Source organism: Maribacter aquivivus (assembly GCF_900142175.1).
In the GTDB taxonomy this organism is placed as follows: Bacteria; Bacteroidota; Bacteroidia; order Flavobacteriales; family Flavobacteriaceae; genus Maribacter; species Maribacter aquivivus.
Window position 1 is genome coordinate 115,343 of record NZ_FQZX01000003.1, and the last position, 46,423, is coordinate 161,765.

Here is a 46,423-nt window from a genome sequence, read left to right on the forward strand (position 1 = left end):
TAACTACTTTTCCTTTTACACCATCTTTTACAGATTCAATACCTACTAAGGCATCAATTTTACTGTTGTTGAATGTTTTTTTGTAGTTCAAAGTATTTGTAAATGTCCAAGAATAGCCATCTTGGTTACGTTCAGTTAGTTGATTAACGCCTAATGGCTCACTATGTTCTGGGTCTAATGCTTGAAAACCACGTGTGTTAAAAGAGTTGATAGTACCACCAATAGTCGTTTTAAACGTAAGACCGTCCATTAATTGCGCAGATAAATAAACATCACCTAAAATTCTGACTGTCTTATTGAAGTTGTCACTTTGTCTATTCAATTGAGCTAGCGGGCTTCTTGAATTACCAGTTCCTTGAGCACCAGTACCAGCAAAATTACCATTGTCATCATATAATGGTATTAATGGGCTACTTCTTATTGCTTCTTCATACTGAGCACCTCCGCCACCTTTAGAATTACTGTAAGCAGTACTGAAGTGTTCTCCGATACGTACTTTATCTCCTATTTTAAATTCAGAATTCAAACGAATTTGTCCGATTTTATAATCTGTTTCTAAAAGGTTACCAGGGTTGTTCAAGTAGTTGGCAGAAAGATTGTATTTACTGTTTTCTTCACCATTTGCTACTGAGAATGCAACACTTTGTATAACTGCTGTTCTTGTAATAGCATCTATCCAATCTGTACCATTAGGGTTAACAGTTGCTGAAGCAGGACCTCTAGTAATAGGATCGTAAGAAACAACTCTAGTGTATCCATTTAATGTTGAAGGAACAACTGCGGATGACCCGTTACCATATTGAGGATGATTGAATGCTGTACCATCATTAATGGCACTTTGATATAAGACATCACCTAATTGTTGTGCGTTTAAAAGATCAGGAGTGTTTGCTACAGTAGAGAAACCTGTATAGGTATCAACAGATACAACAGGTTTGTCCATGTTGTAACCACCACCTTTTGTTGTGATAATTACTACACCATTAGATGCTCTTGCACCATATATAGCAGCAGCACCATCTTTTAAAACGTTCATTTGATCAATATCGTTTGGGTTGATACTGTTCAAAACAAATGGGTCATCTGTTTGTAAACCATCTATTATAAATAATGGGTTGGTATTATTACTAGTACCAAAACCACGAATGTTAATTTTTGGAGGGCTACCTGGTGTTGCATTCTGTACTACAGTTACACCACTTACACGACCTTGTAATGCAGAAGCCGCATTTACAACTGGTGCTTTTGTTGCCTCAGAAACATCAACAGACGCTACTGAACCAGTTAAATCTCCTCTTGTTTGAGTAGAATACCCTAATACGATAACTTCATCAAGAGCGGCAGCATCTTCAGCTAAAGTTGCATTAACGCTTGATTGGCCGTTTACGGCAATTTCTGTGCTTTTAAATCCTATATAGCTAAATACTAATGTAGCACCATCAGATACATTTAAGCTATAGTTACCATCGAAATCTGTTTGTGTACCATTTGTAGTACCTTTTTCTACGACATTAGCACCAGGAAGTGGTTGGCCAGTGTCATCAAGAACGGTTCCTGTAATAGTAGATTGCAGTGTTTTTACTTCAACTTCGTTTGAAGTACTTGTGTTTTCATTTGCCTGGGCCAATTGGGCACTTAAGCAAACAAGCATTGATAAAACTCCAGTCTTAATAAAGGAAGACCTTTTTCTGGATTTCATCAACGTGTAATCACGTTTTTGATTCATAATCGTTGTTGTTTGTTAGTTTAAATTAAATGTATTGAAATTGACTTTTTAATATTCTTAGTTGCAGTGTTTAAATGTTAAAAAAATCAAAATCAGGTATAATAATAGCACTTTTACTTCAATTACCGATAAATCATTAATGATTTTTTACAAGCTCCATAAAACCATTTTAGCCTATTGTTATTGTAATAATCTGTATTAATAGGCGTAATTATTGGGATATCAATAATTTAGCTCTTGTTAAATTTGGAATTTAACACGTTAAATTTTTAACATTTTCAATTTAATATGTCGATAAAAATTACGTTAAATGGTAATCTATAACGTTGTAGTTTTTGTTTTTTTGATGTTTTGAATTGTTGTTAAATTCAATTGATTTGAATTGATTTTTGATCTTCTAATGATCTTGAAAGATCTGTAAACACGAAATTATGATCAAATTTTCCTCTAAATCTGTAGTGCAAAAAAGGTAGATTTCTCCACCATCTTTAATTCCCAATTTTTTTCTAATTTTTAGTACGGAATCTGGGAAATTTCTTGTGGTAATATTTGCCTTGATTAAACCTTCTTTTTTTAATGATTTTTTAGAATAATCATAAACGCCTTTTACTTCAAATATCCGGCCAGGAAATGGAATTAATTCTTTTGAAGTATAGAGATGTGAATTTGCATGTATTTTAAAAAGATTATAATTTTTGGCTATGCTTTTAAATGCACCAGATTTTAAAATCGCTGCATTTGGTTCATAGACGTAATTAAGTGGTTTTGAATATTGCGAGTCAGTAATCTGCTCTTCACTTAAATGAAATTGAAATTCTTGTAATGTCTTTGCTTTATAATTTAATGTTTTGATCAATGGCTCTTCTTTATAATCTTTCTCAATTAACCAAAGAATTTCTTTTACATCATTATTTATGGCCACAATATGAATTTCTTTTACATGTATCAGTTCTTTCAATCCGCTTTTAAGGTCCAATAATGGTCCGGTTTTAATAAGTAGGTTTGAGGCCTTTGATAGTAAAAGGTCCATATTACTGACAACATTTGGTTCGCAGTCAAATAAGTAATAGACTTTTTTGTTGTCCTTATCTCTTCTTGAAGGGTCAATATATATCCAATCAATAGGGTTATTAGTTTTTTTAAGGAATTCTAGACCATCAGCCGCTATACATTCTATATTCGCGGCATTGAGTTGCTTAAAATTATGCTGAGCAATTTTAGATAAGTCTTCATTTTTATCAATATGAACTACATGTTTCATTTTCTTACTAAAAGCAAATGAATCTACGCCGAAACCAGCGGTTAAATCAATAATAGAAGTGCCATGAACTAATGTGGCTTTATAATTGGCTGTAATTTCTGAAGATGTTTGCGAAAGATTTAATTTGTTAGGGTAATAGATATTATCTGTATTGAACCAAGTAGGTAATTTCGTTATTGCTTTTAATTTCGATTCTATTTGTTCAACTAGTTCTCTTGAAGAAACTTCAGGAAATCTTGATTTAGATAGAAGAATTTTATGAATATCAGTGTTTAAATTATCATTGATAAACTGTTGTACATCGTTAGCTAGTATTTTAGAATTCACAAATGCCTAAAGATTATGGGTCAAAGATTTTACTATTTGATTATCTGATAGAAACTCTTTCAGAATAACTTTAATAGCCGTGTAACCAGGTACGGCAACAATCATACCTACAGTTCCAAATAATAATCCGGCAATGATAATAACCAAGAAAATTTCTAAGGGATGAGATTTTACACTATTTGAAAATATAAAAGGTTGTGAGAAAAAGTTGTCTACCAACTGGCCAATTAATAATCCTATAAATACATATCCTGTTTTTGGTAATATTACCTCACTAAAATCAGAGCCTAAGTTACTGGTCATAGTTAGTGTTAACATTATTACGCCACCAATTATTGGACCTATATATGGAATAATGTTGAACAGTGCGCAAAGAAAAGCGATCACTACAGCATTTTCAATACCCACGATTAGTAAAACTATGGTGTAAATGACAAAGAGAATAAATATTTGAAGTAGCAAACCAACAAAGTATCGTGATAATAGTCCGTTGATTTTACCGATAGAATTTGTTGTGCCTTTCTTTTTATCTACTGGAATAAATATCAATAAACCGTGCTCAAACAATTTACTGTCTTTTAAAAAGAAAAAGGATATAAAAAGAACGGAAAACAAGCCAATACTTGCTGTACTTAAAACATTTAAAAAGGAATTTAAAAAATTAGGTATAAAGCCAATGTCTAGACCTTGTAAAATATTTTTTTCTAAACCAGCATCGTCAATAACATCTTCTACAATATGAGAAGAAAGCCCTAAGTAATTGGTGATTTGATGATATAATGTATTTAGGCTTGTCTGTAAATCATCAATATCAAGTAAAGATAAATTTTTGCCTTGCTCAGATAATAAAGGAATAAATAAGGCAATAATGCCTACTAATAATCCAACCATTAAAAGCATAGTAATGATTACCGCAAGTATATTAGGTAGTTTAAGACGCAATCTAAAAAAGCGTACTAAAGGGCTGCCAATTAAGGCGGTGACGGCTGCAATGGCTAAATAGGCTATAACAGATTGTATCGTATATAGAAAATAAAGCAGAAGTGCGATGCCAATTAATACACCTATGGCTCTTAATATACCTTGTGATATGGTTTTTGCGGTCATTGATTAATTTTTAAAAACGTAGGTTATGATATTAGCACCCATTTGTAAAGCTTTTTCTCTAACCTCTTCGGTATCGTTATGTACTGTAGGATCTTCCCAACCATCACCTAAATCTGATTCTGAAGTAAATAGCAAGACTATTCTATTGTTGCGTGATATGGCAAATGCTTGTGGTCGCTGCCCGTCATGTTCGTGTATTTTTGGTAATCCTTTTGGAAATGAATACTTGTTTGAAAAAATAGGATGTTCAGATCCCAGCTCCTCTAATTCTGTATTGGGAAAAAGTCTTTTAATTTCCCTGGTGATATAAGGTTTCATACCATAATTGTCATCAATATGTAAAAAACCACCAGACAAAAGATATGTTCTTAAGTTTTCTAGTTCTTCATCTGAAAACACCACGTTGCCATGCCCCGTCATGTGTAAAAATGGGTACTGAAAAATAGAGCTGCTACCAACTTCTACAGTTTCAGGTTTACTGTCAATGGTTGTGTCGATATTATTATTGCAGTATTTGATCAAGTTAGGTAAGGCAGTTGGGTTGGCATACCAATCGCCACCACCTTGATATTTTAAAATAGCTATTTTTTGAGATTTCATCTGAAATCCGCAGAACAGCATCGTAAAAGCAAGATATATTGTAAGTTTTTTCATTTTATTTCGAATAATAGAACATGTAATTATACTATTATGTTTGATAAAAAAGTCATTATTATATTGTTTTTAGCAGTGGGATTTTCATTAACATCCTTTATTCGGTCTCAACCAAGTAAAGATAATAAAGTTGATGATGCTTTTTCTTTTAATACTATAGAAAATAAAGAGAATGGTGTAGTGGTTCTTGAACTATTTACGTCTCAAGGTTGCTCAAGCTGTCCGCCTGCAGATATATTGTTAGAAAAAGCAAAGAATGAGTACCCAGAAAATGTTTTTGCATTGAGTTATCATGTTGATTATTGGGACTATATAGGTTGGGCAGATCCTTTTAGTAATAAAAACTTCACCGTTAAACAAAGTAAATATAATAGGAAGCTTGGTTATAGAGGTAATTACACTCCAGAATTAGTAGTGAATGGTAAGGAGCATTTGGTAGGATCAAATAGAGCTAAAGTAGAAAGCGCTATCAATAAATATGCAGCAAAGGCCTCACCTAACCGTTTGATGTCTCAGCAATTGGATAGAGTAGCTGACAAAGTGAATTTTAATTACAAAATCGAAGGGGCTACAAAAGGTAAAATAATACGTGCCGTTCTATTATTGAATGAAAGAACTACAGAAGTAAAAAGAGGAGAAAATAGTCATAGAACATTGAAAAACTCAAATATAGTTGTGGCTGAGAAATACTTAGAGCTTGGGGATAATTCTGTTGTAGGTTCTATTACTATTCCTAAGATTGTCAAGAAAGATGAAAAGCTTATTTTGATGTTGTTGGTAGAAAATGATAATGCTGGGATTACGGGTGCTGTGAAAGCAGCAATATAATATTACCCATTGTTAATTGTCGCTACGATTGTGCAGGCAACAATTGCCGCTGTTTCTGTTCTTAATCTTGTTTTGCCCATAGCAACTGGTGCATAGCCTTTTTGCATTGCATTTTTAATTTCTTCTGGTGAAAAATCACCTTCTGGACCAATTAATATGGTAACGTTTTTATCTGCCGCAACTCTTCTTTTTAGTTCATGGCGTTCTGTGTCTTCGCAATGCGCAATAAATTGAAGTTCAGATACAGGTTTCTCTAAAAATTCAGAGATGCTTATTGGTTGGTTTAATTTTGGTAAATATGTTTGTAGAGATTGCTTCATGGCAGACTCTAATACGCGTTGCATACGTTCTAGTTTTAAGACTTTACGTTCTGATCTTTCACAAATTATAGGTGTTATTTCATCTACGCCTATTTCTGTAGCTTTTTCTAAAAACCACTCAAACCGATCATTCATTTTTGTAGGCGCTACTGCTATATGTAACCAATGAGATTTTGGATGTGTTTTTTTGGAAGATATAAGCTCAACCTCACATTTTTTTATATTATCGCTAATTATTTTAGCTTCAAATAAATAGCCACTGCCATTGGTGATCCATAATTTGTCGCCATTTTTTTTTCTCAAAACCTTAATGATATGTTTACTTTCATTACTGTCAAAAAAGAAAGTAGTGTCAATGTCTTTAATATCAGGATTGTAAAATAATTGCATGTGGTTTATTTTATTGACTATGATATAACGTATCTGGCTTTAGCCATAACATCTTGTTGAGAGAATTGTTCGTTCTTGTATTTCTGATATCCTACAATACCAATCATAGCAGCATTATCTGTACAGTATTCAAATTTGGGTATGTAGGTTTTCCATCCGTATTTTGTCTGGGCTTCTGTCAAAACTTTTCGAATACCCGAGTTTGCAGACACTCCGCCGCCAATTGCTATTTCTTTTATGCCAGTTTGCTTTACTGCTTTTTTCAGTTTTTTCATCAATATAGTGATAATGGTATACTGTATTGATGCGCAGATATCTTCTAGATTGTTCTTGATAAAATCTGGATTCTCTTTCGTTTGTCGCTGAATAAAATAGAGTATGTTAGTTTTTAATCCGCTAAAACTAAAGTCTAAATCTTTTACGTTTGGTATGGTGAATTCAAATTTATATGGATCACCTGTTGCTGCATATTTGTCAATTAAAGGTCCGCCAGGGTAGGGTAGTCCTAAAATTTTCGCACTCTTGTCAAACGCTTCCCCAACGGCGTCATCTAAAGTTTGTCCAATAATCTTCATGTCAAAGAAATCGTTTACTTGAACAATCTGTGTATGACCTCCACTTATAGTTAAGGCCAAAAACGGAAATGACGGCGCCTTCATAGTTTCGTCATCTATAAAATGAGCTAAAATATGGGCTTTCATGTGGTTAACTTCAATAAGAGGTATCTGTAAACCTAATGATAAAGATTTTGCAAACGATGTGCCTACAAGTAAAGAGCCCATTAGTCCAGGTCCGCGTGTAAATGCTATGGCTGATAATTGTTTTTTATCGATATTTGCTTTGGCTATCGCTTGATGAACGACTGGTACTATATTTTGTTGATGTGCTCTTGATGCAAGTTCTGGTACAACCCCTCCATATTCTTTATGAATAGCCTGGGTTGCGACAACATTACTGAGCACTTTATCGTTCATTAAAACTGCCGCAGAAGTGTCATCACAAGAAGATTCTATAGCAAGTATATAAATTGTATCGTGTTCCGACATATTTGGAATAAAATTTGAATAACAAAGGTAAAACATAAAGACCTATCAAAAAACTGAGAAAAATATTGGTTAGAACATTATTGGTGCTTGTGCTGATATGTGTTTTGGGTACTATCATTTTTTCATTGCCAGTGGTACAGACCTTACTGGCACAGTTTGCTACGAAAAAAATTAATGATCAATATGGTACGCATATCAATATTGAGCGCTTAAAAGTTTCATTAATTTCTTGGAATACCGGTTTGGAAGGTGTCTTTATCGAAGACTACAAGCAAGACACTTTATTTTATGTCAATGAGCTTAAAACGTCCATTTTAAGCATAAATAATTTGGTGCAGGGAAACTTAGAGTTTGGAGATATTTCGGTTGATAAATTAAACTTTAAGTTAAGGACATATTTCGGAGAAACAAATACCAATTTAGAGGTTTTTGTAGATAAGCTTGATGATGGCAAACCTAGGGCGCCAGGTACGCCACCCTTTAGGCTTTCTTCATCGTATGTAGATATTGAAAATAGTAGGTTCAAGTATATTGATGAAAATTTAAATAATACCACTATATTAAATTTTGATAGCCTTAATATCAGTGCAGCCGATTTTTTAATTTTAGGTCCAGAGGTTTCTACAGATATTCAAGAAATGTCCTTCTTTAGCAATAGAGGTTTAAAAGTTGAAAGGTTAGCCACAAATTTTAAGTATACGAAGCAACAAATGCGTTTCGATTCTTTGAAAATAAAAACACCCCTTTCTGCTTTAGATGGTAATCTAGTATTTAACTATAATCGAGAAGATTTTAAAGATTTTTTAAATAAGGTAAATGTTGTTGCAGAATTTAAGGATTCTAATGTCGCTTTTGACGAGGTTAATTTGCTATATAATGAATTTGGCAAAGGGAAAGAGGTAACCTTTAATGCTAATGTTAACGGAGTTTTAAATGACCTGAATACAGATAATCTTTTCTTATTTTCTGACGACACCGGTATACGTGGCGATTTTAATTTTAAAAACTTATTTAGTAAACAAAAACCATTCAGTTTAAATGCTGAAATGAAAAATGTCACTAGTAGTTATTACCAATTAAATGCTTTATTGCCCAATCTGATAGGTAAATCTTTGCCGTCCTCTTTTAGTAAATTAGGGCAATTTACTATTCGTGGTAATGCATTTATCACCAATTCTTCCGTAGATGCAAAAGTGAACTTAAATACTGCTGTTGGTAGTAGCTATGCAGATATCGTTTTAAGTGATTTTAATAATATTGATAATGCCACCTATAAAGGGTTCATCTCTTTAATTGATTTTGATTTAGGTGATTTTACTGAAAATAAAAATTTAGGTAAAACAACCTTAGATTTTAATGTTGAGGGTAAGGGTTTTGTTAAAGAGAAACTGAATACAGAGGTTATAGGTCAAATATATTCTATTGAATTTAATAACTATAATTATCAAGATTTACGAGTTTCGGGTTTAATTAAAGATCAATTGTTTGATGGTTCTTTAATTAGTAACGACGAGAATTTTAAATTTAACTTTAAGGGTCTTGCGAACGTTGCAGAGACTAGAAATAATTTTAATTTTATAGCCTCGGTAGATTATGCAGATCTAAAGAAATTGAATATCATCAATGATAGCGTTTCTATTTTTAAAGGGAACGTTAGCATGGATATTACGGGGACTACCTTAGATAATATCGTTGGTGACATAAACTTTACACAAACGAGCTATCAAAATGTAAACGACACCTATTATTTTGAAGATTTTGCGGTGACCTCTAACTTTGGCGAAGATCGTGAACGAACAATCAATATAAATTCCCCAGATATTATTACCGGTTTTATGAAGGGTAATTTTAAAGTACGAGAATTGGGTAAACTTGTACAAAACTCTTTGGGTAGTATTTATACAAACTACAGACCTTTTCAAATTTCTGACGGTCAAAATCTTTCCTTCAACTTTAAAATATATAATAAGATTGTAGATGTATTTTTTCCTGAAGTACGGTTCGATCCTAATACTTTTATAAAGGGTAATATTGTTGCAGATGAAGGTGATTTTAAATTAAATTTTGAATCTCCTAGTATTGAGGCGTTTGGTACAGCTGCAGACAATATCGAAGTTAGAATTGATAATAAGAATCCGCTCTTTAATACATTCGTTTCTGTGGGTGAGCTAGATACGCCGTATTATAATTTTAAAGATTTTAACCTTATTAATACAACATTAAAAGATACTTTATTCTTTAGGTCTGAATTCAAAGGAGGAAGCGATTTTGACGATTCTTATAACCTAAATTTTTACCACACGTTTAATAAAGACAATAAATCTGTTATTGGTCTTAAAACTTCTGATGTCAATTTTAAAGGCAATAAATGGGTGTTAAACAAAGATGGCGATACAAAGAATAAAGTTATACTGAACAGGGCTTTAGATAGTATTACAATTCAAGAAATTGTAATGAACAATGAAGAAAAAGAACAAATACGGCTGAGAGGGCAGTTGGCAGATTCTACTTATAAAGATCTTCAGCTTCAGTTCAAAATTGTATCCTTGGATAAAATAACACCGGTAATTGATAGCCTAAAGCTGCAAGGAGAAGTTAATGGTACTTTAAACGTGCTTCAAAAAGATGGTATTTATTTACCATCATCTAACTTGAATATAGAAAAATTTGGAATTAACAATATACCCTTAGGAGATTTAGCAATTAATATTATTGGGAATAAAGATTTATCTGAGTTTCAGGTTAACTCTCAATTATCTGATAATAATGTTGAAAAATTTAGTGTAGTAGGTAGTATAGAAAATAAGGGTGAGATACCAAAAGCAAACTTAATTGCCAATTTTAACAACTTTGGTTTAGAGCCATTTAGCCCGTTAGGTGAGGGGGTAATTGATAATATACGGGGAGATATTGATGGTAGGGTAAAGATAGAGGGTAATGTAGATAACCCGAGTTTTAATGGTTTGCTGACTTTAGATAATGCAGGTATAGCAGTGCCTTATTTAAATGTAGATTATGGATTTGCCCCACGTTCAAGAGTACTACTTAAAGACCAGACTTTTGATTTTGAAAATATAGCATTAGAAGACGTAGCAAAAGGCACACGGGCAAATTTAGATGGTACTATTACCCATAGTTTCTTTAGGGATTGGGTCTTAGATTTAAATGTTGATACCAAGAAAGACAAATTTTTAATTCTGAATACCGAGTTTAAGGAAGGGGAATTATACTATGGTACTGGCTATTTGAATGGAACAGGTCGTATTTACGGACCTACGACTGCTTTAAATATAACTGTTGACGGATCTACGGCAAAAGGTACTTCATTAAAAATACCTTTAAGTGATGTCGCTAGTGTAGGTGATTACTCTTTTATTAATTTTTTAGAAAAGAAGGACAAACAAAGAATTGAAAGTCAACGTCAATTAAAAGATTACCAAGGGTTAGAGCTAGAGTTCAATTTAGATATAACACCAGATGCCGAGGTTGAAATTGTAACTGATACTAAAACAGGAAGTTCTTTAAAAGGTACCGGAGTAGGTATTATTTTAATACAGATAAATACTAATGGTAAGTTTGAAATGTATGGTGATTATGTTGTAGTTACAGGAGATTTTAATTACAAATTCGGAGGTATTATTGATAAAAAATTTAAGGTGAAACCTGGAGGAACTATAAATTGGGATCAAAAGCCCTTAGAAGCTATTCTTGATATGGAAGCGGTGTATTCTTTAAATGCCAATCCTGCACCGTTACTTGATGATGCCGGTTTTACACGTAGAATACCAACAGATGTTATTATTAGTTTAACAGGAGAGTTACAAAGTCCTGATATTGATTTTGGAATTGAATTCCCAGGTACGAGCTCTATAGTTAAGTCAGAGTTAGAATACACTTTGCAGGATCCAACGGTTGAGGAGAAGAATGCAATATTCTTATTGGCACAAGGTACATTTGTTAATTCGCAAAGCGGAATTAATCAACAAGCGATAACGGGTAACTTGGTGCAAAGTGCATCTAGTATTTTAAACTCAATTCTAAGTGGAGGTAATGACAAGTTTAATCTAGGTCTTTCATATGAACAAGGTATACTTGATCGATCGGCAGATATAGAAACTGATGATAGAATTGGTGTTACGGTGTCTACACAAATTTCAGATAGAATTTTATTTAATGGTAAAGTAGGGGTTCCGGTAGGTGCTTCTAGTGAAACATTGGTAGCTGGTGATTTTGAAATACAAATTTTGTTGAATGAAGAAGGAACCTTGAGTGCTAATTTCTTTAGTAGACAAAGTGAAATACAGGCGTATTTATCTGATCAACAAGGCTCTACTCAAGGGGCAGGTATATCTTATGAAGTAGATTTTAATAATTTTAAAGAACTCTTTCAAAAAATATTGGCAACTAAGCCAGTTGAAAAGAAAGAACCTGTAAAAGAAATTGAAAGCCCATCTTCTGTCATGGGTAATGATAGCTTAATCCGTTTTTACGATAAGCCAAAATCATTAAATTAACATATAAATACTTCTCCCTTTATGAATAAATAACAAATTTTAAGAATTTGACTGTTAATCTGTTACAACGAAATCCTTTTCGTTGATTTTTTCTTAAAATGCGACTGACTTTTATTCCGATTACGACTAAGATTTCTTACTTTCGTTGGCTTAAATTTTTCAATGTCTTCAGAAATAAAAAAAATAGCAGTACTGACTTCAGGAGGTGATTCTCCGGGAATGAATGCTGCCATAAGATCAGTTGTTCGTACTTGTGCATACTTGAAGGTAGATTGTGTTGGAATCTATAGAGGGTATCAAGGTATGATAGAGGGCGATTTTAAACCTATGGACGCCCGTAGTGTAAATAATATTATTAATAAAGGTGGTACTATACTTAAATCTGCTAGGTGCGATGATTTTAGAACTCCAGAAGGTAGGAAAACCGCGCATGAGGAGTTACTGAAAGCGGGAATAGATGCATTTGTGGTAATTGGAGGTGATGGTAGTTTTACTGGTGCTATGATATTTAACAGAGAATACAATTTTCCTGTTATAGGTATACCTGGTACTATTGATAACGATATTTTCGGAACTACATTTACATTAGGTTTTGATACTGCGTTAAATACAGTAGTAGAATGTATTGATAAAATTAGGGATACCGCAAGTTCTCACAATAGGCTTTTCTTCGTAGAAGTAATGGGTAGAGATGTTGGACATATTGCATTGAACGCAGGTGTTGGTGCAGGTGCTGAAGAAATTTTAATACCAGAAGAGAATTTAGGTTTAGATAGATTACTTGAATCTTTAAAAAGGAGTAAAGAGTCGGGTAAATCTTCAAGTATCGTAATTGTTGCCGAAGGTGATAAATCTGGTAAAAACGTATTCGAGCTTAAAGAGTATGTTGAAGAGCATTTACCAATTTATGATGTGCGTGTATCTGTTTTAGGGCATATGCAAAGAGGAGGGTCACCGTCATGTTACGACCGTGTATTGGCAAGTAGAATGGGAGTAAAAGCTGTAGAGGCTTTGTTAGAGGGTAAAACCAACCTAATGGTAGGTATTCAAGATAACCAATTAACATTGACGCCTATCAACAAGGCTATAAAAGGGCATACAAAAATTGATAAGGAACTTATTAGAGTTTCAGAAATAATGACTACATAATTTTAAAAATTAAAAATAGAGAAAATGTCAAATTTGAAAATAGGAATTAACGGTTTTGGTAGAATAGGTAGATTGGTCTTCAGAACTACAATTAAGCGTGGTGATGTAGATGTAGTAGCTATCAATGATTTATTAGATGTTGAGCACTTAGCTTACTTATTGAAGTATGATTCAGTTCACGGTAAATTCGATGGTACTGTTGATGTAAAAGATGGTCACTTAATCGTAAACGGTAAAACTGTTCGTATTACTGCAGAAAGAGATCCTAAGAATTGTAAGTGGGATGAAGTAGGTGCTGCTACTGTTGCAGAATGTACTGGTATTTTTACAACTTTGGAAACTGCTCAATATCATATTGATGGTGGTGCTAAGAAAGTTGTTATATCTGCACCTTCTAAAGATGCGCCAATGTTCGTAGTAGGTGTAAACCATAAAGATGTTAAAGCAACTGATACAATTGTTTCTAACGCATCTTGTACTACAAACTGTTTAGCTCCTTTAGCTAAAGTTGTTAATGATAACTTTGGTATTGAAGAAGCATTGATGACAACGGTTCATGCAACAACTGCAACACAAATGACTGTTGATGGTCCTTCTAGAAAAGACTGGAGAGGTGGTAGAAGTGCAATGTTAAACATAATACCTGCTTCTACAGGTGCTGCGGTTGCAGTAACTAAAGTAATACCTGCATTGAAAGGGAAACTTACTGGTATGGCTTTTAGAGTGCCAACTGCTGATGTTTCTGTGGTAGATTTAACTGTGAAAGTTAAAAAAGCAACTTCTTTGGAAGAGATTAAAAAAGCTTTTAAAGCAGCTTCAGAGGGTGAGTTAAAAGGTGTATTAGGTTATACGGAAGAGAGCGTTGTTTCTCAAGATTTTATTGGCGATCCTAGAACTAGTATTTTTGATGCAGGTGCTTGTATCGAATTAAATTCTACTTTCTTTAAGTTAATTTCTTGGTATGATAATGAAGCTGGTTTCTCCAATAAAATGGTAGACTTAATGCAACACGTTAATACCTTATAACCATCATTTTAGTATAACAAAGATATATCCTGAAAATGAGGCAGTTTTTCCTTATTTTCAGGTTTATTTTTTAAAGACATTCGGTATATGATTTTAATAGTAGATAGTGGCGCAACCAAGTCTGATTGGATTGCATTAGATGAAAATGGCGAACAACTTTTTTTGACGCAGACTTTGGGGTTGAGTCCTGAGGTGTTGACGAAAGATGTTATTGAAGATCGCTTAGCGAATAATTTTGAGCTTTCTAAAAATAGAGAAAAGGTTTCACATCTTTATTTCTATGGCGCCGGTTGTGGTACCGATCGTATGAAGTTGTTTTTAAAGGCAATCTTTAAAGATTATTTTCCTAATGCAAAAGCCGATGTAAAAGAAGATACTTATGCTGCCATATTTGCTACAACAAAAGTTGGTCATCAAGGTATCGTTTGTATTTTAGGTACAGGTTCTAACTGTAGTTATTATGATGGTAACCAGTTATTTCAAAAAGTAACATCATTGGGGTACATACCTATGGATGATGGTAGTGGAAATTTCTTTGGGCGTAAGCTTATTCGTGATTACTATTTTCATAAAATGCCTTCTGATCTAGCACATAAATTTGCTGCTTCTCATGATTTGGATGCCGATGTTATTAAAGAGAATTTATACAAGCAACCTAACCCAAATACCTACTTGGCGACCTTTGCTCGTTTTTTAATTGAGAACAAAGAGCACCCTTATGCTAAAGGTGTTATTGATAAAGGTTTTCAGCAATTTATTAATAACTACGTAATGCAATTTGAATTGGCGACAAAGGTCCCAATCAATTTTGTAGGTAGTATTGCGCATTATCTAAGAGATGAATTAACTTCTGTACTTCTTAGAAATGACTTAATTGTTGGTGTAATTAGACAAAGACCTATTGAAGGTTTGGTAGATTTTCATCGATCTAATATGTAAAATCTTATTTTACGGCAATCATAGAGATTTCAACATTTACGAACTTAGGTAAATTTGCAACTTCTACTGTTTCTCTTGCTGGTGCTGTTTCTGCATTGAAATAAGAAGCATATACTTCGTTTACTTCAGTGAACTGTTTCATGTCACTAAGAAAAATAGACGACTTAACAACATTTTCAAAGGTCATTTCAGCTTCGGTTAAAATGGCCTTTAAATTTTCCATAGATTGTTTTGTCTCTAGTTTTATATCTCCAGAAACCAATTCTCCGCTTTTAGGGTCTAAAGGAATTTGACCAGAAATATATAAGGTTCCGTTACTTAGAGTTGCTTGATTGTATGGTCCTATAGGTGCAGGAGCATTTACTGTATTGATAATTTTTTTCATGGTCAATAAAATTTAGGTTTTAGTTTTGACTTCTGTTTTCCCACTTAAGATCTTTAAGTATCGAAGAATCTATACCGATAAAGAAGTACCATCTTTTATAGGTTCCAAAAGGTGTCCAATTAAAACGCATGGTAAAACTCTTTAAATCTCTTTGAAAACGTAATTGGGTTAATGTGAAACCTTGGTTTTTAAAATCGTAACCAGAAGATCCGCCAACAGACCAACGTGGTGCAAGCTCTATGTCTCCAGAGAACATTAGCGAGTGACTGCTAAATTCATTTTGCCGTGCTGAATTACTGTAGTTGGCAGAATAAGCAAGTCTAAAGTTCCATGGTATTTTGGTGCCGAATATAGGATTCTCTACATCAGAATTCTTATCATCTTTTCTGACAGGATTGGAATTGAAATCATCTGCTCTACCAAATAGGTCGTCATCTCTACCGCCACTTTGAGCTACATAATCGAAAGGATCTAGTTCTTCTTCATCGTCTCTGCCCTTGTCGTCTTTCTTACCAAACATTTCGCTGCTAATAGAGTATGATACATTGGCGTTTGCTCTTGTAAGTCTAAAAAGACTTCCGCCATTATCAATATTCCATGTGTCTATTCTAGTTCCGTTGTTGTCAATAGCATAGGGGTCTAAACCGGCAGAAAAGTTAATTGACATTTTATTATCCAGGATATTTGTACCTCCGTTTATGCTTAATGGGTTTAGACGTAGAGAATCAGATTCAAAATTATATCCCGTAGAAATATTAAAATTACTTAAAAGGGATATTTTCTTTGGCTCTATTTTGGTGGAATCTTTATCCTTCACCTTAGCTTCTAGGGTATTGGCTAATGAGAAGCTTAAGCTGTTTGATTTTCCTAATGACGGTGCTCCATTTAATGTTCCTGTAAATCGGCTATACTGAACTTCAACTCCATCTTCACCAAGATACTCATCATAAAACTGTTCAAAAGATGGTGCGTAACCATAGCTTAATGACGGTCTTACGGTATGTCTAAGTGCTTGAAACTTTTTGTCCTCACCAAAAACATATGTTCCGTAAAGTGTGGTACCAATACTTGCACTAAAATTATAGGTGTTGTAACGGTCAAATCCGCTAACGGTATCTATTACAACTTCTTCTAGTTCATCGTCATAGCTTCTATTGTAGGTTTCTAAAGACCAAACATCTTCATAATTACCGCCTACACTTACACTGAAAAATTTAGCTACTTTAAAGTTTGTGGCTAGTGGTATACTGTGACTAACACCTGCACGAGCATTATCAAACATTTTAGTAGTTAAAAAATCCTCATCGTTGGTAGTAAGCCTATTTTGTGCATTTACACTATACTGAAAATTGATGTTATCGATAATTCCCTTTTTTATGCCATCACGCTTTACAAAAGGGTAAATACGCTCTACACTTGCTTGAAATGTAGGTAGCGTCATGGTTATGTTATCTGTATCAGATTCTGTGGCGGTAGCTGAAGTTAACTGCGAATGCGTAGCTGTTAAACTCATATTCACTGACGGATAGTTGGGGAATGTTTTTGAATACGATATCGATGAAGATAATGTATTGTTCTGAGTGTTTGGTAAATTTCGTTGTTGTAAAGAATTTCGGTAATACTCACTACTACCTAAGTTTACAGACGCTGAAAATCTGGAATTCGGACTTGATTTAGTATCCTGCGAATGCGAAAATTGAATATTATAATTTCGAGACAGACTGTAGTCGCTAAATCCTTTTTGGCTTGTAACTTGGTTTTCGTATCGTAAATTAAGATTACCTCTATATTTATATCGTTTTGTGTAAATAGAGGCCGTTCTAAATGCGTAGCTACCATTGGTGTAAAAATCTCCAGAAAGTGTTACATCTGCATAGTCACCTAAAGGAACATAGTATCCCATGTCTTGAAGAAAGTATCCTGTATTAGGGTCATTACCAAAAGAGGGCATTAAAATACCAGCAGATCTACCCTGCGAAAGTGGAAAATATGCAAAAGGCATAGCAATAGGCGTTGGTACATCTGCAATATATAAATTACTGAAACCGGCAATTACTTTCTTTTTAGGGACAAATTTTGCCTTTCTAACTCGTATATAATAATCTGGGTTTATGGTATCTGTAGATGTAGTTAGCTTTCCTTCACTTAGGAAATAGACAGAGTCATTTTCTTTTTTAGTGATTTCGGCATAAACTTTCATAGCATCGCTCCCTAAGGCACCTGCTGCCGCTTGTTGTTCTGTTCTCGAATTCCAGATAAGTGCTTTTTGTGTATCAAAATTAAAGCGAATAGAATCTGGGATTACAATATTGGTTCCTTGTTTGAAGTAGGGTAGTTGTGTATAATTGCCTAAAGAGTCTACCATTCTGCCGGCATAAACTTCATTTTTTATATAATCCATTATTATAACACCTGCTTTTAGTTCGGTATCTTGATAATAGATTTCTGCTTCGTTATAGAGGTAAATTTTATTTTCTTTTTGACTTAGCTTTACATAGTCCTTTGCCTTGTAGGTTATTTTATCTAACAGTAAAGGTGCTTTTTGATTAAGAGAATCGGCAACTAAAGAATCATTGGCGATGGAGTCTCTTATGGCGGTTGGTGGAAACAATGGCGCGATTATTGAATCTCTTTCTGCTTTGATATTAAGAGTCGTGATTTTACCTTCTTGACCAACAGCGTAAAAAGCGTTGGCAAAGACCAAGAATAGGAAAAGTAAGTAATGTTTGTTTGATTGCAAGGCTATATATCCTATTTTTGTAAAGGTTTGGCGGTCCAATGAGCCGTTATTTAAGATGTCAAACTTACATATATTTTTTAATCCCTATGTAGGGTCTTACAATAAATTTAACCATTATCAGGGCGATATAATCCCTAACACATATGAAAATAAAATTCTTTAGCATTTCTTTAGTTTTAATAACAGCGTTATTACTTCTGTCTTTTACAGCGTCTGATGAGGAAATTAAATCAGATGATCCTTTTATTGTTGTGCTTGATGCAGGGCACGGTGGTCATGATCCTGGTAACTTAGGAAATGGCTATTTAGAGAAAAAAATAGCCTTAAATATTGTTTTGAAAGTAGGTGAGATTCTTTCCAAGAATAAAGATATTAAAGTTATATATACTCGTAAAGACGATACATTTATTGATTTATACGTTAGGGGAGAGGTCGCAAATAAAGCAAATGCAGATTTGTTTGTTTCGGTGCATTGCGATTCTCATACGTCAGACGCGCATGGTGCAGGTACTTTTGTATTAGGTCTTCATGCCAACAAGCAAAATTTTGAAATAGCGAAGAAAGAAAACTCGGTAATTTATTTAGAGGATAATTACGAGAATAGATATGCCGATTACGACATTAATTCTCCAGAATCTGTTATTGGACTAACTATTATGCAAGAAGAATTTTTAGATCAAAGTGTGGCTTTAGCGACAATGATTCAAGAGAATTTTTCTAGTAAGCTAAAAAGAACAGATAGAAAAGTAAAGCAAGCGGGTTTCATTGTGTTGCACCAAACTTTTATGCCAAGTGTTTTAGTTGAAACCGGGTTCTTAACCAATAAAGATGAAGGGGCTTATTTAAACTCAACTAAGGGGCAGAATGATATGGGCGAGGCAATTGCTAAGGCAATATTGCATTATAAAGAAGGTGTTCAGCCAACAGTGAAATCTGTAGCTACTACAGTTACTAAGTCTAAGGCACCACCAGTACAAGAGGTAGTAGTAGAAAAGGTTGAAGAAAAAAAGGAAATTGTTGCCGAAACAGCCAAAGAGGTAGTTGCAGAAGTAGATCCGCCAAAAGAAATTATTTCTACACCTAAAGTTGAAGAGGTTAAAGAAGTTGTAGCAGAAGTACCTGTAGTAAAGGTAAAAGAAGCAATTAATGAAAAAGAAGTAGCGAATTCTATTGTTTTCAAAATTCAATTGATGGCAAGTAGTAAGAATGTAGCTCTAAGTTCTAGTAATTTTAAAGGGCTTTCGAATCTTTCTCAAGAACCTTTTAAAAACTTGTATCGTTATATGTACGGGGAAACAAGGTCATATAGAGAAGCTAAAATGATGCAATCTCAAGCGCAAGAAAAAGGATATGCAACTGCTTATATTGTTGCTTATAAATTAGGTGAGAGAATTCCTATTCAAGATGCTATTGACGAGGTTTCTAATTTTACACCTTAAAGTGTAAATATTATTCATAATTTTGAGAGTACTAAAAATATAATTGCTTGAAACTATCTAGAGAATTAAAAACAGGAATTATTGTTATAGGTGGCATATTACTGTTCATCATGGGATTCAGCTATTTAAAGTCGACTCCTATTTTTGATAATAGTAAAACGTTTTACGCTATCTACCCAAATGTTGGCGGTTTACAATCTGGTACTACTGTCTCTATTAATGGCTTTAGCGTTGGTAAGGTTAACGATATAAAGTTTTTAGATGATAAAGGGAATTTGTTAGTGACATTTACAGTTGGTAATAAATTCAAATTTTCTAAAAACAGTACCGTTGAATTATACGATACTGGTATAATAGGAGGTAAAGGACTACAGATTAAACCCATTTTTGATGAGGCTTATGCGCAATCGGGCGATACACTTCGTACAGAAACTAGACCGGGTATTACAGATTTGGCGCAGCAAAAACTAAATCCGTTAGTTCGTAAAGTAGAATCTGCCATATCTGGTGCAGACTCTGTTTTGGTTAATGTGAATTCTGTTTTAGATGAAAAGACCAAAAGAGAACTTAAAGAGGTTATAGGAGGTTTAAATACTTTGATTACTAACTTGAATACTAGTGCTACTCAAATTAATTCAGTATTAGATGGTAACAAAGAAAAACTAAATAGCTCGTTCGAAAACTTTGAACAATTAACTGCTAATTTCGCAAAACTTTCAGATTCATTAAATTCTGCAGGACTAGGTAGAACTTTGGCAAGTCTAGAATCTACTATGGCTAGTTTAGATAAGGTGACTGAAAAAATTGAAAACGGCGATGGATCACTTGGGTTACTTATGAATGATAAAGAATTGTATGGTAATCTAAATAGTGCATCACACGAGTTAGACTTATTGTTACAAGATTTTCGTTTAAATCCGAAGAGATATGTAAATGTATCTGTTTTTGGTAAAAAGCAGAAAGATTACGAAGTGCCAGAAGATGATCCTGCGGCAAATTCAATAGAGAAGTAAAGAAGATTAATTTATATGCAATATCTCCCTAATATTATTTTTGTAGTCCTACTAATAGTAGGTATTGGTTTCTTTGTAAAGAATGTTTCAAGGTTGAAACGAAATATTTTTTTAGGTAAAGAAGCGTCTGTAACAGATAACAAACCACAACGTTGGAAAAACATGGCTAAGATTGCGCTTGGGCAATCTAAAATGGTGGTACGTCCAATTGCAGGAGCACTACATATTATTGTTTATGTTGGTTTTGTTATTATAAACATTGAAGTTCTAGAAATTATTTTAGATGGTATTTTTGGTACACATAGAATGTTTGCGGTATTAGGACCTGTATATGATTTCTTAATCGGTTCATTTGAAGTTTTAGCCTTATTGGTTATAATAGCTGTTGTTGTTTTTTGGATTAGAAGGAATGTTATAAAACTGAAACGATTCTTTAAGCCAGAAATGGAAGGATGGCCTAAACAAGATGGAAACCTTATTCTATATATCGAACTCATATTAATGGCGTTGTTTTTGACTATGAACGCTGCAGATTACCAACTACAACAAATGGGTGCAGAACATTATGCTGCTGCAGGATCTTTTCCTATTAGTAGTTTTATAGCTCCTATGTTTGAAGGCATGTCTATTTCTACGTTGGTATTAATAGAACGTACTGCTTGGTGGGTGCATATTGCAGGAATTTTATTTTTCCTAAACTACTTATATTACTCAAAGCATCTTCATATTCTTTTGGCTTTCCCTAATACTTATTACGGTAAGTTGACACCAAAAGGACAGTTTAGAAACTTACAGTCTGTTACAGATGAAGTTCGTATGATGATGGATCCAGATGCTGATCCGTATGCAGAACCTGCAGAAGATGCAGCTGTTCCAGATAAGTTTGGGGCTTCTGACGTGCAAGATTTAAGTTGGGTACAATTATTAAATGCATATACCTGTACAGAATGTGGTCGTTGTACTAGTGAATGTCCTGCAAACCAGACTGGAAAAAAATTATCTCCTCGTAAGATTATGATGGATACCCGTGATCGTTTAGAAGAAGTGGGTAAGAATATAGACGCGAATAATGGTGAATTTAAAGACGATGGTAAGCAGTTACTGAACGATTTTATTACTCCCGAAGAATTATGGGCGTGTACATCATGTAATGCATGTGTTGAGGCTTGTCCAATAAGTATTGATCCTCTTTCTATTATTATGGATATGAGACAGTATTTGGTTATGGAACAATCTGCAGCTCCTACAGATTTGAATAACATGATGGGTAATATAGAGAATAATGGAGCACCTTGGCCATTTAACCAAATGGACCGTTTAAATTGGAGTAAAGAATCTTAAAGATAGATATGGCAAGTGAATTAAAAGTGCCTACAATGGCAGAATTTTTTGCGTCGGGAACCGTACCTGAAGTTTTGTTTTGGGTAGGTTGTGCTGGTAGTTTTGATGATAGAGCAAAGAAAATAACGAAGGCTTTCGTAAAGATTTTGAATAAGGCTAACGTGTCTTTTGCGGTACTTGGTACAGAAGAAAGTTGTACGGGTGACCCTGCAAAACGTGCTGGTAATGAGTTTTTGTTTCAGATGCAAGCAGTAACTAATATTGAGGTGCTGAATGCTTATGAAATAAAAAAAATAGTAACAGCATGCCCGCATTGTTTTAATACTATTAAAAATGAATACCCAGGTTTAGGGGGTAACTATGAAGTTGTTCATCATACACAGTTTCTAAAAGATTTATTGACTGAAGGTAGAATTTCTATGGAAGGCGGTAACTTTAAGGGAAAACGCATTACATTTCACGATCCTTGCTATTTAGGTAGAGCAAACGGAGTATACGAGGCACCAAGAGATTTAATTAGAAAACTAGATGCTGAGCTTATTGAAATGAAAAGCTGCAAACAAAGAGGTCTTTGTTGTGGTGCAGGTGGCGCACAAATGTTCAAAGAGCCTGAAAAGGGTGATAAGGATGTAAATATTGAGCGTACAGAGCAAGCATTAGAAACAAAACCTGAAATTATTGCGGCAGGTTGTCCTTTCTGTAATACGATGATGACAGATGGTGTTAAGAATAAAGAAAGAGAAGGTGATGTTCAGGTAATGGATATTGCTGAAATGATTGCAACGGCCGAAGACTTATAATAGTTAAAAAAATAAAATTTGCTAGTAGAATTTAAAACATTACCAGAAACTGCAAGAGTTTGGATATATCAATGCAATCGTTCATTTTCTGAAAAGGAAATAACGGAAATTGGTTCAGACTTAGATACTTTTTTAACTTCATGGACCGCTCACGGTAATGACCTAAATGCAGGTTACGAAATAAAGTATAAACGATTTATAGTGATAGCTCTTGATCAAAGGACCCAAGGGGCTACTGGTTGCTCTATAGATGCTTCTGTACATTTTATACAGGCTTTAGAAAAGAAGTATAATGTTCTTCTATTAGATAAAATGAACGTTTCATACAAACAAGGTGAGTTTGTAGCTTATAAAAGTCTAATTGACTTTAAGGCTATGGCGAAACAAAAGGCTATTTCTAAAAATACGATTGTATTCAACAATCTGGTTACCAACAAAGGAGAGTATCTTGAGCATTGGGAAGTACCTGCTTCTGAGAGTTGGCATGCTCGTTTCCTTTAACATATTTTCTTCTTAAGTATCAGATTTTATTGGGTTTTATCGATGAAATGCAATAATTTCAATCCATAATAGTTATCTCAGTACATATATTTTTATGCGCTATATTTTTATTCTTATTTGTGGATTGTTTTGCTGTTCAAGTTTACCGGCTCAAAACCCCTTAGTAACCAAAGACAGTACTGCTCAACAGCGTTGGGTAGATGCGCAGTATGCTCAAATGAGCTTAGATCAAAAACTTGGTCAGCTGTTTATGGTAAGTGTTGCTTCTAATCAAAGTAAGCAAGCTACAAATCTAATTAAGGATTTAATACTTAAAGAGCACCTGGGTGGTGTTATCTTTTCTAAAGGCGGACCTGTTCGACAAGCGAAACTTACAAATGATTATCAAGCTGCTTCAAAAATTCCATTACTTATTGGAATGGATGCTGAGTGGGGACTTTCTATGAGATTAGATTCTACCTATGCATTCCCTTGGAATATGACTTTGGGTGCTATTCAAGATAATTCAATTGTAGAAAAAGTTGGATATCAAATAGGTAAGCATTCAAAACGTTTAGGGGTACAAATAAATTTTGCTCCAGATTTAGATATTAATACAAATCCGAAAAACCCCATTATTGGAAATCGTTCTTTTGGCGAAAATAGAGATAATGTTGTTGACAAAGGAACAGCTTTCGCCAGAGGAATGGAAAGTGCTGGGGTTTTGGCAAATGGGAAGCATTTTCCTGGTCATGGTGATACGGAAGTAGATTCTCATCACAATTTGCCGGTAATTCCGTTCTCAAGAAAAAGATTGGATAGCTTAGAATTGTATCCATTCAAGAAATTAATCAGTTCAGGTTTAAGTAGTATAATGGTAGCTCACCTAGAGGTGCCAGCACTGGAAATGAAAAAAGGGATGCCTTCTTCTTTATCGGAACAAATCATATCCGGAATTTTAAAAGAAGAGCTAGGTTACGAGGGATTAATCTTTACCGATGCCCTAAATATGAAAGGAGTTTCTACTAAAGGTAAAGATGGTAGCGTAGAATTGGATGCTTTTATGGCAGGTAATGATATGTTGTTAATGCCAGAAAATATTGTAAGTGGAAAAGAAAAATTAACAAAAGCATACGAAAAGGGTAAGTTGTCTGAAGAGCGTTTGGCTTATTCTGTCAAAAAAATTTTACAGGCAAAATATAAGGCTGGTTTAAATAGGTATAAGCCCGTACAAATAGACAACTTATATGAAGATTTAAATAGTCTAGAAGATGATATTATTTATGAGCAAGCTATAGAGAATGCGATAACTGTAGTAAAGAATAAATTAGATTTGCTTGCGGTAAAGAATCTTGATAATAAGAAGATTGCTTACGTGAAAATGGGCGACTCAGATAACGAGGCTTTCTTAAAAGGGTTAAAGAATTATGCCGATGTTACGGTGGTTGAAGCGAATGATATAAATACTTTGAAAGCTAAACTTAAAGATTTCAATTTAATTATTGTTGGCCACCATAAGAGTAACGAAAGTCCGTGGAAATCATATAAATTTTCAACTAAAGAACTGAATTGGTTACAAGAAATTGGTAGCGAACGAACTTCAAATCTAATTCTTTGTGTTTTTGCTAAGCCATATGCGTTATCAGATATCAAATCATATGATACAATTGATGCTGTAGTTATGTCTTATCAGAATAGTGATATTGCTCAAGAGAAGACAGCTGAAATATTATTTGGAGCTGTTGGGGCAACAGGTAAATTACCTGTAACGGCCCACAAAGAGTTTCCTGTTCATACGGGCGTACTAATTAAACCACTAAGCAGACTAGGTTATAGTATACCAGAACGTGTTGGTATGAGTTCTAAGGGGCTAAGAGAGATAGATGAGTTAATGAGTCATGGGTTAGATAGTTTAATGTTTCCTGGAGCTCAAGTTTTAGTCGCTAGAAAGGGAAAAGTGATCTATCAGAAAAGTTTTGGGAAACCAACATATGACAGTAAAGAGAGAATAACCAATGATTATATATATGATTTGGCTTCTTTGACAAAAATATTAGCCACATTACCAATGGTAATGAAAATGGAAGAAGAGGGTAGAATAGGTTTGAACAATACTTTTGAAGAATTAGTTCCGAATTACTCTAACACCGAAATTAAAAATGTAACTGTTTTAAAAGCACTTTCTCATTATGGTCGTTTGCCAGCGTGGATTCCTTTTTACATCAATACATTAGATGAAAACAAAAAGCCTTCAGGTGAATTTTATAGAAACTCGCCATTACCCGGTTTTTCAACCAAAGTATATGATAATCTGTATTTAGCAGATGCTTACAAAGATTCAATTTATAATAGAATTGGAAGACAAGATTTAAAGTCTAATAGATATCGTTACAGCGACGTTCCGTATTATGTAATGAAAAAGGTTGTTGAAGAAAGTTACGGTCAAAGGCTAGACGGATTAACAAATAAATTTCTTTATAATAGAATTGGTGCAAACCATACATCATATAATCCTTTAGAGAAATTTGATAAGAATATGATTGTACCTTCTGAAGAGGATAATTATTATAGATATGGTACCGTACAAGGTTACGTTCATGATATGGGTGCTGCAATGCAAGCAGGCGTAGGTGGTCATGCCGGACTCTTTAGTAACTCTAATGACATTGCCAAGATCATGCAAATGTACCTTCAAGACGGGTATTATGGAGGTACTAAATTCTTTGATTCTAGAACGGTTAAAAAATTCAATACCTGTTATTTTTGTGATAACAACGTGCGTAGGGGAGTTGGTTTTGATAAACCACAGCTACAGCACAGTGGTCCAACTTGTGGATGTGTTTCAAGAAAAAGTTTTGGGCACAGTGGTTTTACAGGAACCTATACTTGGGCAGATCCAGAAGAAGAAATTGTCTACGTATTTTTATCTAACAGAACATATCCATCTGCATCTAACACACTTTTAGTTAAATCTGGGTTAAGAACTAGAATTCAACAGGTTATTTACGATTCAATTCTGAATTAAAAAAGGTAGTTTTGTTGTAATGAAAATAGCAATAGTATGTTACCCTACCTTTGGAGGTAGTGGTGTTGTCGCAACAGAATTAGGAATTGCATTGGCTAACAGAGGTCATGAAATTCATTTTATTACCTACAAGCAACCTGTTCGTTTAGAGTTGTTGAGTAATAAAATATTCTTTCATGAAGTTCATGTGCCAGAATATCCTTTGTTTCATTATCAGCCTTATGAACTTGCATTATCTAGCAAGTTAGTTGATACCATTAAACTTCATAAAATAGATTTGCTTCATGTGCATTATGCTATACCTCATGCGTATGCAGGTTACATGGCTAAGAAAATGCTTGAAGAAGAAGGTATTTATGTACCTATGATCACAACGTTACACGGTACTGATATTACTTTAGTTGGTAAACACCCTTTTTATAAGCCAGCAGTTACTTTTAGTATCAATCAATCTGATGTAGTTACTTCTGTTTCTGAAAGTTTAAAACAAGGTACTTTAGATACTTTTGATATTAAAGGCAATATAGAAGTTATCCCTAACTTTATCGATGCAAAAAAATATAGTACATCTTTTACCGATTGCCAAAGGTCTAACATGGCAACAGAAGGCGAACGAATAGTTACACACATAAGTAATTTTAGAAAAGTAAAACGTATACCTGATGTCGTAAAAATATTCAGTAAAATTCAATTGCAGATTCCTTCTAAATTAATTATGGTCGGTGAAGGACCTGAGAAAGAAGGAGCAGAACGTTTGTGCGAAGAATTAGGTATAGCAGATAAGGTTATATTTTTAGGTAATAGTAATGAGATCGATAAGATTTTATGTTTTTCAGATTTATTCTTACTACCGTCAGAGACAGAAAGCTTTGGACTAGCAGCTCTTGAGGCTATGATAAATAAGGTTCCTGTTATTTCTAGTAATGCAGGTGGTATACCAGAAGTGAATACAGAAGGCGTTAGCGGATTTTTAAGTGATGTAGGTGATATTAACGATATGGCCGCAAAAGCAATTACCATTTTAAAGAGTGATAGCGTATTAGAAAGGTTTAAACTTAATGCTTTAAAAGAAGCACAGCGTTTTGATATTCAAAAAGTGGTTCCGCTTTATGAAGAGGTATATGAAAGGGCTTATAAAGGAAGATTCAAAAATGTTTAAATATTTTACTTGTTTTTTTCTAATAGCTCTAGTTCAACTGAATTCTTGTAAGAATACTGTTAAAAGTAGCTTGCAAGAATCTAATAAGTCAGGTATGGAACTTATCTTAAATGAAAATTATAGCGGATTTGAAGAAGAAGAGTATCTTTTAATAAAAAATCAAAAAGAATTAAATGCTTTTTACGGTAAAATAAACCGAACAAGAAAACCAGGATTGACTCCGCCTTCAATAGATTTTAATACCGAAATGATTCTTATTTGGTGTGGCGACAGTACAGCCTCTAATTATGCTAATTTACAGTTGAACGAGAAAGGTGATTACTTGGTAGTGCATAAGTTGAAAGCTACAGCATCAAAAGAAGAAAATACTTTTATTGTAAGTCCTTTCAGTATGTATAAGTTGCCTTTAAGTGCAAAAAAGCTAAAAATTCAAAAGTAATTAGTCGATAATTATTCTACATTCAACTATCAAACGTTTTTTATTGCGGTATAAAGTAATTATTTGCTAAGCAGTTTACCTACAACTAATTTTACACTTTAACCCCAAATTTATAATTATGAAAACTACTACTATTTTTAGTTTTTTATTACTTCTTATGGTGTCATCTGTAACTTTTGCCCAAGATGAACTTCAAATAACGGCAAAAGATAGTATTGTCCAAAGCTCTTGGATTTTCGGTGTTGGTTTAAATGCTGTTGATGATTCAGGTAACGTATTTGATGGTATATTTAATGTTGGTGAAGAATGGAATATTGTTCCTTTTCCTTCCCGTCTAAGTATTGGCAGGTATTTTAAAAGTGGATTGGGTCTAGAAGCAATAGGAACCTACAATCAGTACAAGGAAGGTAATATCATTGATGGAGAAATTAACTTAGAAGACATCAGTTATTTTGGTGTTGACGGTAGAGTAACTTATGATATTAATAAGATTATCGGTGAAACTGGTTGGTTTGATCCTTATGTTGGTGTTGGAGCTGGTTATACAGATGCAAATAATAAAGGAAGAGGTACTTATAATGCTGTTGTAGGTTTTAGGACATGGTTCTCCGATAGATGGGGATTAGATTTTAATTCTACTGGTAAGTGGGCTATGAGCCAAAGTGAAGGCGCTACTAATCATATACAGCATGCAGCGGGAGTTGTTTATCAATTCGGTATTGAAAAAGGTCTTTCGCAACGGGGTGAAGAGAAGTTAGAATTGTTAGCTGCAATTGAAAAAGAAAAGCAACGTCAAACAGATTCTATTAATGAGGTAAATCGTTTAAAAGACGAAGCTTTATTGGCGGAAAGACTAAAGAAACAACAAGAGGCAGATGCACTGGCTGCTGCTGAGAAAGCTAAAGTAGATGCAATAAATAAGCGTAAGACAGAAATTAAGTCTAGAATTGAGAATTTAGGAAATGTATATTTTGGATTAAATTCTTCGGTTGTTAATTATTCATCTAAAAAAGTGTTAGACTCTTTAGTACAGGTTTTAGAAGAAATACCAACTTTGACTTTGAAGATAACCTCTCACACAGATTCGCGTGGCACATCTAAATATAATGATTGGTTATCGCAGCGTAGGGTTGATAAAACTAAGGATTACTTATTGTCTAAAGGCGTACCTGCCGAAAAGTTAACAACAGAAGCTTATGGTGAAACCATGTTATTAAATGAATGTGATGATAATACTTATTGTCCAGAAGATAAACATGCAGTAAACAGACGTTCTGAATTTGTTATAATAGAATTCTAATAAAGAATTTAGTTTATGTAAAGCCCCTTTGGTAAATACTAAAGGGGCTTTTTTATTATCAACTGAAAAATTTAATGCAATACTTTAAGATGCGTTAACCTACAGAAAATGTAAAGACCTCAGAGGTAGATTTATTACTGATACTATCTTTGGTTATAATTTTCCAATAATAGGTTTTTCCAGCCTCAACAGGTATATCATTAAATCTAGTATCTGTTACATCTGTTCCATAAAGCTGAGGATCTTTTGCTTCACCAAAAAATAAATCATAAGAAACGATGTCGTTATCAGGATCTTCAGATTTCCAAATTAAATTAACCGTTGTACTGGTTTGCGATATTGAAGCTCCTGAAACAGGTGAAATAGCTATAGCAGGGTAGGGTATTGTAGATTCTAAACTTGGTCCTTCATTATAGAAACTCCATATTTCACTACTACTGTTAATTTTTCCAGTTACATACCATGAATAGGCTACACCTCGATCAAGAATAATGGCAACTTCTGTGTCATTACTTTCTATCAATTCAGTCTGTGAACTTACCAGATTCGTTAAATGTACTATATATGGACTATTATCATTTGCATCTGACCATTCGAAAACAAGCTCGCTTTGCGTATCTGAAACGATGATACCTTCAGTACATTCAGAATCATCTTCAGGGAAGATTAGCGTAATATTTATTTGATCTTTGGAGTATTCCAAAACATCTGAATCTACACCGCATGATTGTATTGATAACAATAGAAATACTAAAAACCCGCTTTTTTTCACTGTTTTAATAGTTTGAAGGATTTATTGAAGTTGTCATTCTTCAATCTTAAAAAATAAATACCAGATCTTAGTGAGCTAGTATTGATTTCATTGATTGCTTGTTCAACTTTATAGTTGTTAGAATGTACTAAAACTCCTGCTTCTGTAAAAATAGCTATTTCATTCTTATCTATTGTAAGAGTTTTTAAATCAATTGATACACTATTACCTACCGGATCGGGATAAATTATAGGAGTCGTTCCTAAATATATGGTTTCTCTATATTTACCTTGATATAATTGATTTGTATAAATACTTATCGCATTAATTTCATCTAACAACGGAATGCTGATTTGTTCTTTTCTAGTTTGAAAACTTTTGCCATTTACTTGCACGGTATATTCATCGGCGCCACTCATTTTTAAGTTTGCATAATTCGTAAAAGCAACGAAGTCTAATAGCACACTTAAAGGTAAAGACTCTGTAATAATAATTTTAGAACAATTTTGATAATTTATAGAGGTGTTAGAAGAGATACATAAATTATATTCCCCTTTGTTTAAGTCGGCAATAGTTAGCGTTTCGGTGAAGACAATAGTTCTGTTTTCATCCTCACCAGTAATATTAGCATTAAATTCTTCACCGTTTAAAGATTCAATGAATATTAATCTGTTATCAGAACTAATACAAGAAGAACCAGCGATATAAGCTCCAGACTAAGAAATATCTAAGATTGTACTTTGCTCTTGTGTAGTAACATTTTCTTTGTTCGGAAATACTTTTATTGATCCTGGCTGTTCTACTACGAACATACGGTTAGTATCGTCTATACTACCTTGAATTTCGGTAGGAAAATTAAATGAGAGGTTCGGGAAAGACTCCACGTAAGATATTTGTAAAAATAGAGGGCTGGTTAAATAAGAAAAAAATGAAAATACCTAATAAACTAATTTAGGTTTGGTGCACATTTAAAATTGACGTGTTTTAAAATTACGCGTCAAAGGTAGAAAATAAGAAATGAGAAATTTGTTCGATTAATTCTTATATTGAATATTAACGATATATAAATTTTAACGAAATAATAACCATTATAAATATAGGTTTTTATAGATTTTCTCTGCTAATATTTCACTGCTCCAAATGATTCTTCCGCAATGTTCTAAATGCCAAAGAGCTCGGTCTTCAATTAAATTTCCAGCGAGCATAGGACCTGCAACATAAAAATCTTTTGAAGCCTGAAGGTTACTGTCTACTTTAATTCCAATTTTAGAATTATTTACGGAAGCAAGATTCTTATTGAATATATTTTTGAATAATTCAGGTATGTATTCGCTTTCCAAATTAATGCTGCCTAGGCAATTAATAACAATATGAAAATCGTTTATTTTTTTTAATACATTATTTTCTGGAGATGAATAATTTAACTGGAAGGCATTATTTAGAAGCTCTAAATTTTGAAACCTACCTTTTATTTGAAAGAATTTTTTCTCATCAACCAACTGATCTATAACAGATAAGTAATGAATGCCAGCGCATCTTTGTCTTCTGCCAATTTGATTTCCATGATTGCATGCGAATTTAATTAATTCTTGTTGATTTAATCTTGGTAATAGACTTCCGAAACCATTAGATATGATACCTACTGTTGAGGCAGCGCCTAAATTTAAGCTTTCGGCAAGATCTAAATCTTTATTTACCGCTAAGGCAATTTGATCTGCAGTAATATCCTTAGAATTCTTTAGTAGATTTAAATTTACCGTATTAAAGGTTTTTAGTTTATCATGGTTTACCGTGCCATCGGGCATTGTGCCATGTGTGGATAGACAGGTAAAAGTATTCTGTCCTTTTTTAAACTGTTGTTGGTCAAAAATTCTATAAATAGCCTCGAGCCCACTCGCATTAGCTCCTAAAACTAATATATTAGTTTTAAGTTCATTTTTATTTCTATTATGGAGAACGTTTACAGCCTCTTTTATGTTAGAGTCTATTGTTGGAAGATATAAATTATCGATGTATTCTAATGTAGATACAGTTTTATCTTCTTGATTAAATAGTTTTTTATTTGGCAAAGATCCTGCCGACAAAACAATTTTAGTGCAATTTAGAGACGAATTATCGCTGAAATTTATAATGAAACCATCTTCTAATTGAAGAATGTCAACAGCTTCTTTTTTAATTTCTTTTATGGTAATGTATTTTGAATCTTTTGCTCTTTTAATTTGTGTTTTGACCTGCTCTTCAATATATCTACCAAAAAAGAATCTCGGTACGTATAAATCGTCCCATTCACCAATCTCCATACTTTTCTGATTATCAGAAATCCATGTGTTTGAAAGTTCACCGCCTTTTACGAAAGTCTTTAATAATTGTTTTATATTTTGATTTAGCCAATTTTTAAAATGAGTTCTATGACTTTCAATAGGAATAAAACTTTTTAGATCATTTATGAGCAATACAGTTTCTCCAGACTGTTTACCATAAGGTACACCACTATAGAAATTATCTGTTTTATCTATTAGATATAAATCTACTTTTTTTGTATCCATTAATAATTTTTCTATTAATGGAATTAAGGTATAACTTGTAGCGATTCCCGCACCGATAAATGAAATTTTTTCGGACATAGATTGGTTATGGATATTTACTCAAAAATGAACAAAATTTAAGAGATAGATATCATTTTTCTGAACAATTGGTTTAACTAGTATATAAAATCGACATTCTACATTTGCGCAGTCATCGATAATTAAATTTTATAAAAAAAGCCTGATGCTATCAGGCTTTTTTTTGCGGAGGAAGAAGGGATTCGAACCCTCGAAGGCGTTAACCTTACAAGTAAAATACATCACTCGCTACAATAGACCACTCTGCCATTCCTCCAAGTTGTACAAAAAAACGACATATATTTTTATTTATTGTCTTCGATTGCATTTTTATATATAAAAAAGTTCTAATTGATTCTTGGTTGAAGTAAATTTGCAGAATTGAACTATATCGTAAATAAACCCCTTTGAACGATATTAATATTTGAACACGGTTAATTTGCTTTTTTTTGTAGCTTGAATTAACCTAGAAGTCTTTAAAATGAAGAAAGTTTCTTACAAGAATATGTTACAGAACAAAAAAAATGTTGCTCTAACTACCTTGGTGGTAGTGATGTCTGCGGTAGGTATGAGTTTTGGTCCTATGTTTTTTGGCCCAGGTTTAACTGATGCAGAACCTATTGGTAATTATTTGGATGGCGTATTCCCTAATACAGGTTTTACACAAGATCCTTATGTTGTTGCTTATCCTAATTTGGATTTCGATACCCCTTTAAATTTTAATGTTGTCCCTGGGCAAAATAAAATTATTGTAGGTCAAAGGGACGGAAAGGTTTTTTGGTTTGATGATGCAGATAATACCACGGTAAAAAATTCGGTGATTGATTTGTCTAATGTTGTTGGTGGTCAAGTATGGGACGGCGGTTTTTTAGGGTTGTCAATTCATCCAGATTTTGGAGATGGAGTGCACAATTTTTTCTTTGTATATTATAGTACTGCATCTAACGACACCACGTTAGAAGAACCTCTGGGTTTTTATTGTGGTGAAGAGAAATTTCATGGCAACTATTTAGTTTTAGAAAGATTCGAGGTTAATCCAGTCACTATGGAGGCGGTACCAAATACTAAAATAACAATGATCCAGCGTCAACTATATAATACTACACACCGAGGTGGTGGTATGGAGTTTGGTGATGATGGCTACTTATGGGTAACAACAGGTGATCAAGCTGCATATATCAATGCACAACAAATAGACGAGAATTTAGATGGTGGTGTTTTACGTTTAGATGTTGATATGATTGGAGGTGCTACAAGTCATGAACCGATTCGTATTCTTGGAAACCAAGCAGGTGAGGCTGATGAATTTTCTGGTGTAAATTATTTTATACCAAATGATAACCCATTTAATGATGGATCAGGGGCAGTTTTTGAAGAATACTTTACGTTGGGTCATAGAAATCCACATAGAATGACTAAAGATAGTGCTACAGGTATATTTTATATTGGTGAAGTTGGTGAAGATAGTCATGAAGAGATAAATATTGTAGACCCTGCAGCTCCTGGTTTAAATTATGGTTGGCCTTTATTTGAAGCAAATGCTCCTTACACACCAAGAACAAATGCAGGAGATGTATGTTTAACTGAGTTGTATAATAATATGGCTCATACGGGACCTCTAGTGCAGTTTCCTCGTTCTGAGGCAAATGCAATTATTGGTGGTTACGTATATAGAGGTCAAGATTATAATGATCTTACGGGTTCATATATCTGTGGTGATTATGGTGTAGGTGGTGAAATATGGAAGGTTGATATCGCCAATAATAATACTTATACTTCTTTAGGAAATTTTGCTCCTGGTAACATGGTTTCTTGGGGTCAAGATAAAGAAGGCGAATTGTATATTTTGAGTCAAGGAGCTGGTGTTAAATTGTATAAATTAAGATCCCCAGAGGCTACAAATTACAGTAATCTTCCCCAAAATTTAAGTGATACCGGCATTTTTACTGATATGATAAATTTAACGGTAAGAGATGGTGTTATACCTTACGAAGGTATTGATCCTTTTTGGTCCGACGGTGCTCTTAAAAAGAGATGGTTGGCAATTCCAAATGATGGAACACATGATACTGCAGCAGAACAAATTGCTTATTCAGAAGATGGTGTTTGGGAATTTCCTGTGGGTAGTGTTTTGATTAAACATTTTGATTATCCAATTGATGAGAATAATCCAAATGTTGTTAAAAGAATGGAAACTAGATTTTCTATTAAAGGTGGTGATGGTGAGTTTTATTTTGTTACATATAACTGGAACGATGCCCAAACCGATGCTGTTTTACAAGAAGATGGTTTAGATGAGCCAGTTCAAGTAACTTTAGTTGGTGGTGGTACAAGAACAGATACATGGCATTTTCCAAATAATGGAGAATGTGTTACTTGTCATAATGATATCTCTCAAGGTACCCTTGGTGCTCGTTCAAGATATTTAAATAGTGATTATGACTATTCCGATAAAGGCGGTGTGGTAGGTAATCAATTAGTAACTCTTAGTGAGCTAGGTATTTTAGACGCTACTATTACGGATACTGATACACCTGGTATATTAACTCATACTTCAATTAATGATATAAATGGAACTTTAGATGATAAAGCAAGATCTTATTTAGATTTAAATTGTGCTTATTGTCACCAAGAGGGTACCAATAATCGAGGTGATTTTGATTTAAGATTGTTTAAAACCTTAAATCAAACAGGCTTATTGACCGCAGGTGTAAATGAGCCTTTAGGGATTACTCCAGATGAAAAAATTGTTTTTGCTGGCGATGCCAATAAATCGGTACTTTGGCATAGAACAAATAGTGTTGTTCCAGGACAGGCTATGCCTCCATTGGCTAAAAATAGAGTTGATGAACAAGGCGTAGCAATGTTACAAACTTGGATTAATAGTCTAGTAGCCCCATTACCAGCACCTGATACTGGTACATATAGAATAGTTAATGTAGAGTCAGGTCAAACCTTACAAGTTGCTGGTGGTAGTACTAATAACACTGCAAATGTACTGCAAGGTGGGTATCAAGGTGTAGACAGTCAACATTTTATATTAGAAAATGCTTATGCTGGTTACTTTGAGCTTCGCGCAGTACACAGTGACAAGTACTTAGACGTAGCCGGTTTTGGAGCTGCACAAAACGTAAATGTTTGGCAATACGACGGTAATGGTAGTGATGCACAACAATGGGAAGTACTAGGGGTTGGAAATGATGAATTTCATATTGTTAACTCTCGTACAGGTAAATATTTAGGTGTTGAAACAGGTGGTAATGTAGCTGTTTTAGATAATGATGGTACTGATATATTTAAATGGAGATTTGATGATATAGGTGCTGTTGTAGAAAGAGAAATTGTTCTTGATGTTGATATTATTACAACAAGTGAAGATGGAGACATTGCACAGTTTCAGGTTTCTTTGGGAGCTGAGCCAACAGGCGATGTTGAGTTAGATTTAACTGCTATTCTAAATGCAGATGAAATTTTGTTATCTGATGCAGTATTGATATTTACCAATGCTACTTGGAACATTCCACAAACTGTAGACGTTACTGGGGTAGACGATTTAGATGTTGATGGTCCTCAAGATTTTCAGATAGAAATAAGAGCTAATGAGAATTCAATAGATGCTGATTATATTGGTGCTACAATAATTTTAGATGGTGTAAATTCTGATAACGACGGCGGTGGTGTGGCGCCACCAGATCCAGGTATTTATAGAGTTATAAATAAAAATAGCGGACAAACTTTAGAAGTTTTGGCATCTAGTTTAGATAATGAGGCTAATGTTCAACAAGGTCCTTATCAAGATGCGGATAATGAGCATTTTGAAATTGACTATGATGGTGTAGGTTACTATTCATTTATCGCACAACATAGTTTGAAAGCAATGGATGTAGCAGGTATTGGAGCTGGTGTTGGTGTTAATGTATGGCAATATGACTTCAATGGCACTAATGCTCAATTATGGGAAGTAGTGGATACTGGTGATGGTGATGATACCTATTTTATTATTAGTAAATCTACAGGTAACTATCTTAGAATAGCCCCTGATGGTAATATTGAAGTAGTTGTAAATGAAGATACAGATATTTTTAAATGGACATTCTTACCAATTGGTACTCCAGCAAGTGCAGGTATAAATGTTAGTAAAGATGTTGTAGTGGTTGATGAAGATTTAGATACTGATACTTTTAATGTTACTTTAAATACAGCACCTACTGGTCAAGTAACTGTAGAGTTTAGTGTAGTACTTGGTGGTGACGAATTCACTATAGATCAAACGCAATTAATTTTCGATGCTACAAATTGGAATATACCGCAAGCGGTCTTAGTAACTGGTGTTGATGATGCTATTGCTGACGGAGTTCAAGATTTTGTAATTGATGTATTGGTGGTAAATCCTATTAATGATCCAAATTATGAAGGATTAGGTACTACTGTTCAAGGTTTAAATTATGACAATGACGGTGGTGATAATGGTGCTCCAATAGTTGGTGAGTACAGGCTTGTAAACGTGCAGACGCAGAATACCATAAGAGCTGCAAATGGAGGTTTAATTCAAGAAACGAATTTAGAAACAGGCACTTATGATGGGTCACCTTACCAAGAATTTATGTTGGAAGATGTTGGGGATGGTTATTATGCCCTAAGAACTTTACATACGGCTGATCAATATTTAGATGTGCAATTTTCAAATACTGATGCAGGTGCTAATATTTGGCAGTATACTTTCAACGGTTCAAATGCACAGTTATGGCAAATTGTTGATGCAGGTAATAATACATTTCATATAATTAGTAAATTGAGTGGTTTTTATTTGACAGAAGCTGCAAACGGTAATGTTTATATTGATGCAGATAATGGTGGTGATATTTATAGATGGCAGTTTTTAAATACAGGTTTTGCTCCTGTAGCAATTTCATCTGCAGATATCCTAACAGGTAATGAAGACCTCACAGTACAATTTTCTAGTGCTGGTTCTACCGATGACAAAAATGATATAGTGTCTTATCTATGGGATTTTGGTAATGGTGATACTTCAAATGAAGCTAATCCAGAATACACATTTGAAGATGGTGGTTCATACGATGTTATTTTAACAATTGAAGATGGTGACGGTTATTCAGATGTTGCCGATGCTATAACAATTGCGGTTAATGGAGCACCTGTTGCTGTGGCATCTTCTGATTTGAATGGAGGTGAAGCTACTATTGATATTTCATTTACTGGTGATCTGTCTACAGATGACACAGGTATTGCGTCTTATTTATGGACATTCGAGCCAGGGGAAATATCTGCAGTTGCAAACCCAGTTTATACCTATACTTCTGCAGGAGTTTATAATGTTACTTTAACAGTAACCGATGCAGATGGTTTAGAAGATACAACTACATTAGAAATAACTATTACCGCGCCTAATCAAGCTCCGGTGGCAGTTGCATCTTCAAATGTTGCAGGTGGTATTGTTCCTCTAGAAGTTGTATTTACTGGAGATCAGTCTACAGATGATGTTGGGGTTGAATCTTACTTATGGACGTTTGAGCCAGGTGAAACTTCCGCAGATGTAAATCCAACTTATACCTTTAATGATATAGGTGTCTATACAGTAGAATTAACAGTTACCGATATAGAAGGGCTACAGAGTACAACGTCAATTGATATTACAGTAACAGCTGATAATCAAGCCCCAGTTGCGGTTGCTTCTTCTAATGTTATGACAGGTGATGCACCTTTAGAAGTACAATTTACTGGTGATCAGTCAACTGATGATGTAGGTGTAGTATCCTATTTGTGGACATTTGAAATGGGAGAAACGTCAATAGTGGCTAACCCAACGTATACATTTACTACAGAAGGTACTTATGTAGTTACTATGGTAGTAACTGATGCTGGTGGTTTGGAAGATGAAACGACTGTTGAAATTATAGTAACAGTAGACGAAACTCCTGTTGCCGTTGCCTCAGCTAGTGTGACACAGGGTGAAGCGCCTTTAGAGGTTCAGTTTACCGGTGATCAATCTGCAGGTGTTAATGATATTGTTTCATATGCTTGGGATTTTGGTAATGGTGATACCTCAACAGAGGCAAACCCAACATATACTTATGATACTCCGGGTACTTTTGAGGCAACATTAATAGTTACGGATAGTGAAGGGTTAACAGGGACATCTTCTATTGAGATTACTGTTGATGATGTTGTTGGAGATAATCCTACAGCTGTGGCTTCAGCTGATGCTACTAGTGGAGATGCTCCTTTGTTTGTTTCATTTACAGGAGATCAATCAACAGGTGTAAATGATATTGTTTCATACGCTTGGGATTTTGGTAATGGTGATACATCGACAGAGGCAAACCCATCATATACTTATAATACTCCGGGTACTTTTGATGCTATATTAATAGTTACGGATAGTGAAGGATTAACAGGAGCATCTACTATTGAGATTACCGTTGGTGGTGTTGCGGTTGAAAATCCTACAGCTGTAGCTTCAGCTGATGTTACTAGTGGAGAAGCACCGTTAGTGGTGTCGTTTATTGGAAATCAATCAACAGGTGTAAATGATATTGTTTCATATGCATGGGACTTTGGTGATGGTGAAACATCAACAGATGCAAATCCTACGTATATTTATAATACGCCAGGTACATTCATTGCAACTTTAATTGTAACGGATAGCGAAGGGTTGACCGGAACATCAACAATAGAAATTACGGTTACGGGTGGTGTTAATTTAGCTCCTGTTGCTGTTTTAACTTCCAGTGTTGAAGTTGGTGAAGCTTTACAGGAAATTACATTTACTGGTGATCAATCTAGTGATGATATAGAAATAGTTTCTTATGCTTGGAGTTTTGGTGACGGTGGTACTTCTGAAGAAGTTAATCCAGCTTATACGTTCACGGGGCCTGGTACTTATACTATTACCCTTATTGTTACGGATAATGGTGGTTTAACTGATGAGATTAGTATATCATTACAAGTGTTAAATGATAATACCGTTCTTGAAAATGATGATTTCGAAGTGGTATTATCACCAAACCCATCTGTTGATTTTGTAGAAGTTTCTTTTTCAGGAGACTTTAACATGGACGATGTAATTGGTTTAACGGTGCATGATATGAGTGGTAGATTAATAAGGAGATATATGCCAGAAGAAATAGCAGAAGATAATAAGTATAGAATTTCAACTGCAATTTTCAATAATGAAGTGTATGTGATAACATTGGTTATGACAAGTCAAGAACCAATTTCTAAAAGGTTGGTTATTAATAAATAATATAATTCTTAAATTAACACAATAAAAGTGGCTATATCTCGTAATATAGTCACTTTTACTTTTTATAATAGTTTATGAATATCAAAAATGATTTCTTTAAGGCATTCAGCTTTACGGTATTAATTGCTGGTTTATTCTTGTTATTTGCTTCTAAATCGTCGCCAATATATCCACTCAATGATTGGGTAGATGCCAACGCTATTTTTACGGTCGGTAAGAGTATGATGGATGGTAAAGTGGTATATAAAGATATATTTGAACAGAAAGGACCCACATTATATTTAATTCATGGTGTAGGCTCTTTAATATCTCATAATACATTTATTGGAATTTATCTGATGGAAGTTATTGCGTTTGCATTTTTCCTGTTTTTTGGAAGAAGAATATTTAGATTGTACTTCAATCCGCAGTTATCCAACCTGTCAACTATTTTATTGGCATTCTTCATGGTTAATGTAACTAATTTTGTTCATGGTGATAGTGCTGAAGAATATTGTATCCCGTTACTCGGAGCAAGTTTATTTTATTTAATAAGACATCTAAAAGAAGGTAATAGGAGTTTGATGTCATTTAAAATGTTGTTGGTTAATGGCATATTGGCCGGATCAGTAATTTGGATTAAGTACTCTATGATTGGCTTTTGGTTCGGGTGGATGTTAGTTGTACTTTTCACATTGCTTATCGATAAAAAAATATTTAGAGCTTTTCAGGCAAGTTTGGTATTTCTTTTAGGAATGGTGTTATCAGGTATACCATGGTTCATATATTTTTATTCTGTAGGCGGTCTTTCCAACTTTATTGATGTGTATTTTATAACGAATATAAAATACTATGCTAGTTCTAGCGGAATGTTAATGAATCTAGTAACCATAATTGGTAAAATTATACTTGTGTATTTTAGGCAGAATCCGGTGTTTGGTATTTTATTTCTTGTGGGTCTTGCTGGATTCACGATTACTAAAAAAGCGGAATCAAGCAAAATGGTAAAGTTGGGTATTTTAGTACCCTTCGTTTTTCTTTTTCTATCAGTTTATGGAGGCGGAATTCGATTAGATTATTATTTTCAAATATTCACACCCTTTATATTCTTGGGCATTTTATTTGTTTTGAAATTAATGCCAAGTAATCTGTTAAGTATAATTCAAAGTAAGGCAAACTATTTTGCAGTAGGTACTATTGTAATTTTATGTATAATAATGAATTTTAGGCACCATAATTCGTATATGCGTGATTATAATAAAGCTGATTTATTTCAATATCAATTTGCAGATTATATAAAAGAGTATAACAATCCAACGTTATTGAATTATATGTTTCTTGATATGGGTGTTTATAATACGGCTAATATTGAACCTACTACCTTTTATTACATGAAACATAACTTTGATTATGATGTATACCCTTTTGATGTAGATGCGCTTAATTCGTATGTAAGAAACAAAGAAATTGATTTTGTAGTATTACGGGCTAATACAGACAAACCTTATACTAACGAACTGTTAGAGGCAAATTATACATTGGTAATGGAGAAAAATCAATACTATGAAGAAGAAATTCATAGGTTCATGCTTTATAGGCTTAACGGTTTAGAAAAGTAAAGTCTCTATACAACATACGCTAAGCTAATTTTGTAAAAAGTTAAAATCCTCCTTCACCATGATTACATGGTAAAAGAGGATTTATAAATTAGTACCAAACCTTTTTATTCTCCTTCAATAATTATTGAGGCAATACAAGTTTAATAATTTCTAATTTTAATTATCCTTTTACAGACTCTACTGCGCTGTATGATTTTGAAAGGTTATTAAACTCTTTTAATAGGGAGTTTTTTCTTAACCTTAGTAGTATTATATTCTTAACAGCTTCGGTGAAAACATTGTTAGATAGCTTAGACTTTCCTGCCACACGATCGTGGAATATAATCGGTGTTTCACTTATTTTAAATCCTCTTAAGTATGCTCTATAAGTTAATTCGATTTGAAAAGCATATCCGTTAGAGATAATAGAGTCTAAGTCTATGGTCTTTAAAACTTCAACTGAAAAACATTTATAGCCTCCTGTTAAATCTCTAAACGGTAAACCTAAAATTACCTTAGAATATAGATTTCCTCCTTTACTAATTAGAATTCTATGCTTTCCCCAATTTACAACACCGCCACCTTTCATATATCTGGTGCCAAGAACCAGATCAGAGGTTTTTATTTTTTCAAGAAAGTCAGGTAAATATTTAGGGTTATGCGACAAATCTGCATCCATTTCAAATACATAGTCATAATTATTGCTTATGGCCCATTTAAAACCAGCTATATAAGCAGTACCTAACCCTTGTTTGCCTTCACGTTGTAAAAGATATAGTTTGTCACTGTAAAGCTCCGATTGTAGCTTTTTTACTAAATCTGCTGTTCCGTCTGGCGAATTGTCATCAACAACTAAGACATGAATTTTTTTATTTTGATCTATAAATTCTTCTTGAGCATATATTTGTTTTAAGATAACAGGTATGTTATCTATTTCGTTGTAAGTCGGTACAATGATTAAAACTTTATTTTTCATGATCTAGGGCTTTATGAATGTGTTCTGGGTATCTTCTTTGAAAGTTATAAATTTATTACCTAAATAATTTAGAACTGTAGCAAATCCAATTCCGATAACTTGAGATACTATTTTGTTATAAAAAACGGCATCACCTTCAAGTAAAAAACTCAAATTATTCGATAGAAAGTCACCAAAGCTTATGTTTTTATTTAAAAACCAAAGTGAGATTGATAGTATAATTAAGTTAGTTACTAAATTAAGGCTGCTTATACTTATGAATTCAAAGTATTTTTTGAGCTTTGTTTTATGTACAGCTCTATTTTTAAAGGTCCAAATAGAATTAAAATAATAGTTGCTGGTAACAGCAATTACAAACGCTAGTAGCGATGCTATTATAAAGTGTATTCCATATTTTACAAAAATAGTATAACAGCTAATATTGATGATGGTTCCAAAACCACCAACTACTAGAAATTTTAAAAATGCTGATTTTCGCAGGTCAATTTTCATTTCATAATATTTGAAGCGCAAAATTACGCCGTAACAAATAAAGAAATGAATTCTCCCACTATTAAAAATATTCGTTCAAAAGGGGTCAAAAAAAGTTTAAGGTAATCTTTAAGATAAAATGATGTAGTAAAAAGGCTATTTCTCTATCTTTCTTGTATTACCAATGTATTTTAGTTGTTTGTAGATGAAATAGTTATAAGCTTATTTGTTGATTTCTACATATTCTAATGTGCCATTAGTCGTAAATAATTTGTCGTTTAACGATTATTTAACTTCTTAAATTTAAGTGACAGAAAATAGCATAATTTTGAATTCCCCTATAATTATTAAAGGTCTTCACTGCTATGAAAAAGAATTACAGGGGTATAATTTTACTATCGATCACATTTGTTTTACTAACAAGTTTCGTTCCCTTATTTTTTGGACCAGGTCTAACAGAAGTTAAATCTTTTAACTTAGTTTTAGATACTAATTTTGACCCTTTACCAACAGGTTCAGAACCATACGATGTCGCATTCTTAAATTTAGATTTTGATACTCCTTTAAACTTTAATGTGGTACCTAATTCTAATAATATTGTAGTTGGCCAACGAGATGGAAAAGTCTTCTGGTTTGATGATAATGAGAACGTAGCCCAAAAAAGTTTATTAGTCGACTTGTCTTCTGAAGTAGGTGGTAAAGTATGGGATGGCGGTTTTTTAGGTTTAAGCATTCATCCACAATTTGGTGCTGGTACGGGTAAAAATTTCATGTATGTTTATTACACCACACAGTCTAGTGATAAAACTTTAGAAGGGCCATTGTCCTTCTCTTGTGGCTTAGAAAGGTTTCACGGCAATTATTTGGTGTTAGAGAAATTCGAGGTTGATGCTATATCTATGCAGTTTGTAGCTAATAGTAGGGCAACTTTAATTAAAAGGCGAATGTTCAATACTACCCATAGGGGTGGCGGTATGGAATTCGGTAATGATGGTTATTTATATGTCTCTACGGGTGATCAAGCAGCATATATCAATGCACAACAAATTACAGAAAATCTAGATGGTGGTGTACTTCGGTTAGATGTAGATATGGATCTCTCTAGAAGTCATGTGCCTTCACATGTTTTAGGTGTTGATGCTGGTAATTCTGATGAGTCTTCAGGTGTGCATTATACTATACCAAATGATAATCCATTTGTAAATGAGAGCGGTAATATATTTGGTGAATACTTCTCTATGGGTCATCGTAATCCACATCGATTAACTAAAGATAGCCAAACCGGTATATTTTATATTGGTGAGGTTGGCGAAGACAGTCATGAAGAGATAAATGTACTTTCTTCTGGTAAAAATTATGGATGGCCTCTTTACGAAGGATTTTCCGGTCCTAAGTATACTTGTTTGCCTGCATTATATAATAACATGCAACATACAAGACCTTTAGTTTCTTTTCCAAGAACAGATGCTAATGCCATTATTGGTGGCTATGTATATCGGGGTAATGCAATACCAGAATTAACAGGTAAATATATTTGTGCTGATTACGGTGTTGGTAGTGAAATTTGGGCGGTTGATACAAGTAATGGTAATTATGAACTTTTAGGCAACTTTGCACCAACTAATATTGTTTCTTTTGGACAAGATAAAGATGGTGAACTTTATCTTTTAAAACAGGGCGAAGATGTTAAGTTGTATAAGATGAAATCTAAATCACTTATAGAATCTGCTCCACAAACCTTAACAGAAACTGGTGTATTTATTGGAGATGTATCTAATTTAGAGGTTCGCGAAGGTTTTATCCCATATGATTTAATAGATTCTTTCTTTTCTGATGGTGCTATTAAAAGTAGATGGATGGCAATACCTAATGATGGGGTACACAATACTGCATCAGAAAAAATCAACTTTTCTGAAAATGGTAATTGGAATTTTCCAATTGGTACAGTACTCATCAAACATTTTGACTATCCTATAGATGAGAGAAATCCTAGCATAACCAGAAAAGTAGAAACTAGATTTTCTATTAAAAATACAGATGGTAATTTTTATTTTCTGACTTATAATTGGAATGACCAACAGTCAGAAGCTTATTTAGTAGATAGTGGCTTTGATGAAAGTATTTCTGTTACTGATGCCAACGGTTCAACGCGACAAGTTGATTGGCATTTTCCTTCAGAAGGAGAATGTTTAAGTTGTCATAATCCTTCCAGTGATGGAACCTTAGGTCCTCGAACTAGATATTTAAATAAAAATTATGATTATAGTGAACTAGGGGGTGCAATTGGTAATCAATTGGTGACGTTAAGCTCTTTAGGTATATTAGATCAGTCTATTACAGATACTGAAACTTGGGAATATATAACCCATACCTCTATAAAAGACTTGAATAGTAATTTAGAAGATAGGGCAAGATCATATTTAGATTTAAATTGTGCTTATTGCCATAATCCAGATACAGATAATAGAGCAAATTTTGATTTACGTCTTAATCGAACATTATCACAAACAGGATTGTTGACAGCAGGTGTAAATGAATCTCTAAATATAGACTCAGAGGAGAAAATATTATTTGAAGGTGAAGCATTAAAATCGATAATTTATCACCGTACCGCCAGTATTCAACCGGGTATAATGATGCCGCCTTTAGCTAAAAATCAAGTAGATGAAGAAGGTATTATCTTATTAGAAAACTGGATCAATAGTCTTATTCCTTCTGTAAATCCTCCAAATTCTGGAGTTTATCGTCTAGTAAATGTTTTTACAAATAATTCACTTCAGGCAATTAATGGTGGTATTGGTAATACTGTGAATATTGTTAGCCAAGGTTATCAAGAAGAAGAATGGCAACAATTTCAATTCGATAATGCTGCTGTAGGTTATTATGAATTTAAGGCTATTCATAGTGGTAGATTTTTAGATGTTGCAGGTTTCGGCCCAATGACTGGTAGTAATGTTTGGCAGTATGATGGAAATGGTTCTGATGCGCAATTGTGGGAGGTCATAGATGCAGGTGAAGATTCTTACTATATCGTTAATAAAAGAACTTCAATGTATTTAAAAACATTGGCAGATGGTAATGTTATTGTTGCCGCAAATGATGGTTCGGATAGCATAAAATGGAGATTTGAAAGCACAGAAAATTCACCTGTAGCTAATGCCTATCATTATCGACTGAATGCAGCTGGTCCTTCAGTAGTCTCTAGCGACAGCGGTCCCGACTGGGTAGCTGGCGCAACCGGCAACGGCACCTTCAATGGTGACGGTTATACGGTAACGGCAGGTAATGTCGGCGGCGCGAACCCTGTACTTGATTATAGTTTGCGCGACAGTTCCATACCTTCTTGGATGGATGCCGCTACATATACATCCAT

General features: G+C 33.9%; 31 protein-coding genes and 1 tRNA gene (1 of these 32 only partly in view). 17 read left to right on the top strand and 15 right to left on the bottom strand.

All coding sequences use genetic code 11. The annotated features are described in order from the left end of the window. The 4 genes from BUC31_RS16245 to BUC31_RS16260 all read right to left on the bottom strand — a co-directional run. Window positions 1-1,726 carry the 5' portion of a SusC/RagA family TonB-linked outer membrane protein gene (locus BUC31_RS16245; protein WP_073246229.1) on the bottom strand. 1,442 nt of this gene lie to the left of the window's left edge, so 1,726 of the gene's 3,168 nt are visible here — the first part of the coding sequence; it begins with the start codon at window positions 1,724-1,726; its stop codon lies beyond the left edge, outside the window. Window positions 1,727-2,123: 397 nt separating this feature from the next. Next, complete coding sequence (locus BUC31_RS16250) at window positions 2,124-3,314, bottom strand: class I SAM-dependent methyltransferase (RefSeq protein WP_073246231.1); 1,191 nt, start codon at window positions 3,312-3,314, stop codon at window positions 2,124-2,126. Window positions 3,315-3,320: 6 nt separating this feature from the next. Next, the gene (locus tag BUC31_RS16255) at window positions 3,321-4,421 is read right to left on the bottom strand and encodes an AI-2E family transporter (RefSeq protein ID WP_073246233.1); all 1,101 of its coding nucleotides are present in this window, start codon (window positions 4,419-4,421) and stop codon (window positions 3,321-3,323) included. Window positions 4,422-4,424: 3 nt separating this feature from the next. Then, window positions 4,425-5,075, bottom strand: coding sequence for a DUF4159 domain-containing protein (locus BUC31_RS16260; RefSeq protein ID WP_073246234.1), 651 nt, complete (start codon window positions 5,073-5,075; stop codon window positions 4,425-4,427). A gap of 36 nt (window positions 5,076-5,111) precedes the next feature. On the opposite strand from BUC31_RS16260, the gene BUC31_RS16265 reads away from it, so the two are divergent. Further along, window positions 5,112-5,903, top strand: coding sequence for a DUF1223 domain-containing protein (locus BUC31_RS16265; protein ID WP_084135075.1), 792 nt, complete (start codon window positions 5,112-5,114; stop codon window positions 5,901-5,903). A 2-nt stretch (window positions 5,904-5,905) separates the two neighbouring features. Here the strand turns inward: BUC31_RS16265 and BUC31_RS16270 are convergent, their stop codons facing one another. Both BUC31_RS16270 and tsaD read right to left on the bottom strand, forming a co-directional pair. Next, on the bottom strand, window positions 5,906-6,613 hold the full coding sequence (locus tag BUC31_RS16270) for a 16S rRNA (uracil(1498)-N(3))-methyltransferase (RefSeq protein ID WP_073246236.1): 708 nt from the start codon (window positions 6,611-6,613) through the stop codon (window positions 5,906-5,908). Between the two features lie 17 nt (window positions 6,614-6,630). Continuing rightward, the gene (gene tsaD / locus BUC31_RS16275) at window positions 6,631-7,659 is read right to left on the bottom strand and encodes a tRNA (adenosine(37)-N6)-threonylcarbamoyltransferase complex transferase subunit TsaD (protein ID WP_073246238.1); all 1,029 of its coding nucleotides are present in this window, start codon (window positions 7,657-7,659) and stop codon (window positions 6,631-6,633) included. Between the two features lie 62 nt (window positions 7,660-7,721). Between tsaD and BUC31_RS16280 the strand changes: the two genes are divergently transcribed. The 4 genes from BUC31_RS16280 (at window position 7,722) to BUC31_RS16295 (ending at window position 15,287) form a co-directional block, all read left to right on the top strand. Continuing rightward, entirely contained in the window at window positions 7,722-12,173 is a 4,452-nt protein-coding gene (locus BUC31_RS16280; RefSeq protein WP_449817457.1) for a translocation/assembly module TamB domain-containing protein, read from the top strand. Window positions 12,174-12,335: 162 nt separating this feature from the next. After that, the gene (gene pfkA / locus BUC31_RS16285; protein WP_073246241.1) at window positions 12,336-13,322 is read left to right on the top strand and encodes a 6-phosphofructokinase; all 987 of its coding nucleotides are present in this window, start codon (window positions 12,336-12,338) and stop codon (window positions 13,320-13,322) included. A 24-nt stretch (window positions 13,323-13,346) separates the two neighbouring features. Further along, window positions 13,347-14,348 carry a type I glyceraldehyde-3-phosphate dehydrogenase gene (gap, locus tag BUC31_RS16290; protein ID WP_073246243.1) on the top strand — a complete coding sequence of 334 codons (1,002 nt, stop codon included), beginning with the start codon at window positions 13,347-13,349 and terminating at the stop codon, window positions 14,346-14,348. Window positions 14,349-14,435: 87 nt separating this feature from the next. Next, on the top strand, window positions 14,436-15,287 hold the full coding sequence (locus tag BUC31_RS16295) for an N-acetylglucosamine kinase (protein ID WP_073246245.1): 852 nt from the start codon (window positions 14,436-14,438) through the stop codon (window positions 15,285-15,287). 4 nt (window positions 15,288-15,291) lie between these two features. On the opposite strand, the gene BUC31_RS16300 is transcribed toward BUC31_RS16295, so the two are convergent. Both BUC31_RS16300 and BUC31_RS16305 read right to left on the bottom strand, forming a co-directional pair. Then, complete coding sequence (locus BUC31_RS16300) at window positions 15,292-15,672, bottom strand: RidA family protein (protein WP_073246247.1); 381 nt, start codon at window positions 15,670-15,672, stop codon at window positions 15,292-15,294. Between the two features lie 19 nt (window positions 15,673-15,691). Further along, a complete protein-coding gene (locus tag BUC31_RS16305) occupies window positions 15,692-18,451 on the bottom strand; it encodes a putative LPS assembly protein LptD (protein ID WP_244534068.1) in 2,760 nt (919 codons plus the stop codon). Between the two features lie 104 nt (window positions 18,452-18,555). Between BUC31_RS16305 and BUC31_RS16310 the strand changes: the two genes are divergently transcribed. From BUC31_RS16310 to BUC31_RS16350, 9 genes are all read left to right on the top strand, one after another. After that, window positions 18,556-19,851, top strand: coding sequence for an N-acetylmuramoyl-L-alanine amidase family protein (locus BUC31_RS16310; protein ID WP_073246249.1), 1,296 nt, complete (start codon window positions 18,556-18,558; stop codon window positions 19,849-19,851). 47 nt (window positions 19,852-19,898) lie between these two features. Beyond that, window positions 19,899-20,864: an MlaD family protein gene (locus BUC31_RS16315; protein WP_073246251.1), complete on the top strand. Its 966-nt coding sequence runs from the start codon at window positions 19,899-19,901 to the stop codon at window positions 20,862-20,864. Window positions 20,865-20,879: 15 nt separating this feature from the next. Next, complete coding sequence (locus BUC31_RS16320; protein ID WP_073246253.1) at window positions 20,880-22,205, top strand: 4Fe-4S dicluster domain-containing protein; 1,326 nt, start codon at window positions 20,880-20,882, stop codon at window positions 22,203-22,205. Window positions 22,206-22,213: 8 nt separating this feature from the next. Next, a complete protein-coding gene (locus BUC31_RS16325) occupies window positions 22,214-23,005 on the top strand; it encodes a (Fe-S)-binding protein (protein WP_073246255.1) in 792 nt (263 codons plus the stop codon). Window positions 23,006-23,023: 18 nt separating this feature from the next. After that, entirely contained in the window at window positions 23,024-23,506 is a 483-nt protein-coding gene (locus BUC31_RS16330) for an ABC transporter ATPase (protein WP_073246257.1), read from the top strand. Window positions 23,507-23,600: 94 nt separating this feature from the next. After that, window positions 23,601-26,510: a serine hydrolase domain-containing protein gene (locus tag BUC31_RS16335; RefSeq protein ID WP_073246259.1), complete on the top strand. Its 2,910-nt coding sequence runs from the start codon at window positions 23,601-23,603 to the stop codon at window positions 26,508-26,510. A gap of 19 nt (window positions 26,511-26,529) precedes the next feature. Further along, complete coding sequence (gene bshA, locus BUC31_RS16340; RefSeq protein WP_073246261.1) at window positions 26,530-27,669, top strand: N-acetyl-alpha-D-glucosaminyl L-malate synthase BshA; 1,140 nt, start codon at window positions 26,530-26,532, stop codon at window positions 27,667-27,669. Window positions 27,670-27,763: 94 nt separating this feature from the next. Then, entirely contained in the window at window positions 27,764-28,108 is a 345-nt protein-coding gene (locus tag BUC31_RS16345; RefSeq protein WP_139251994.1) for a hypothetical protein, read from the top strand. A gap of 118 nt (window positions 28,109-28,226) precedes the next feature. Continuing rightward, window positions 28,227-29,408: an OmpA family protein gene (locus BUC31_RS16350; protein WP_073246265.1), complete on the top strand. Its 1,182-nt coding sequence runs from the start codon at window positions 28,227-28,229 to the stop codon at window positions 29,406-29,408. Between the two features lie 94 nt (window positions 29,409-29,502). Here the strand turns inward: BUC31_RS16350 and BUC31_RS16355 are convergent, their stop codons facing one another. The 5 genes from BUC31_RS16355 to BUC31_RS20360 all read right to left on the bottom strand — a co-directional run bounded on the left by BUC31_RS16355 (window position 29,503) and on the right by BUC31_RS20360 (window position 33,039). Continuing rightward, window positions 29,503-30,180, bottom strand: coding sequence for a fibronectin type III domain-containing protein (locus BUC31_RS16355; protein ID WP_084135077.1), 678 nt, complete (start codon window positions 30,178-30,180; stop codon window positions 29,503-29,505). Continuing rightward, window positions 30,177-30,623, bottom strand: a complete 447-nt coding sequence (locus BUC31_RS16360) for a T9SS type A sorting domain-containing protein (protein WP_139251995.1) — start codon at window positions 30,621-30,623, stop codon at window positions 30,177-30,179. The genes BUC31_RS16355 and BUC31_RS16360 overlap by 4 nt, the downstream gene beginning before the upstream one ends. Before the next feature lie 252 nt (window positions 30,624-30,875). Further along, window positions 30,876-31,043: a hypothetical protein gene (locus BUC31_RS20355; RefSeq protein ID WP_170861973.1), complete on the bottom strand. Its 168-nt coding sequence runs from the start codon at window positions 31,041-31,043 to the stop codon at window positions 30,876-30,878. A gap of 204 nt (window positions 31,044-31,247) precedes the next feature. Continuing rightward, entirely contained in the window at window positions 31,248-32,783 is a 1,536-nt protein-coding gene (locus BUC31_RS16365; RefSeq protein ID WP_073246271.1) for an FAD/NAD(P)-binding protein, read from the bottom strand. A gap of 166 nt (window positions 32,784-32,949) precedes the next feature. Next, window positions 32,950-33,039, bottom strand: a tRNA-OTHER gene (locus tag BUC31_RS20360). 204 nt (window positions 33,040-33,243) lie between these two features. Here BUC31_RS20360 and BUC31_RS16370 point away from each other — a divergent pair. Next, window positions 33,244-40,026, top strand: a complete 6,783-nt coding sequence (locus tag BUC31_RS16370) for a PKD domain-containing protein (RefSeq protein ID WP_073246273.1) — start codon at window positions 33,244-33,246, stop codon at window positions 40,024-40,026. Between the two features lie 74 nt (window positions 40,027-40,100). Next, window positions 40,101-41,624, top strand: a complete 1,524-nt coding sequence (locus tag BUC31_RS16375; RefSeq protein WP_073246275.1) for a glycosyltransferase family 39 protein — start codon at window positions 40,101-40,103, stop codon at window positions 41,622-41,624. A 160-nt stretch (window positions 41,625-41,784) separates the two neighbouring features. Here the strand turns inward: BUC31_RS16375 and BUC31_RS16380 are convergent, their stop codons facing one another. After that, on the bottom strand, window positions 41,785-42,579 hold the full coding sequence (locus BUC31_RS16380; protein ID WP_073246277.1) for a polyprenol monophosphomannose synthase: 795 nt from the start codon (window positions 42,577-42,579) through the stop codon (window positions 41,785-41,787). A 3-nt stretch (window positions 42,580-42,582) separates the two neighbouring features. After that, on the bottom strand, window positions 42,583-43,071 hold the full coding sequence (locus BUC31_RS16385) for a GtrA family protein (RefSeq protein WP_073246279.1): 489 nt from the start codon (window positions 43,069-43,071) through the stop codon (window positions 42,583-42,585). A gap of 344 nt (window positions 43,072-43,415) precedes the next feature. Between BUC31_RS16385 and BUC31_RS20365 the strand changes: the two genes are divergently transcribed. After that, a partial coding sequence (locus tag BUC31_RS20365) for a PQQ-dependent sugar dehydrogenase (protein ID WP_170861974.1) occupies window positions 43,416-46,423 on the top strand: 3,008 nt, incomplete at its 3' end.

Coding starts and splice junctions, on each gene's coding strand:
- BUC31_RS16255 (WP_073246233.1), bottom strand. CDS start 4,421: ATGACCGCAAAAACCATATCACAAGGTATATTAAGAGCCATAGGTGTA.
- BUC31_RS16260 (WP_073246234.1), bottom strand. CDS start 5,075: ATGAAAAAACTTACAATATATCTTGCTTTTACGATGCTGTTCTGCGGA.
- BUC31_RS16265 (WP_084135075.1), top strand. CDS start 5,112: ATGTTTGATAAAAAAGTCATTATTATATTGTTTTTAGCAGTGGGATTT.
- BUC31_RS16270 (WP_073246236.1), bottom strand. CDS start 6,613: ATGCAATTATTTTACAATCCTGATATTAAAGACATTGACACTACTTTC.
- tsaD (WP_073246238.1), bottom strand. CDS start 7,659: ATGTCGGAACACGATACAATTTATATACTTGCTATAGAATCTTCTTGT.
- pfkA (WP_073246241.1), top strand. CDS start 12,336: ATGTCTTCAGAAATAAAAAAAATAGCAGTACTGACTTCAGGAGGTGAT.
- gap (WP_073246243.1), top strand. CDS start 13,347: ATGTCAAATTTGAAAATAGGAATTAACGGTTTTGGTAGAATAGGTAGA.
- BUC31_RS16295 (WP_073246245.1), top strand. CDS start 14,436: ATGATTTTAATAGTAGATAGTGGCGCAACCAAGTCTGATTGGATTGCA.
- BUC31_RS16300 (WP_073246247.1), bottom strand. CDS start 15,672: ATGAAAAAAATTATCAATACAGTAAATGCTCCTGCACCTATAGGACCA.
- BUC31_RS16310 (WP_073246249.1), top strand. CDS start 18,556: ATGAAAATAAAATTCTTTAGCATTTCTTTAGTTTTAATAACAGCGTTA.
- BUC31_RS16320 (WP_073246253.1), top strand. CDS start 20,880: ATGCAATATCTCCCTAATATTATTTTTGTAGTCCTACTAATAGTAGGT.
- BUC31_RS16325 (WP_073246255.1), top strand. CDS start 22,214: ATGGCAAGTGAATTAAAAGTGCCTACAATGGCAGAATTTTTTGCGTCG.
- BUC31_RS16335 (WP_073246259.1), top strand. CDS start 23,601: ATGCGCTATATTTTTATTCTTATTTGTGGATTGTTTTGCTGTTCAAGT.
- bshA (WP_073246261.1), top strand. CDS start 26,530: ATGAAAATAGCAATAGTATGTTACCCTACCTTTGGAGGTAGTGGTGTT.
- BUC31_RS16345 (WP_139251994.1), top strand. CDS start 27,764: ATGGAACTTATCTTAAATGAAAATTATAGCGGATTTGAAGAAGAAGAG.
- BUC31_RS16350 (WP_073246265.1), top strand. CDS start 28,227: ATGAAAACTACTACTATTTTTAGTTTTTTATTACTTCTTATGGTGTCA.
- BUC31_RS16365 (WP_073246271.1), bottom strand. CDS start 32,783: ATGTCCGAAAAAATTTCATTTATCGGTGCGGGAATCGCTACAAGTTAT.
- BUC31_RS16370 (WP_073246273.1), top strand. CDS start 33,244: ATGAAGAAAGTTTCTTACAAGAATATGTTACAGAACAAAAAAAATGTT.
- BUC31_RS16375 (WP_073246275.1), top strand. CDS start 40,101: ATGAATATCAAAAATGATTTCTTTAAGGCATTCAGCTTTACGGTATTA.
- BUC31_RS16380 (WP_073246277.1), bottom strand. CDS start 42,579: ATGAAAAATAAAGTTTTAATCATTGTACCGACTTACAACGAAATAGAT.
- BUC31_RS16385 (WP_073246279.1), bottom strand. CDS start 43,071: ATGAAAATTGACCTGCGAAAATCAGCATTTTTAAAATTTCTAGTAGTT.